This window comes from Clostridia bacterium, from assembly GCA_035561135.1.
Taxonomy (GTDB): Bacteria; Acidobacteriota; Terriglobia; order Terriglobales; family Acidobacteriaceae; genus DATMYA01.
Map to the genome: position 1 here is coordinate 115,343 of DATMYA010000014.1, position 57,671 is coordinate 173,013.

A 57,671-nucleotide genomic window follows, 5' to 3' on the forward strand; every position below is an offset into this window, starting at 1 on the left:
ATACCTGGAGGGCTTTTGCTCATCCGGGATGAAGGAGAGTGAGACGCAACGGCTTCGCGTGAGCGTACTGAGCGACCGAACTGAAGGGCGCAACTGCACCTGTGCGGATGCGATTGCACGAATTCCGAGCGTTGAGTCAGTGAATATTCCGTGCATAGGCATCTTTTCTGACTTCTGCCGAAACAAACAGACTGGCTAGTCGATGTAGACCCGTGGCGCTAGCCCTACCTTCCTCGCAGGTGTCGGAATGAAAGCCGTCCTCTTTGTTGACGATCACGAAGTACTGGCGCGACTGAGTTGCGAAATTCTGCAGATGCAGGGCTATCGCGCTGTTTGTGCCTACAACGCCGCAGACGCGCTCGACAAATTCAGCCGCGAGAAATTCGATATCCTGGTGACCGACTTCCGCATGGAAGGCATGAACGGCCTTGAACTGGCACGGCAGATACACGCAAACAATCCCGGCGTGCCGGTCATCATCGTCACCGGATACGGTCCGATTGACGGTGGCCAGGACGTGAACGCCTGCCTCCAAAAGGAAGAACTCTTCCCTGCCCTCCTGGATAAGATCAGGCTTTATCTCGGCGAGAGTGAAACGCCGGCAGAGGAGCCAGCCCGCTCCGCATAGTGGAAGCGAACAACGACACCTCATGCTGACGATGCGCCGTATTTTGCTGCGCCGGAGCATCTGCTCTTCGTAATCTCAAGGTGTTTCCAGAGATCAGACCTCGTCTATCAGGCGTCGTCTTAGCACGCCAGTGACGGAGCACCTGCTAAACTTCGTCGCGTGAAGCGTTTGATCGTAAATGCGGATGACTTCGGTCTGACGGCGGGCGTGAACAGGGCCATTGTTGAATGTCACGAGCGTGGAGTCGTGACCTCCACCACTTTGATGGCTACGGGCGCGCGCTTCGAGGAAGCTGTTGCGCTGGCTGGCAAAATCACCACTGACAATCGATTGAGCATTGGCTGCCATGTGGTGCTGGTGGATGGCACGCCCTGCCTGCAACCCTCTTCTTTGCCCACGCTGACCGCGAACGGAAGCTTACGCCGCAAGCTCGGTGACTTTGCGATGGCGGCAATTCGTAAGCAGATTTCGGAAGCCGAGATTGAAGCTGAGGCATTGGCGCAATTCCGCAAATTGCAGAATGCCGGCGTGCGGCTTAGCCATTTCGACGCGCACAAGCACGCGCATATGTTCCCCGGCGTCGTGCGACCGCTACTGAGGGCTGCGCAGGCGTGCGGCATACGAGCGGTGCGGAATCCGTTCGAGAGCGCTAGGCCCTTGCCGTTACGACTACTTGTGACCAGTCGCAATTTGTGGACGCGATATGCGGAAGTCGCAGTGCTTCGGCGCTGGCTGCGGCCATTTCAGCGCTTAGTGAATGACTACGGTCTGCGCACAACCGACGGCAGCCTTGGAGTGGTGGTAACGGGAGTGCTCAGCGAGCAACTGCTGGAAGTGATCATCGCCGCCATGCCTGAGGGTACGTGGGAGCTGGTCTGTCATCCTGGGTACAACGATGCAGAGCTGGCGCTTGCAAGCACACGGCTGCTTTGGTCCCGAGCCACGGAATTGCAGGTTCTGACTTCATCCGCCGCCCGTGAGATTCTCGAGCGCTACGGCATTGAGCTAATCAGTTATCACGATCTTGCAAACATTTAAGACTGCCAGGGTGCTCCTGCTTCTGAATCTTCGGGCAGTTCGGGATATCCAATACGAAGTTGCACTCCAAGGCTAACGAAAAGACCGTATATGCGGATAGGAATTACCTGTTACCCAACTTACGGCGGCAGCGGTGTGGTCGCCACGGAACTCGGCATTGAACTCGCCCAACGCGGACATCAGGTTCACTTCATCACCTACTCGGAGCCGATACGGCTTACGGAGCCGCATCCAAATATCCACTACCACGAAGTGGAGGTTTCGCGTTATCCGCTCTTCGAATACCCGCCGTACGACCTGGCGCTGGCAACGCGCATGGCCGAGGTGGCGGAGATCTATGAACTCGATCTGCTGCACGTACATTATGCGATTCCGCACTCTGTGAGTGCCATGCTCGCACGCCAGATGCTTGCCTTCGGCAACGGAGCTAAGCCGCGCAAGCTTCCATTCGTCACGACGCTACACGGCACCGACATCACGCTGGTCGGCCTCGACCACTCCTATCTTCCGATCACGCGATTTTCGATCGAGCAGTCCGATGGCGTTACAGCCATTTCGAGTTATCTGAAGCAGAAGACGCTGGAAGAGTTCGAGATCAAGCATCACATCGAAGTCATCCACAATTTCGTGAACTGCGATCTGTATCGTCGCGAGCCTGATGCTGTCGAACGCCGTCGCGAATTCGCGCAGGATGGCGAGCGCATCCTGGCACATCTTTCGAACTTCCGGCCGGTGAAGCGCGTGACCGACGTCATCGAGATATTCGATCGCGTTTTGAAGAAGATTCCCGCGCGCCTGGTCATGATCGGCGATGGGCCTGACCGCTCGAAGGCCGAGTGGCTGGCGATGAAGAAAGGCATACACGACCGCGTTCTCTTTATGGGCAAGCAGGACCGCGTGCACGAAAAAATTGGAGTTGCCGATGTAATGCTGCTGCCGAGCGAATTGGAATCGTTTGGACTGGCAGCGTTGGAAGGAATGGCGTGCGAGGTGGTTCCGATTGCGACGAATGTCGGCGGAGTGCCGGAACTGATTGAGCAAGGGCGCAACGGCTACATGGCAAACGTAGGCGACGTCGAAGAGATGGCCCGCTGCGCAATCGAAGTACTGGGAGACGATGCGAAGCTGCAGCAGGTACGCAAAAGGGCACGTTCAACGGCGCAGTCACGCTTCTGCGCAACGAAAATCATTCCAAAATACGAGCAGTTTTATCGCGAGGTGCTGGAGCGCGATTCGTAAATCCCGGCGCTGAGTTCATCCGATTGCGGCACTGGGAGCGCAAGGCGCACGAGAGTTCCCCGTCCGGGATGGCTCTCCACTTCCATGTGTGCGGCGTCACTATATAACACTTCAAGTCTTTCCTTGATATTGGCCATGCCGATGCCGGTCCCAAGAGGCAGTGCAGGCTCACCGTCGCACATGCCGACGCCGTCGTCTTCCACCTCGACGACGAGCATGCCGTTGAACATTCTGCTCCGCAAGTGGATGCTGCCGCCTTCTATCTTCGGACTCAGGCCGTGCTTGATGCAGTTCTCCACGAGCGGCTGCAGGATCATGCTTGGCACCAAGACCCCGAGGGTTTCCGGCTCCAGTTCCTTGTTCACCTTCAGTTTGTCGCACCCGAAGCGAACGACTTCGATATCGAGATAGTCGTCAATAGAGGCCAGTTCGTCCCGCAGTTCGACGAAAGAGTCCCCCTTTCGGAGCAGTCGCCGCAGGATATTGGCCAGTTTGAGGATCATCTCGCGCGCTGTATCAGGGTCGAAGCGAACAAGTGAGGAGACGGAGTTCAGGGTGTTAAACAGGAAGTGCGGATTGATCTGGCTCTGAAGGGCCTCCATGCGGGCGTGCAGAAGAAGACGCTCCTGCTCTTCCAGCTTCATCTCGATCCGGGTGTTGTTAAGCACCTTCAGTGCGATGGCCACCGCCATAACCGTAGTGCCGTAGATTGCAGCGCGGATTACCCAGTTAGGACTATCGAGTTCGAACGTGTAAGCCGGAAACGCATCCTTAACTTCGAATCGCATCAACTGAAGACCCAGGATGAGCAGGAAGAAGGATGTCTGCCAGTCAATAAACGATTTGGCGATCGTGCGCCGAATCCAACGATAGATGCTTAGGTCGAACAGCGGAGAGAATGACCAGATGGCTTCGCGATCTTGAGCAAAGTTACGCAGCATGCCGGCAGATAGCCCAGCGATTACGTTCAGCGGCAGGTTAGCCCATTCATGCAGAGCAAGCGATGGCATCGAGACCAGCAGCGCACCCGCGACGCCGGCAGTGCGGCCAGCGATAACGCCCATCAGGATACAACTCTCAAATGCGACGTCGGCGGCGATGAAGTTCTTGACCGTGCCGCGAACGACCACCCCGAGCGCAAAAGGAACGCCCATGAGCAGCACCATTTCAATCTTCTCGGAAAACGTGCGCTCTTCGCGAAAGAGCAGGACGCGAAAACGACGCGAGCGCGCGAGCACACTGCTAACAGCCGCGGAGACGCCCAGCTTGATCAGCAGCGTGATGAGAATGAGTTTTTGGTCCAAAACTACAGTCGCCAGTGGCCGGTTGCCAGTTGCCAGTATAGCCGTTTAGCGCCCCGCGACCTTCGCTGCTGCCGCTTGGATTGCCTGCTCCAGACGGTTGCCGTCGGGGACTCCACCCTGCGCCAGGTCCCTGCTGCCGCCTCCGCGTCCGCCTAACGCGGCCATGGCATCTTTCATCAGGGAACCCATGTCATTGCCGAGACCAGGTGATTGCGCAAACACCATCGCCGCCTGGCCTTCGCCGGCACCAAGCAGCGCGACCACATTGGCTGACGCAGTCATCTTCTGTGCCAGGAGTTTGACGAATGCCATGTCGCGATCGGGGAATACCTGCGTGACAACGCGTATGCTATCCGGCGCTGCGGCGCGCGGTGCCTCGGCTAGCAACTGCACCGCCTTGAGTTCCGCGATCTCTTCCAGCAGCTTATGGCGGACCTTGGCAGCAGACTTGTTGTCGTCAAGCAGCTTGCCGATCTGCGCGGGAACTTCCCATATGTGCGTGGAGAAGAGCGCGCCGGCTTCGGTGAGCGTCTCGTAGTCTTTGCGCGCATGGCGTACGGCGCGGGTGCCGCAGACAAACTCGATGCGTACGCCCTGCTTCACTCTTTCGACTTTGCGCAACAGGATGGCACCAATCTGCCCCGTGCTCTTGACGTGCGTTCCGCCGCAGGCGCACAGGTCGAAATTGCTTATGTCGATGAGCCGAAGTTGGTCGCGTTCGGCTGGCGGAATCTTGCGCAGCCCCAACTGGCGTGCTTCGTCAATCGTAACAAAGCGCATGGATACGGCGCGATCTTCGAGCACGATGTCGTTCGCGCGCTGCTCGGCTCTGCGCACCTGATCGGCGGAGAGTGACTTGCAGTCGAGATCGATCGTGCAGCTCTCGTTCCCCATGTGGAACGAAACGGTGGGCGCATTGAACATCTCAAGGAAAGCTGCCGAGAGAACGTGTTGGCCTGAGTGCTGCTGCATGTGGTCGCGCCGGCGATCCACGTCGATGAAGCCGCGCACGCGAACGGCCCCGGCCTTCACATCGGAAGGCAATGTACCTTCAATGACGTGGAGGATGGTTCCGTCGTCTTCCTCCGCAACGTCGGCGACGCGCAACTTTGGCAGGAAATATCCGCGTGCGACCTCAAGCGGCTCAAGTTCAAGCCAACCGGTATCGGATACCTGCCCGCCGCTGGTGGGGTAGAACACCGTGCGATCGAGCACGACAGCGGTGCGTCCATCTGCAAGTGCGCGCGTCTCTTCGAGAGCGGCGACGAAGTCATAGAGAAACGAATTGTGATAGTAGAGGCGATCAGTCATGAGTAGTAGCCGGTTGCCGGTTGCCAGTTGCCAGCGAACACCAGCACTTGCTGGCAACTGGGCACCGGCAACTGACAACAGTGTTCTCTAGTATGGCTGAATGATGCCGCCGATGCTGCGTGATTTCGGGAGTTCCTTGGCGGCATTATCGTTCATGCCAAAAAACTCGGCGACAACGTCAATGTACTTGTTGCCTGCGCCGGTATTGAAAAGCACGACCTTGTCAGCCGCCTTGAGGAAGCCGGTCGCGCGTAGCTTGCGATAGGCGGACAGGGCGGCGGCGCCTTCGGGTGCTGCAAAGATGCCTTCGTGTCGCGCCCACTCTTTGACGCTGTCCATGATCTCTGCGTCGGTGACGGCCACTGCGGTACCGCTGCTTTTCTTTACTACGTCCAGCACGATGAAGTCGCCGTAGGCCTTAGGCACGCGAAGGCCGCTCGCCAGAGTCTGGGCGCCCTGCCACATTTCGGAGGCGGGTTTGTGTTCGTCCCAGGCTTTGGGGATGGGCGCGCAACCGGCAGCCTGCACGGCAATCATCTTGGGGCGGAAGCCTTTTGGCGATTTCAGCCAGCCCATCTCTTCCATTTCGTCGAAGGCCTTCCACATTCCGATCAGGCCAACGCCACCGCCGGTCGGGTAGATGATGGCGTCGGGCAGCGTCCAACCCATCTGCTCCGCCACCTCGTAGCCCATCGTCTTTTTGCCTTCCACGCGGAAGGGCTCTTTGAGGGTTGAGATATCGAACCAGCCCTGCGTCTCTTTGCCCTGCGCGACCATACGGGCGCAATCGCTAATAAGGCCATCAACGAGGGTAACTTTCGCACCGTAGGCCTCGCACTCGACGCGGTTCGCCATGGGTACGTCCCGGGGCATGAAGATGTGTGCCTCGATGGCGGCGGCGGCGCAATAGGCAGCGAGCGCGCTAGCGGCGTTTCCCGCGGAAGGGATGGCGACCTTCTTCACACCGTAGTGGCGGAGCATAGTGACGGCCATTCCGAGTCCACGCGCTTTGAACGAACCGGTTGGGTTAAGGCCCTCATCCTTTATCCAGACACCTTCGTCGTTCCGGCTTTTCAGCAGCGGCGTGAAGCCCTCGCCAAGCGTGACCGGGGCAGCCTCGGGGAGAACTTCCTTGTAGCGCCACATATCAGGCGCACGATGCGCGATGACTTCAGGCGTGACCGAGCGAGCAACCAGAGCCAGATCGTACCGGACGTAGAGAGGTCCAGCGCATTTGGTACACAACGTCTGCGGCTCGTTGGCATTCAGGCGCTCGCCGCAACGGGAACATTCGAGATAGGAGATTTTGGCCATAGTCGAGTCCTATGAGATATGAGGTTTTACTTCAACTATTCAAGGGCATACCGAATGGCTATTTTAGCTTTCCGAGTAGCGCCTTCGTACGGCGGAACCACGGACGATCACGGCGCTTCTGGAAGCCGGGCATGGTCGCCCGTTTTGCCAGGATGCGCTCGGTCCACTCGCGTGCTTCGTCTTTCCTGCCCTGTTCGGCGAGGAATTCTGCGTAGTGATACTGCGACTCTGTCAAGGTAGAGAGGCGAATTACATCGCCGAACATGGCCTCGGCCTTGGCTGGCTGACCGGTGCGTGCGTAGGCATATGCCAGAAGGCCTGCGGCGCGGTGGAAATCGTACTTGGGGTCGGCGGCGACGGCGCGCTCAAGATCAGGCACGGCGGCGGTAAAGTCCCCGAGTTCGACTTCGGCGATGGCGCGCCGGTAAAAGGGATCGGCCGAATCCGTCCTCGACGAGATGGAGCGATCGAAGGCGGCGCGTGCCCTCTGCCACTTGCCGTCATCAAGGTATAGCTGGCCGAGTTCTTCGTAGTTCCCTGCCGAAGGGTTCTCCAGAACCGTCAATTCCAATTCCTTGATGCGGCGGCGGCGCGGGAAGATTTTGAAAGTGCCGGGATCGCGCAACTCCGGCAGTGCTTCGACAGCGAGATACACGAGCGCGCCGAGCGGGCCGAGGAAGAGGATGATGTAAAGCCAATACGTGTCTGGCCGTTTGCGCACAAAATGCATGAGCGCCAACGCCATCAACACGATGCCATAGATACCGTAAGAAAAGAATCCGCCTAACATGAGCGGAGTCATGATAGACCAACAAAGCCGAAATTCCCTACGCCTTCCTGTACGAAGGCTCGGGCGGCGACGGGAGCGCGGGTGCTAGAATCGGCCCGTGAAGCTGCGCATCCGCCTGATCGCGATTGACATCGATGGCACGCTGCTGGACCCGCACTTCCAGATCTCAGCGTCCAACCTGGAAACGCTGGCCCGCGCCCACGCACAGGGGGTAGAGCTTGCCCTGGTGACGGGGCGACGGCACTTGTTCGCGCTTCCTGTCGCGCAGATGCTCGGGTTCGATGTCACTCTCATCAGTTCCAATGGAGCGGTGACGCGGTCGAGTAACGGCGAACTCTTTCATCGCGACCTGCTGCCCCGCCAAACGGCGCTGCGATTAGTCCGGCACATGCGCGATTTCCGCGGCAACACGGTGCTTACCTTCGATCGCGAGGTGCGTGGCGCGCTGGTGGTCGAGAGCGCGGAAGAGCTAAATCAATCCATCCAGCGCTGGATGGAGAAGAATTCCGAGTACATCGAGTACGTGCGACCGCTCGAGCGCGCCATCACGACGGACCCCATTCAGTCGATGTTCTGCGGCACGATCGACCGGATGGAAGCCGCCCAGAAATTCCTTATGGAGTGGGAACGCGCGTCGGATGTGACGGTTCTTAAAACGCAATACGATGCACGCAATCTCTGCATTGTAGATGTATTGAATCAGGGCTGCTCGAAGGGCCATGCGCTGGAACGCTGGGCGACGCATCGCGGCTTCCGGCGGGAAGAAGTGATGGCCATCGGCGACAACTACAACGACGTGGAAATGCTCGAATTCGCTGGACATCCCGTTATCATGGGGAATGCGTGCGAGGACCTGAAACGCACTGGCTGGACGGTCACGCTCGGCAACGAACAGAGCGGCGTAGCGGCGGCGGTGGAGCGCATACTGGGATAGAACTCCTTTTTCGGCGCTAATGATTTCGGCTTTGATGAAGAAGATTTCCCAAATCGTGGCTTTGGTCGGCGTACTTGCGCTTCCCAGCGCAGCTGCGGAATTCGCACATCTGCGTAACGGGTTCAGCATCCGCCATGAGAGGCATGAGATTTCAGGGGCTACGACGCGTCTTTATCTAGGAGCGACTGAAGCAGGCTTTGTGGACGTCGCTACCGATCAGGTCATCGGATACGAGCACGACAACAGTGTGCCGGCTGAGGCAGAGCCGTCCCAACTCCGCACGAAAGAAATCCACGACCACGTCACCGCCGCAAGCGATGCTACAGGCATTGACGCTGATTTCATCCATAGCATCATCCGTCGCGAAAGCGGTTTCAACCCGAAGGCCGTGTCGCCAAAGGGCGCGCAAGGGCTTATGCAATTGATGCCCGCCACGGCTGGCATGCTGGGCGTGAAGGATAGCTTCGATCCGGCATCGAATATCGATGGCGGCACGCGGTATCTCCGCGAGTTGCTGAACCTCTACAAAGGCGATGCCGTGAAAGCACTCGCCGCCTACAATGCAGGACCACATCGGGTGGAGCAGTACCGCGGCGTGCCTCCGTATGCGGAGACGCGGGCTTACGTTGCCGGAATCATACGGGACTACAACAAGCGAAAGTCAGCTGCGAAGCCGACGACGGCGCCAGCAAAGCCTGCGGCCAAACCGTCCGCGCGCCCACGCGTCCGAACAGCCGACTCAGGCGCAGGAACCCATCCTGCCGGTTGATGGTCGGCGGAGTTGCCCACTCAACTCACGACCGTGATTGACCCTCTCGCCCGCCTCATATACCTTGTGAGTTCCACTCACGGGTGCACATTCCAAGATGAACAAGAAACACGCGCTCACTACGGCCATTGTTGTCGCGGTTCTCGGAATCCTCGTTTACTTCCAGTTCCGTACCTGGACAACGTTCGACTGGCGCGAATTCTGGCGTCAGACACGAGGCCTGAATATTGGAATGTTGCTGAGCGCTGTCGTGCTGATTTACGCCGTTTACCTGCTGCGAGCTCTGCGGTGGAAGATCTTCCTCAATCCGACGAAAAAAGTTTCCACGCAACGCCTTGTATCTTCGCAATATATAGGTTTCACGGGACTGGCATTACTGGGGCGCCCTGGCGAGTTCGTTCGTCCTTACCTCATTGCTCTCAAGGAAGATCTGACCTTCTCTTCGCAGCTTGCCGTGTGGGCGGTAGAGCGAGTTTTCGACATGGGCACAGTAGCGCTGCTTCTTGGCGTGAACCTGGCCATCTTCGGGTACAAGTACAAGCAGTTCCCGCAAATCGAACAGGGTGGAATAACACTTCTAGGTGGCGTCAGCGTGATCGCCGTACTTGTGTTCGCGATCTGGTGGAAGACTGAGAGGATCGCCGCAGTTGCAGAGGCAATCCTGCGCCCGATTTCAAAGAAGTTTGCCGAAACTGCACGTACGAAAGTGACCTCATTTGGCGACGGGCTGCACACAATTGCCGATGCGCGTTCGTTCTTTGCCGTACTGGCGCTCTCTGCCGCAATCTGGCTCATGATTGCCGGAGCGTACTGGCAGGTGACTCATGCCTACCCGGCTACGCCTGAGGCCATGGCGCTGCATGAAATGCAGTTTCCTGACATGCTCCTGGTGATGGCCGCCAGCATGGCCGGATCGATCGTGCAATTGCCGGGCGTGGGTGGAGGTTCCCAGCTCGCCGTTATCGGCATCCTCTCATCGCATGTCTTCGACGTTCCAAAGGAATTGGCGGTGAGCTGCGGCATCATGCTTTGGCTGATCACGTTCGTTTCGGTGACGCCCATGGGACTCCTTCTCGCGCATCGCGAACGCATTTCGCTGCGGGAGATTTCCGCCGAGAGCGAACACATCGAGCACATAAAGCAGTAGAAATACCAGGCATCCGGCGAGCGTGACTGCCGTGGTTCCGCGTCGCGCCTGTGGCTTTCACGCCTGATACAATCAGTTCAAATCAGTTATCAAGCGGCGTCGCAAGACGCCGAATTATCACGGTCATACCCATGAAATGTCCTTTTTGCGGCTTTGAAAATGACAAAGTCGTTGACTCGCGAGAGAGCAAGGAAGGCGAGTCCATTCGCCGTCGCCGCGAGTGCCTGAAGTGCGAGAAGCGCTTCACCACCTACGAGCGTATCGACGAGATTCCGTACATGGTGGTCAAGAAGGATGGTCGCCGTGAGAAGTTCGACCGCCAGAAGGTACTCAACGGCCTGCTTCGAGCGTGCGAAAAGAGGCCTGTCTCAATCGGCAAGCTGGAGCAGATCGTAAACGAAGCGGAAGCCTTCGTGATCGATTCGGCGGAACGCGAGCGCAAGACCAGCGAAGTGGGCGAACTCATTATGAATCGCCTGAAGAACATCGACAAAGTCGCGTACGTACGCTTTGCGTCGGTGTATCTCGACTTCAAGGACGTGCAGGAGTTCATGTCCGAATTGCAGGATTTGCTGAAGAGCAAGGAAGGCCGCGACGCGGCAGCCAGGCTGGCGGGGCCCGTGAAAGCCAAGGCCGGACACTAAGACTCCCGTCCACCAAACACACGAGTAAGAAAGATACGGATCCGTACAGATGACGCACAAAGTTACGCTGATTCCAGGCGACGGCATTGGCCCGGAAGTTACGAGGGCAGCAGTTCGCATTCTTGAAGCGACCGGGGTGAAGTTCGAGTGGGAATCGTACCAGGCCGGCGCTGAAGCTTTTGAGAAGTACGGCGAGTATCTCCCGCACCAACTGCTGGAGTCGGTGGAGCGCACTCGCGTCGCGTTGAAGGGACCGGTAAGCACGCCGATCGGCGGCGGCTTTTCGAGTATTAACGTTCAGCTTCGTAAGCACTTCGAACTGTTTGCCAATTTTCGCCCGATCCGCAACCTGCCCAACGTTCCAACTCGCTACCCGGGCGTGGACCTCATCATCGTTCGCGAAAACACGGAGGGACTGTATTCGGGAATCGAGCACGAAGTAGTGCCGGGAGTCGTTGAAAGCCTGAAGATCATCACCGAGAAGGCCTCTACGCGCATTGCCAAGTGGGCCTTTGCATACGCCCGTGCACGCGGACGGAAGAAGATTCATGCCATCCACAAAGCCAATATCATGAAGCTTTCGGACGGCTTGTTCATACGCTGTTCGCGCAACGTTTCGAAGGACTATCCCGAAATCACGTACGGCGAGCACATTGTGGACAACACCTGCATGCAACTGGTCACGAATCCATACCAGTACGACATGCTGCTGCTCGAGAATCTCTATGGCGACATCATCAGTGACCTCTGCGCCGCTTTCGTCGGCGGTCTGGGCCTGGTGCCGGGTGCGAACATCGGCCACGAGTGCGCCATCTTTGAGGCGGTTCACGGCTCCGCGCCGGACATCGCGGGGCGCGACATTGCAAATCCGACGGCGATTCTGCGCTCGGGTGTGCTGATGCTGCGCCACCTCGGCGAGCAGGATGCCGCCGACAAAATTCGTCATGGGCTGGAAGTCGTTTATGGCGAGAAGACGCACATCACACGTGACATGGGTGGTATCGCCGGCACGAGTGAGTTCGCGGACGCAATCATTGCCGCCATGGAAACCTTTGTCCCCACTACGGATCGACAGGAACAGGAAGTGTAGTCCGGCTTGGCACGGCGTTCAGGGCACGGCTTATCGCCGTGCCCTTTCTGCTTGCGTCGGGACTCGTCGGGCGGCAGCGCGACTTTGTATCCGCGACTTTGTCTCGAAGACACGGGTCTTGATGACCTTGGGTCGATGTAAGATACCGTGTTTGTGGGGACGGCTCTGATGTCATTAGGAGGTACTTGGTGATGAGGTTTACTCCGGTGGCTATGCTCTGCGCGAGCGTGCTTGTGTTTGCGGCAGGTTGCAGCAACAACGGCCAGCAGGCGAGCCAGCAGCAACAGACGAAGGCGGAAGCGCCCGCTATGAAAATCGATCCCGCAACCGCCGCGACCCTCAGAGGAGTCGTCAAGTTTGCAGGATCACCGAAGGCAACGGCGATCGACATGAGTATGGATCCTGCTTGCGGCGCCAAAGCACAGCAGTCGGAGTCTGTCGTCGTAGACAACGGCAAACTGGCTAATACCCTGGTTTACGTCAAAGCAGGACTTGGGAATTACACCTTTGAGACGCCAAAGGCGGAAGCCATCATTGACCAGAGCGGTTGTCGCTACCATCCGCACGTGCTGGCGGTGATGGTGAACCAGCCAGTCACAATCCTGAACAGCGATAATGCCATGCACAACGTCCATCCCACGCCGAAGCAGAACGGGAACAAGGAGTGGAACCGGTCACAGGGACCGAAGGCAGAGCCGCTCCGAACCAGCTTTTCGGCATCCGAAATCATGTTGCCGCTGAAGTGCAACCAGCATCCCTGGATGAGGATGTATATAAGCGTGCTGCCACACCCATTTTTTGCGGTGACCGACAAGGACGGGAAGTTCGAGATCGCGGGACTGCCGCCGGGTACATACACCCTAGCCGCTGTTCACGAGCGCCTTGGTGAGCAGGAACAGCAGATCACAGTTGCGCCGAAAAAGGACGCAATTGCAGAGTTCAGCTTTTCTGAATCGGGCAGCTAGGCTGGAGCATCTTTCAGTTGGACTATTACAACCAGGTACATGGTGTCGCTGTGGGGCGACGGCCATGTAGGTACCGAGGCGGGCAGCAATTCCCTTCCCGCAGACGTCGCATAAATGTAAGCAATCTATTGCAAGCTGCCCTTGCGCGAACTAAGGAGTTTCTTACGAAATCCTTGACGACCCCGTTCAACGCTGCGCACCACCGTTTTGCGTGGTTTACGGCATTCATGACCTTTTTGCTGATTGCGGCAGGCGCGCTGGTAACAAGCAACGATGCAGGACTCTCCGTGCCGGATTGGCCGACTTCGTTCGGCTCACTCTACCGCATTCCCCCGATGGTCGGGGGAGTCAAGTTTGAGCACGGACATAGAATGATCGCCCAGTTCATCGGGTTGCTAACGATCATTCTCGCGGTCTGGACACAGAAGGTTGACCGGCGCCGGTGGATGCGTGCCTTGGGTTGGGCAGCGCTCGGAACCGTCATCGCGCAGGGCGTCCTGGGTGGGATCACAGTCTTGTTCTACTTGCCGCCGGCTGTTTCGACAGCGCACGCAACCCTGGCGCAGACATTCTTTTGCATCTTAGTATGCATGGCTCTGTTCACCGGACGCCGCTGGGTGGAAGCCGAACCGCGGACAATCGTGAGTTCTGAACGCCCGACTTTGAATATTCTAGCGACTTTGTCTGTCGCCGCAGTGTACGTGCAGTTGATCCTGGGCGCGGCGTTTCGGCACAACGGCATGAAGTTGGTGCCGCACCTGGTGAGCGCCTGCATTGTGACGATCCTGTTGCTGTGGACCGTAGTCCGCGTCCTGTCGCGTCACTCGGAAATCGAGCAGCTTCGACGGCCGGCGCTGGCGGTGCTTTTCCTGCTGGTGTCGCAGATATCGCTTGGTTTCGGCGCCTATCTTACTCGCGTCGAGTGGAACAAAGATGCGCCGCAGCCACTGGAGAGCATGGTCGCTACGACGGTAGCCCATGTTGCCATTGGTGCGCTGCTATTGGCCACAAGCGTGGTGCTTGCCGTACAGGCACGGCGTCACATGGCCGCGAAGCATGAGGAGACCGTGAGAACGACACCGAAGGCCGTGATCGCATGAGCAGCGTGACACAAACAATAGCGACACCCTCGAGTGCCCAAACCGTACGCCGTGGCGGAACCGCAAGGCTGGCGCGCGATTACTCGGAGTTAATCAAGGCACGCGTAACGACGCTGATTATCGTGACTGCGTGGTGCGGTTGTTACTTCGCCGCATTGAAGTCAGACGTGGCGTCGCTGAGTTGGACCTTGTTGCACGCACTGCTCGGGATTGGACTGGTCTCTGCCGGGACGGCCGCGATGAACGAGGTGCTGGAGCGGGACCTCGACGCGCTGATGCGCCGCACCGCAAGGCGTCCGCTGGTGACGCACAGCATGAGCGTGGCACATGCCAGCATCGCTTCCCTGCTGATGATTCTCGGCGGTTCGATGTACCTGGCGATTGCAACGAATCTGCTTACGGCATCGCTTACATTTGCGACGTCTGTCGTCTACCTGGCTGCCTACACGCCCTTGAAGAAAGTTGCGCCTATTTGTACATTCGTCGGCGCCTTCCCCGGCGCGATGCCTCCCCTACTGGGATGGACGGCGATTCGCGGGCGACTGGATTGGGAAGCCGTTGTACTGTTCGCAATCGTGTTCTTCTGGCAGTTCCCGCACTTCCACTCCATCGCACTGCTCTATCGCGAAGACTACGAGCGAGCCGGGATACGAATGCTTCCCGTCGTGGAGAAGGACGGACGTTCTACGGCGCGCGACATCCTGCTGTATTCGGTGGCATTGATTCCTGCGACGCTCGCTCCCACGCTTCTAGGAATGGCAGGCAAGGTGTATTTCGCCGGAGCGCTTTTGCTGGGCATGGTTCTGTTCCGCTTCAGCCTGCGCATCTGGCAGGCGAAACTCGCACCCTCCGACCCATCGTCGAAAGTGCAGGCGCGGCAACTGCTCCAGGCGACGGTGTTTTATTTACCTCTTTTGTTCGCGTTGATGATGATCGACGGTGCGGCTTAAGGTGCATTGCGCTCGATAGCTACTGTGCAGGTTTCATGCTTGTTTCCAGAGTTCAAACATCGAATTGTGATTAAAGTAGAATTGCCTGTGATTTCCAGAATGCCAGCCTTCTCCGCGCCGCAATCATCGTCCGAGGCCGTATCTACAGGCCCGAGACCATCCGCGGTCATACAGGTTCAGGACCTTCGCCACAATTACGAGAATCGCACCGCGCTGGACGGCGTCTCGTTCGACGTCCGTCATGCGGAGATATTCGGCTTGCTGGGTCCGAATGGCAGCGGCAAAACAACGATGTTCCGCATTCTCTCGACTCTGATGCTGCCGACCGGCGGGCGCGCCATCATTCAGGGACACGATGTCGCGGCAGATCCGACGGGCGTGCGCCGTGAGATAGGAGTGGTGTTCCAGGCGCAGAGCATCGACGTGAAGCTTTCGGCAGAAGAGAACCTGACGCACATCGGCCATCTATATGGATTGCGCGGAAATGCCCTTCGCCATCGCGTGGGCGAGATGCTGGGCCGCGTCGGGCTTCTGGATCGCGCGAAGGAACGCGCTGAGACTTTTTCCGGAGGCATGCAGCGCCGCCTGGAACTGGCGAAAGGTCTGCTGCACCATCCATCTGTGCTGCTGCTCGATGAGCCTACTACTGGACTCGATCCGGGTGCGCGTCGCGACCTCTGGCAATATCTCAACATTCTGCGCGAACAGGAACACGTGACCGTGCTGGTCACGACTCACCTGATGGAAGAGGCCGAGCGGTGCGATCGACTGGCCATCCTGAGCCAGGGAAAGCTGGTTGGGATGGGCACTCCTGCCGAACTGAAGAGCGAGATTGGCGGCGACGTGATTGTGCTGGAAGCACGCGAACCAGAAGCACTGGCTCAACGCATCCAGGCGCGCTATGGAATCCCCGCGACGGTGGTGGGCGACAAGATTCGCATTGAGCGCGAAGGCGGGCATCGCTTCGTCACCGACGTGGTGGAGGCTTTCCCCGGCGAGATTGACGCAGTCTCAATCAGCAAGCCAACGCTGGAAGACGTATTCATCCATCGCACAGGACATCGCTTCTGGACAGAAGAAGATCAGCAGGATGACGCTGATACTACCGGACGCCGCAAAGCAAAGAAGCACTGAGGAAACCGATTTGGCAACGCAAACTGCAGCTCTCACAGCGCCCACAGTTGAAGGCGCGACGTTCAGCCTGACGCCGGTGCTATCACTCTGGTCCCGCGAAGTTGTGCGCTTCTATCGTCAGAAGAGCCGCGTTATTGGCATCATCGCGTCACCAGTGCTGTTCTGGATCGTCATGGGCTCCGGGTTCGGTACATCCTTTCGAAACCAGGGTGCCGCGACGAACCAGCACTACATGGCCTTCTTTTTCCCCGGCGCACTAATCATGATCGTGCTGTTTACCGCGATCTTCACGATGATGTCCGTAATCGAAGATCGCAACGAGGGCTTTCTGAAATCGGTGATGGTCGCGCCGGTGCACCGCTCCGTCATCGTGCTGGGCAAGATTCTGGGCGGGACAACATTGGCCACAATTCAGGGGCTGATCTTCCTCATATTCGCTCCATTCATGGGCGTGCATTTTGGAGTTGAGCAGTCGTTGCTGATTGCGCTGACGATCTTTCTGGTTGCGTTCTCGCTGACGGCTCTTGGCTTCGCCATCGCATGGCCAATGGATTCCACACAGGGTTTCCACGCCATCATCAACCTTTTCCTGATTCCGTTATGGCTGCTCTCGGGGTCGCTGTTCCCGCTGAGTGGCGCATCGTTTTGGGTCAGGATCGTCATGCGCATCAACCCGCTGACGTACGGGACGGAGGCACTGCGCGCCCTGCTGTTCCCAGCCTCGGCATCGCCGGATTTCCCGGTTGACTTCTGCCTCGCGATCCTCGGCGTGTTTACGGCAATTATGTTCACACTGGCGTTTGCTGTGGCGAATCGGCGCACGACGAAGCCTGCGGCCTAAGAATTAAGCGCGCCCTCACACGGGATAGCGCGCGAACTCAAATCATGTCCGACGCACTCGCAATTTTCCCAGCACTGAACGCCGTCCTGAACGGCACGAGCGCCGTCCTTTTGCTCGTCGGACACCAGTTCATCCGGCGCGGCAATATGGGCGCGCACCGCCGGACGATGGTCACCGCGCTGGTCACGTCTTCCCTTTTCCTCGTCTCCTACCTCTACTACCACGCGCAGGTCGGGTCGGTTCGCTTTCAGGGGCAGGGATGGTCGCGGCCGGTTTACTTCACGATCCTGCTGACCCACACAGTGCTGGCTGCGGCCATTGTGCCAATGGTGCTGGTGACGCTCGCCCGCGCCCTGAGGGCACGCTACGCTCTGCACCGCGCGATTGCCCGGTGGACCTATCCGGTCTGGATGTATGTCTCTGTAACGGGCGTAGTGATTTATTTCATGCTCTACCACTTGTTCGCCGCCTGAGGGGGGCGCGGAACTCACCTTCCTGCTTATCACTCGCGCATGTGATCCCAATCACGGGCAATTTGAGGTAATATGCGCGACAACACCGGGGTGAGGCAGGACTGCACTCAGGTCCTGGAATGGCATGAGCCCAGAGCCAAGCCGCGTTCCACACATCAGCCAGACCGACGACAAACCCGGCCCAGAGCCTGTGACCAACTTTCACACGGCTCCCGCCATACCGGCGAGGAAGGGCCTCTCTCGTGCCGCTCGCATGGCTTGGGCTGCACTGGTCCTCGTAATCGCGCTTGGTTCGGTATTCTTCTGGCGGGGAGGATGGGGCGCATTTCAGGATCCCGATCAGCAGATTTCGCGATACATCCGCGACGATGCGCATCCCCGTATGCAGGAGAGTGCCGTACGCAGGATTGGCGAAGCGACACGGGAGCATCGTCCCACGTCGCAGTGGTCTCCTGAGCTGTTCCGGCTTGCGAAGAATCCTGACCAGCACGTTCGCGTGGCAGTGGCATGGGCCATGGGACAAGACACGCAACGTGGCGATTTCCATCGCGTGCTCACCGGGATGCTGAACGATTCCGCTCCCGACGTTCGCGCCGCCGCGGCGCTTTCGCTGGTGCAGTTCGGCGACCGCAGCGGACACGACCAGATCGTGCTGCTGCTGGAACCAGTGCGCATGCTGGCTGCCCAGGGCGGCCGCGTGGTGAAGGCGGCGAAAACAGGAACGCTGGTACGTGCCGGTGAGCCCGTTGCTCGTCTGCGGAATGGCGATGCGGAAATCGACGTACCTGCTCCGGTTTCAGGACGCGTCTCGCGCTCTCAGGTTCGCTCCGGCGATGAACTCTCGCCCGGCACGCCCGTCGCCACCCTCGATCCGGCACCTGAACAAGCCTATGCCGCTCTCCATGCGCTCTACCAAATCGGGGAGCCCGGCGATCTTGCGAACATCGCGCGCTACCTTCAGGACGTGCCGGATATACCCGCAAGCGTGCGCGAGCAGGCGGCACTGGCCGAGCAGTCAATCCGGGCGCGCGCGGATGTGAAGTAGCTCGCGAAGCAGGTTGCGCCCACGCTCACGGCATGCTCGCAAGACCCATCGTGCCCGTGGAATCCGGTTCGCGAATTCTGGCTCAGCACATCTCGCCGAATGCGTCTTTTCTGCCCATGTGCCGTCTTCTGATATAGTTGTCAATCTTCCCGCGAAGAGCCCCATCTGAACGCGTGAGTTAAGGAGCGCCCTCATGGCAAAGAGCGTTAACAAGGTCATCCTCATCGGCAACCTCGGCAAAGATCCTGAAGTGAAGTTCACCGGACAGGGCACGGCCGTCGCAAACTTCTCCATCGCAACGTCTGAGAATTTTAAGGACAAGTCTGGCGAGTGGCAGGAGCGCACGGAATGGCACAACATCGTTGTCTGGGCTCGGCTGGCCGAAATCGCCCGCGACTATCTGAAAAAGGGCAACAAGGTTTACATCGAAGGGCGCCTGCAAACGCGCTCGTGGGATGACAAGCAGACGGGCGCAAAGCGCTACACCACGGAAGTTGTCGCCAACGAACTCGTGCTGCTCGGCGGCAAACCCGGCGCCGAAGGCGCAGACGGCGGCTACAGCGGCGGACGCTCACGCGGCGCTGCATCCAACGACTTCAACCAAGGCGCGCCCGACTACGACAACGCGGGTGCCTCAGCTGCACGCGGGACGGAAATCACGGACGACGATATACCGTTCTAGCCAGCGATCAGTGGATAGTGATTAGTTTAGAAGCCGTCAGCTATGCTGGCGGCTTTTGCTTTTGAGACTTCCACTGAAATTCGTGTACGCCTCATCCAGTTGCTTCGAGGCCTATAGGTCATTTCGCCGGGACGTAGAACGACAGCGTTCCGTCCTGGGCTACAGCCAATTCTAGGACCTTCGGATTGAACTGAAACAGATTGCTGCCTTGTAGAGTGGCTTTCTTCTTGTCCTTGATCCGATAAATCGAAATGTCACCTGGCTTCGAAGAACCGACAGCCACCAGTTGATCGTCGAAAGAAATGCTCGCTTCGGTCCCGGTGTTCTCTTCTTTGACCCTGAGTAGTCGTTTCATATTTGAGACGGCCCAAACATCAACGAAATCCGGTTGACCAGCCCAGCCGCGGCCCAAGGCGACCAGCTCCCCATCCCAACTCGCTGCGACACGATGGGTGGGCGCATCATCATCCTGCAATGCGCCGAGTGACAACGCAGCTTGATTCCCCTGGCCTTTCTCAATCTTCACGGCAGTCGCAGTATCGCCGGCCTGTTGAATCTTAGTCGCTTGCCCGGTTTCTACATCGACTAGATAAGGAACGCGTGACACAGAAACCGCAACTTGTCCGCCCTTCGCGAACGACGGATCGACTGGCCTCGCACCTTTGCTGAAGAGTGGTCGGATAGGCTTCAAATCGCTGAGATCCCAGAGCACTAATGCTTCGCCCTGCTTTTTGCCATCTCCTCCAACTAGCAGGTTCTCATCTTCGGACACTTCACATGCGCGAATACCCTCTGCCCGAGCAACGACGGTCCAGTTAGTTGCCGAAAACACTTGAACCTGGTTTTCTCCACCACATGCCAACAGCCGTCCTGATTTCGCGAGGAAGTGTATTTCGAGGAGAGGTTTCAAATCGGACGCTGCGGACTTAACAACCGATCCTGAATCAACGGAAATGATCCTAAGACTGCCGTCAGCGTCTCCAACTGCAATCAGCTTACCGTCGGGTGAATAGCTAAGTACTCGGGGAGAACTCCCGACAGCAACAGTATTTCGTGGCTTCCACTTTGGAAACTCGGCGGCACTAGATGTGATCGCCGCAGCAAGGATAACGATGAGAATAACCAAAGGATTTGAGTTCATGCTGGCCATTGTCACACAACCGATCAACGCGGAGGAAAGATATCAACAGAAATGAACGCTTCATAGGATCCATGTGGTTCGATTTCAGGAACTTACGTCCCTGCGGATCCGTACTTCTCAACGTCAAATCTGGCGCGGTTCGCATGGAAGAGAACACAAGGTGTCTCCGCTCCGCGCCTTCGGCGCTCCGGTCGACATGACGCTCCCGTTTATCAGCATCTGAGCCGTCAGCAAATGCTGGCGAATCAGGCTGCTGACAAAGTCATCCACCAATCTATGCGTCATCCTGAGGTTGCGCCTGCTTTTGGTGCGGCCGAAGGATCTGCTTTGTTTTTAGCAGCAGCACAAAGCAGGTTCTTCGCTTCGCTCAGGATGACACTTTTCTCTCCACTGTGTGTTCCGCGTCGCACGAGTTTGTCAGCAATTTGGGCCGTCAGCAATGCTGGCGGCTTTTGTTTTGGGTTTCCACTGGCATTAGTGTGCGCCTCGGCAATCGGGTCCGCGCACGACTCGGGGCCGTCGCTTTCTCCGGCGCGACTCGGCGACTGCCGTTGCCTTTCTGCGCTGCTCAACGTAATCTCTTAGGCCGCTGCATGTCATCCTCCTGAGGAGATTCCGCCATGAAACAACTTGCTTCAGTGCTTGGTCTTATTCTGGCCGGCACACTTGCGTTCGCACAAAATACAGAAGTCGTCGTGCCAAACGAGAACCTTGTCGTTCAGGGTGTGCCGGCCGTTCCGGCCAGTATCGCCGAGCGAGCAAATCAGTACACGGAATCGCGCGCGGCTGCGGCGCTCGACTGGCATCCCTTAAAACGCGAGATGCTGATCACTACCCGTTTCGCGGAAGTGAACCAGATACACGAAATCAAGATGCCGGGCGGCGCGCGCATGCAGCTTACGTTCTTCCCCGACCGCACGGGTGGGGCTGCTTACCATCCGCACAAGGGCGATTACTTCGTCTTCAGCAAGGACGTTGGCGGCGGCGAATGGTTCCAGCTTTATCGGTATGACGTGGCCAGCGGCAACGTCACACTGCTCACCGACGGCAAGTCGCGCAACATCATGGGGCCGTGGGCGAATGCTGGCGATCGAGTGGCGTACGGTTCCACGCGCCGCAGCCGTGGCGATCTCGACTTCTACATCATCGACCCGAGCAACAAGAGCAGCGACCGGTTGCTGGTACAGAACCAGGGCGGTGGCTGGGGTATTTCCGACTGGTCTCCGGACGACAAGACGCTGCTGGCAGAGGAATATGTCTCGGTGAACGAGAGCTATCTGTGGCTGGTGGACGTGGCAACGGGAAACAAGACGCTGCTGACACCGAAGGGTGGCGAAAAAATTTCGTACGACGCAATTGGATTCAGCCGGGACGGCAAGGGCATCTACGTCACAACGGATCAGGGGAGTGAGTTCCAGCGCATTGCGTATATCGACCTGGCGACGAAGAAGCCGACTTTCCTGACCGATTACAAATGGGAAGTGGAAGGCGGACGTCTCTCGTGGGACCGCAAGCTGATTGCTTTCACGACGAACGAAAACGGTCTCGGCGTGCTGCATGTGCTCGATACGGCGGCCGGCAAGGAACGCGCATTGCCGAAGCTGCCTGTGGGCATCATTGGCGGCATTAACTGGCACGAAAACAATCGCGACCTCGCATTCTCGATTACCTCGGCGCGTTCTCCATCGGACGTGTATTCGCTCGACATCACTGCGGGCAAGGTCGACCGCTGGACGTATAGCGAGACCGGCGGCCTCAATCCGCTTACGTTCTCCGAGCCGGAGTTGGTCAAGTGGAAGAGTTTCGACGGCCTAGAGATTAGCGGATTCCTCTACATGCCGGATGCTGCGAAGTTCGCGGGCAAGCGCCCGGTGATCATTAATATCCACGGTGGACCGGAAGGCCAGTCGCGGCCCGGTTTCCTGGGGCGCAGCAACTACTTCATCAATGAAACAGGAGTCGCCATCATCTTCCCGAACGTCCGCGGATCGCTCGGCTACGGCAAGACGTTCGCGCTGGCCGACAACGGCATGGCTCGCGAAGGCACTTACAAAGATATCGAGGCGCTGCTGGACTGGATCAAGACGCGACCCGATCTCGACGCAAATCGCGTGATGGTGACGGGCGGCAGCTACGGCGGACACATGACGCTGGCCATCGCAACACGTTATAACGACCGCATCGCGTGCTCACTCGACGTGGTTGGCATCTCGAACTTCGTAACGTTCCTGCAGAATACGGAAGCGTACCGTCGCGACCTGCGCCGCGCCGAGTATGGCGACGAACGCGACCCGAAGATGCGCGAATATTTCGAACGCACGGCACCGTTCAACATGGCGAAGAACATCACCAAGCCACTCTTCGTTGTGCAGGGCAAGAACGATCCGCGCGTACCGATCTCCGAGGCCGACCAGATGGTTTCAACGGTGCGGCAGAACGGCACGCCTGTTTGGTATCTCGTTGGAAAAGATGAGGGTCACGGCTTCGGGAAGAAGAAGAATGCCGACTTCCAGTTCTACTCGACGATCCTGTTTATGCAGCAGTTCCTGGCGGGAGAACCGGCCGCGAAACAAGCTTCTCTGAATAATTGAAAATGCAGCAGCACCGAAAAGGGCCGCGAATTAATGCGGCCCTTTTTGTGTTCCATGTGGAATGCGCAGATTTGTGCTACGATTTTTTGTTCTTTTTTCTGCGTACTGTTGTGCTGCTCTGCAATTCTGATATGGAGGCAAGATGGCTATAAAAGTTGGAATTAACGGGTTTGGCCGCATTGGCCGTAACGTTCTGCGCACCACACTTCAGGACCAGAACATCGAAATCGTTGCCGTTAACGATCTGACGGACCCCAAGACGCTTGCGCACCTGCTCAAGTACGATTCGATCCTCGGCAACCTGCCGAACAAGATTGTTGCGTCCGGTGATTCGATCGAAGTCGATGGCCGGAAGATTCGCGTCTTCTCCGAGAAAGATCCCGCCAAAATCGATTGGGAATCGCAGGGCGTTCAGGTCGTCGTCGAATCGACTGGCCGCTTCACCAACGCCGACGATGCCAAGAAGCACCTCCGCGGTCCCGTGAAGAAGGTCATCATCTCCGCTCCGGCGAAGAACGAAGACATCACGATCGTGATGGGCGTGAACGAAGACAAGTACGATGCCGCCAAGCACAACATCATTTCTAATGCATCCTGCACGACGAATTGCCTTGCGCCCATTGCCAAGGTAATCAATGACACGTTTAACATCCAGTCCGGCACGATGACCACGATCCACTCCTACACGAATGACCAGGTCATCCTCGACTTCCCGCACAAGGACCTGCGCCGCGCACGCGCCGCTGCCTTGTCGATGATTCCGACCTCTACAGGCGCTGCAAAGGCGGTTTATCTCGCCATCCCGGAACTGAAGGGCAAACTGGACGGATTCGCCATGCGCGTGCCTACGCCTAACGTCTCCGTGGTCGACCTCGTTGTGTTCGTGGAAAAGAAGACCAGCGTGGAAGAAGTCAACGCCGCGTTGAAGAAGGCGTCTGAAACCGGGCCGCTCGCGCCCTATCTTGGATTTGAAGAGAACGAGCTGGTCTCGATGGATTTCCGCGGCGATCCGCGCTCCTCCATCGTGGACGCGCCGATGACGCGCGTCGTTGCCGGCAACTGCGTGAAGGTCATCTCCTGGTACGACAACGAGTGGGGCTATAGCTGCCGCGTACGTGATTTGATCGGCTTTATCGGCAGCAAGGGTCTCTAATCGACTGTAATCGACTGAGGCGCCGGGGCACTCCCCGGCGCACAGCTTGCTCCCGCAGCAAGTGAGTCTCAGATGAGCAGCCCGGCGTTGTGCCATTCAAGCGCCAACGTGTCGAACCATCCCGGTGCCCTGCCGGGCCAGACAGACTAGGGGTGAACGTGATGTCGAAGCTATCCATTCGTGACCTGCCATTAAACAATCACCGCATTTTCATGCGTGTTGACTTCAACGTTCCGCTTGATAACGGACGCGTGACGGACGACACTCGCATACGCGAAACGCTGCCTACAATCGAATACGCCCTGCGCCACGGCGCAAAGGTCATCCTCGCTTCACACCTCGGACGCCCCAAGGGCAAGCCGAATCCACAGATGAGCCTGAAACCCGCCGCCGAACGCCTTCGCATCCTGCTCGATGAAAAGATCGGACGAGGACAGAACGTCGGATTTTCTCCCGACTGCATCGGCATGCAGGCGGAAGAGATGGCCGGTAAACTCGAGCGCGGACAGACGCTGCTGCTCGAGAACTTGCGCTTTCATCCCGAAGAAGAAGCGAACGACGAGGAGTTTGCAAAGCAGCTTGCAACGCTCGCCGATTATTACGTGAATGACGCGTTCGGCTCCGCGCACCGCGCGCACGCATCGACCGAAGGCATTACACACCACGTCGCGAAGTCTGCGGCCGGATTGCTAATGGAAAAGGAACTTGAGTATCTCGGCAAGGCGATGCAGCATCCCGAGAGGTCATTCATCGCAATCCTGGGCGGAGCCAAGGTCAGCGATAAGATTGGTGTCATCCGCAACCTGCTCGGCAAAGTCGATGCGCTCATTATCGGCGGCGGCATGGCTTATACGTTCCTCAAGGCACAGGGCCAGGAGATCGGTAAATCACTCCTAGAAACCGACAAACTGGACTTGGCGACGGAACTCTTGAGCGAGGCCAAGCAGCGTAACGTTCGTATTCTTCTGCCGGTAGATCACGTGGTCGCCGATAAAGTATCTGCCGACGCGCATCCCCGCGCAATCGGTAAGGGCGAAGCGATTCCATCTGACATGATGGCGCTCGACATCGGCCCGGAGAGTGCTGCACTCTTTGCCAACGAGATAGCCCAGGCACGCACAATCGTGTGGAACGGGCCGATGGGAGTCTTCGAACTGGATCTGTTTGCGGCTGGAACCACTAGGATCGCGCATGCGGTCGCGGACAACGGTACAGCCACTTCGATTGTCGGTGGTGGAGACAGTGTCGCGGCCGTCCACAAGGCAGGAGTCGCGGACCGCATCACGCACATCTCGACCGGTGGAGGAGCTTCGCTGGAGTTCCTGGAAGGCAAGCGACTGCCCGGCGTGGAAGCATTGACGGACAAGAAGTAGCGGAAATGGTGGCTGCCCAACACATCGTAAACGTATTCACATTGAGGCCGAGCCTGAAGGCCGGCCCGGGAAAGACAGGACATGAAACGCAAAAAGATCATCGCCGCCAATTGGAAAATGTACAAGACTCCGGACGAGTCCCGCGAATTCATGAAGGCATTCATTCCACTTGTCAAGGGACATGACCGCGATGAGATTGTCATCTGCCCTCCGTATGTCGACATCGCTGTGGTGGTCGAGGCGGCACGCGGAACAAATATTAAGGTTGGCGGACAGAACATGTTTTGGGAGAAGGAAGGTGCGTTCACGGGTGAAATCTCGGGTGCGATGCTCGTGGGCGCAGGCTGCGAGTTTGTCATCCTTGGTCACTCAGAACGGCGTCAGTACTTCGGCGAAACTGACGATACGGTGAACCGCCGGACAGAAGTTGCGCTCGAGGCTGGACTTGCCCCGATTCTTTGCGTAGGCGAAGTGATCGAGGAGCGAGAGGCAGGACTGACGGAAGAAGTTTTGCAGCGCCAGTGTTCACGCGGGTTCCGGGGAATTTCTGCACGAAAAGCCGCGAAGTTGAGCGTGGCGTACGAACCCGTGTGGGCCATCGGTACCGGCAAAACAGCAACCGCGGAGATGGCGGAAGATGCTCATGCCGTCATTCGGCACGAAGCAGAAAAGGCGTTCGGCCGGGAGTTTGCCGAAAACATGCGCATTCTCTATGGCGGCAGCGTGAAACCCGAGAATGTAAATTCGCTCATGCAGCAGTCGAACATCGACGGCGCTTTGGTGGGCGGCGCTAGTCTGAAGCCGGATTCTTTTTCGGCAATCATAAAGTGGTAGCTCGCTTCCGAACGAATCACATTCTGAGCGCTGCGTAGAGGCGCTCAGAATTATTACCCCAGTGCGCGCGAGAGTCGCGGCTTTCGTAGCTCATCATCGTTTGCTATAATTAGCTCGCCTCATCAGTGTTCTTTGGAAGTTTGAGCAACGGTTCCTTAGGCGTGTGTTTCCGTCCAGGGCTGTGCCAGTGCGGAAGTGGTGGAATTGGCAGACACACCATCTTGAGGGGGTGGCGCCGAAAGGCGTGCGGGTTCAAGTCCCGCCTTCCGCACCATAAACTCCTATCTGAAGGCGTTCCAAATAGACGATATTCAGCAGGTTGGCGCGTTGCGCGCCGAAATGAGATAACGAATCCATGTTCATCCTGATTACCATCATCCACGTGGTTGTTTGCCTGTTCCTTATCGCCGTGGTGCTGCTCCAGAGCGGCAAGAGCGCCGACATTGCCGCAGCTTTCGGTGGCATGGGTAGCCAGACGGCATTTGGTCCGCGTTCGGCAGCCAATGCGCTTACGAAGGCAACAACGTGGGCTGCGGTCATCTTCATGCTGACATCGTTTACGCTGGCCATCGTTGCAACGCGCAACACTGGAACAAGCAGCAGTGGCTCCGTGCTCGGAAACACGAAGTCGGCCCCGGTTACGAATGCTCCGGCGCCGTCTCAGCAGACACCTGCTCCCGAGCCGCAGCCGATGACGCCCTCACGTTAGCAAGTTTTCATTCCATGACAAGGCCTCCGGCAACGGAGGCCTTTCGTGTTCTCGGCTGTAAGTTTTCCAACACAGCTTGCAAGTTCACGGTAGAAGCTGGAGACTGTTTTTATGATTCATGAGATTTTTCCCGTCGGTCGTTTGCAATGCAACTGCTCTGTCGTTGGCGACGAGGCGACACGCGAGGCCATTGTGATCGATCCCGGCGACAACGTAGAGGGCGTCATCGCCGTACTGCGCAAACATTCGCTCAATGTGCGACAGATCGTCATTACACACGCGCACATAGACCATATCGGCGGCGCCGGCAAACTCAAGCGACTGACCGGCGCGCCCGTTCTTCTCAACCAGAACGACTACGCGTTGCTCAAGATGCTGGATGTGCAAGCCGGATGGATCGGAATGAGAGCACCTGAGAAGGTAGAGATTGACGGCTCACTGGCCAGTGGCGATAAGGTGCAGGCTGGTTCGCTGGAGGGTAAGGTCATACACACTCCGGGACACACCGAGGGCTCAGTGTGCGTTTACTTCGAGGCGGAGAAGAAGATGATTGCCGGAGATACACTCTTTGCCCACAGCATCGGACGCACCGATCTTCCAGGCGGTTCGTACGAGAAGCTGATCCGTTCTTTGCACGACAAGATTCTCGCGCTGCCCGATGACACCGTAGTAATCCCCGGGCATGGGCCGCTGACGACCATTGGCGAAGAGCGCGAGACGAATCCATTTCTGCAAAAGTAACTTCCCTGCACCGCTTCAGCGCTGTTACGCGCTGCGCCCAAGGAATTCGAGTATGCGTCGCAAGCCCTCTGCAAAATCCTCGACGCCCGCAATCAGGCTGATTACAAGATGCCCCTCGGCGGCGAAATCGTAGAAATGCCCCGGATGCGCTAACACAGACACATGATTGAGTAGTCCGATGGACAGTTCCTCATCCGAGCGTGTGATCGGGACCCGTAAGATCGCGTACCAACCGCCCTCCACTTGCAGACGCGAGCAGGACTTTTGCTTTGCGAGTTGGCTATCTAGCTCAACGAGGTTCGTTCGCACTCGCCCACGAAGCTGCTGCTGGATGCTGCGGCGCGAGTCGAGCAGCTCCGGCAAGGCCCACTGGACAGGAGCATTCATGGAAAGGAACGTGTCGGCAATAACCTCAAGCCGTTCGAGTGCCTCGCACGCAACTGCTGCCGGACCGCTGGTCGCGATCCAGGCGACCTTCATCTGCGGCAATCCGCTAATTTTGGATAATCCGCTCAACGTGAAAGTCAGCGCACCATTGTTCGCGGCAAAGCTGTACGGAGGGGTTCCATTGATCCCGTAATCGAGGAACACTTCATCGGCGATGATGGCCATCTCGCGACGTGAGCAGATTGCGTTCAGGTCCGCGAGTTCGGCGGACTTAACGTACGAGCCAGTTGGGTTGTTCGGGTGGACGACGAGTACGGCACGGGTGCGCTCGCTCATATGAGTTTCGAGCGAATTGAAATCCATCTGCCATCCGTGATCGTACACAAGTTCGTAAGGGACGAGTTTGACGTCATGCAAATCCGCCAGGAACTCGAATAGCGGATAGCTGGGAACAGGGACCATAACTTCATCGCCCGGTTCGCAGAGCAAGCGGAAGCAGAAGCTATATGCCTCGCTGGTGCTGACGGTCAGCACAAGTTGCCCGGGATCAAGTTCGGTTCCCTGCTCGCGATAGTAAGCCGCAACGGCCTGTCGGGCCGATAGCAATCCTTTCGGCGCCGGTTCGTACTCCAGGGCATTGGGATTGGCGAGCGCCGAGATAAGCCGCTCCCGATCATACTGAAGTCCTACTTCAGTTGGGTTCGACGCAGTGAGGTCGAGCAGTTTCCTGCCCGATCGGCGCGCAGCATCCACCGCCAGCGAGTAGCCGTTCGGTGTCAGGTTCCAACTTGTTCGCTTCGAAAACATCTCGCTCCTCACTCGGCAGCAGAATCTATTGACGCTGTGCCGCGCGAAATCGTAGAGTTCGCCTTCAGCTCCGAACAGCAAATCATTTCTGAGCTAATTTATATCTCAAAGGGACACAAATGCATTGTGCAAGGAGCAACGGTTGAGCAGACTCCGCACGTTTTTCAAGATCGATGAACGTGGCACAACGGTTGGCCGCGAGATCATTGCAGGGCTGACGACGTTCACAACCATGTCCTACATCGTGATTGTGAATCCGGCAATCCTGAAAACCGCAGGGATTCCGCCGGAACCCTCGATGGTAGCAACCGTGCTGGCTGCGATTTTCGGCTGCCTTCTTATGGGGCTATATGCCAACCGGCCTTTCGCCATCGCGCCCTACATGGGAGAGAATGCGTTCATTGCTTTCACTGTTTGCCAACTGCTTGGCTACAAGTGGCAAACGGCGCTGGCAGCCGTGTTCATCGCCGGGGTATTGTTCATCCTACTTACGGTTTTGAAAGTGCGGAGCTGGGTCGTGGAATCCGTGCCGCAGTCGCTGCGTTACAGTTTCGCGGTAGGCATAGGACTTTTTCTCACATTCGTCGGACTCAACCAGACCGGCATCGTTATGCTTGGCTCGGCGGGCTCCCCCGTGCGCACGGGAGCGTTGACGTCACACCCCGTGCTGGTCGCCATCTTCGGATTTGTATTAATCAGCATCCTGACTATCCGGAAATTTCCAGGCGCAATCCTGCTCGGAATTATAGTGACTGCATTGGTCGCATTTTTGGCGGGAACGGCCCCGCCTCCGCATGGAATCGTAAGCATGCCGCCGAGCGTGATGCCTATCGTGGGCCAGCTCGATCTGAAGGGAGCTTTGACCTGGGGCGCATTCCCGATCGTCCTGACGATCTTCATCATGGCATTCGTGGACACGATGGGAACATTGATAGGACTCTCCGCGCGCGCCGGCTTCCTGGATAAAGATGGGAACCTTCCGCAGATTGAACGCCCAATGCTGGTCGACGCGCTGGCTACGACGTTCTCGCCGATTCTCGGAACCACAACTGCTGGCGCGTTCGTTGAGTCCGCGACGGGGATTGAGGCCGGTGGACGCACGGGGCTGACTTCGCTTGTTGTCGCAGCCTGCTTTGCACTTTCCCTGTTCTTCTCGCCGTTCGTGGCTGCCATCCCAGCACAGGCGTACGGTCCCGCGCTGATCATTGTGGGCCTGTTCATGCTCGCGCCGATTGTGAAAATCAACTTTGACGACTACACGGAGTCCATACCATCATTCGCCGTCGTAGTGCTTATGTGCTTCACGTTCAACATCGCGGTGGGCATCACAGCGGGGTTCGTGCTGTATCCGCTATGCAAGGTGGTCTCTGGCCGACGCAGGGAACTGCGTCCGGGCATATGGGTACTGACTGCTCTTTCACTGCTCTTCTTTATCTTTTATCCGTATCAATGAACCGGACGCGCAAACATTGAGGATATCAGCGGAAACGACCCCGCCCTAGCAAAGCTAGGACGGGAAACCCTGGGAAGAGCCGTCGGCAGGGCACCGCTTCAGCAGCTGCGTACTTTATTACTCAGAGAGCGAAGAAATCATCCGCTCACCTCTTGCGTGAAGTCGAGCTTCAGAATTCCTGTCCGTGCGGCCAACTCCAACACCGCGCCAGTCCTCCTATTCTCTTATGGCAAGACCTCTCGGACTGTTGCGCTGGTTTAGTCGCAACGGCTTTACGGCCGTCCTAATCGTTGCTCTAATATTCATGTCGCTAATCACCATCGAGCAGGGACGCACTATTACGAACCAGCGTGCGCTTATCCGCCAGCTTTTCTCTGACAGCCTTGAGTTGAGTGCAAACAAGCTGCGCGATGCCGCCGCCGCCCGGCAGCAGCATCCGGCCCCATAGAGCGATCTACCACCACCCCCTTTCTACACAAAGCAAGAACCGGCAGCCTGAGCTGCCGGTTCCTCATGGACTTGGTCCACGTATGTCGAAGCGCTAGTCTCGACGCTTCAATGTCGGACGATCGTCGTCTTTCGTGTCGCCTGTGTCGGTTTTCTTATCATTCGTCGTGCGGCGCAACGTCGGACGGCTTTCTTTGTCATCTGTGATCTTGCGACGATTCTCAAGTGCCGCTAGCCGCGACTTGACGATGTCGAATTCCGAAGTGCTGACGATGTACTGATCGCGGGCAGGGAGAATTGAAGCGATCTCGCCTTGCGTCTTTTCGATCCGATCGGGCGTTTGCGGGTGCGTTGCAAAGGCCTTGGCCAGCGATCCTGGTTTCTTCTTCTCCTTCGCCTGTATCTTCTCGAAGAACGATACGTAGGCCTGTGGGTCATAGCCGGTCTTGTACATGTATTGCACGCCCAGGAAATCGGCCTCGACCTCAAAGCCGCGGGAGAACGTGAGGAAGGTCATTGGCAATCCCAGGCCTGCCGCGCTACGCAGCGCATAGCCAAGACCGCCGCCAACGAAGATCAGCGGAATGGAGCCTATGTTCGCCCACTGGCTCCGCGTCATTTGGCGCGTTGCATGGCGCGCAGCTACGTGAGCGATCTCATGCGCCATGACGCCGGCGAGCTCTGCCTCTTCGTCGGCCGCCATGATCAGGCCGGTGTTCACGTAGAAGAATCCGCCGGGCAAGGCAAACGCGTTTACCTCGTCAGAGTCGATCACCTTAATCGTGAACGGAACGCGTGCATCCGAATTGCGCACAAGGTTCTGCCCGACACGATTCACGTACTCGGTCACGACAGGGTCCTGAACCAGCTTGACGCTGGCCTCGATCTGGTTCGAGTACTCCTTCCCCATCGCAATCTCTTTCTCGACGGAGTACCAGTTGCCCAGACCCTTGCCCTTGCCACCTATGTCGCGATTGCCGATAGCCTCGACATCATTCTTGCTTCCGGGCTTCACCTTCTGCTGCTGCGTCTCGTCCTGCTGCTTGTCCTGATTCTTGTCTTGCGCGACTGCGAACGGCGCAACCGACGAGAACAGCAAAGCTACTGTCGCCAAACTCGCTTTGAACTTCATCAACAATTCTCCCGCAGGACGCGGTCTGCAGAACCGGTCCTATACCGTCCAGCGCACTGCCAAACTGACCGTTGCGCCAACAGGCCCGTTACTTGTACCCGAATACTCATTAGCTTACACGCGCATTATACGCGTGCTCCAGGAGCCTCTTGATCATTGGATTCCGTGGAATCCCATTCGGACGTACATGTTTCCGTAACTTCTCGAAATCCTTCTCGGCCCAGCTTAGATACGAGACTCCTCTGTACGACTTCAACACTGTGCCACGAGCGAAGTCGCGCAGCAAAAGAGGAACTTAGGGAGGTATCGGACTAGGTTGTCCTCAGATCTGCACCAGGCTGTTCGCCGGAGGGCTCGCCAGGGTCTTCCTCCGGTTGATCCGGCCCGACAATCTCAACTTCCGAAGCACGCCACTCCCCGCCGGAATCCTGCTCGGCAGTGACGCGCACCTCGATACCGGGCTTAAGGCTGAGTTCCGGATGGTTTTCGCGCTTGGATTTTGGGACCGTCTCCTCATAGACCACTTTCGCGCGCGAGATTTCCACCTTGCGCAGCATACCGTTCCGTCCCTTAACGAAAATCCAGCGACCGCTTTGTTTCGACGGCGGTTCGACCAGAGTGCCCCGGAACGTCCCCGGGGTCCCGGCCAGAAGCGCGGGAACCAGCGCGGCCAGAAGCAGAGGACAAAGAAAGCGCAGGTGAGCGCGGCATGGCATCTCTCATTACGATGCGCGGCCCCGGACTGGGGCGGCTTAGAACCGGCATCACAAAATAAAAGGCGCGGCCGTAGCCGCGCCCAAATTGCCCTGAATCCTGTTCCACTCTTGACCAACTCAGTCGTAGTACTCCAGGCCGAGATGGGTAATGAGTTCCTCGCCTTTCAAGTGACGCAACGTGTTCTTCAGTTTAATGAGCTGAATGAACAGATCGTGCTCCGGATAAAGCCCCGGCGCCGTCATCGGCGACTTGAAGTAGAAGCTGAGCCACTCCTGGATGCCGATTCCCTTCAGTTCGCTCGCGCGCTGCGCCAAGTCCATGAACAGGACGACGTCAAGCACGATGGGAGCTGCAAGGATGGAGTCGCGACAGAGGAAGTCAACCTTGATTTGCATCGGATAGCCAAGCCACCCGAAGATGTCAATGTTGTCCCAGCCCTCCTTGTTGTCGCCGCGCGGCGGATAGTAGTTGATGCGGACCTTGTGACAGATGTTCCCGTACAGCTCGGGATGGAGTTCCGGCTGAAGTATGTGCTCAAGCACAGACAGCTTCGACTCTTCCTTGGTTTTGAACGAGCCGGGATCTTCCAGCACTTCTCCATCGCGATTGCCGAGAATGTTGGTGGAGAACCAGCCGTTCAGTCCGAGCATGCGAGCTTTGAAGCCCGGCGCCAGGATCGTCTTCATCAACGTCTGGCCGGTTTTGTAATCCTTGCCGCAGATCGGCGCTGAGTTACGACGCGACAACTCATGCATGGCCGGGATGTCGGTTGAAAGGTTCGGCGCGCCGTTCGCGTACGGGACGCCTTCCATGAGGGCCGCGTAGGCGTAAATCATGGAGGGCGCGATGTTTTCGTCGTTGTTGCGCAATCCGTTCTCGAAAGTTTTGACGCTTGCGTGAACTTCGCTTTCCTTGATGAAGCTCTCGGTCGAACCGCACCAGATCATCACAAGTCGCTCGGCTCCGCTGGTCTTCTTGAAGTTGCGAATGTCCTCGCGCAACTGCTCGGCCAGTTCCATTTTGTTCGCGCCGGTCTTCACGTTCGGCCCATCGAGCTTCTTCACAAAGTTCTTGTCGAAGACAGCCTTCATCGGCTTGATCGTCTGCAGAAACGGCTTGATTTGTTCGACCAGATCCTTTTCGAGCACGCCGGCCTTGCGAGCCGCCGTGTACATATCGTCCTCGAAGATGTCCCACCCTGCGAACACGAGATCATCGAGATTTGCGAGCGGAACGAAATCCTTAATCTTCGGAGAACGTCCATCGGTCCGCTTGCCCAAACGGATGGTACCCATCTGCGTCAACGAACCGATTGGCGCAGCGAGGCCTTTACGAATAGCTTCCACGCCGGCAACGAACGTCGTAGCCACGGCGCCCATCCCGGGGATCATGATGCCAAGTTTTCCTTTAGGTGCGTTTAACTCGCCTTTATCCTTTTGCACGTTCTTCTGCCCCGTCGCCATCAGTAATCAGTCACTTCCTTATATGGGGATCAAAACGGGTTATCTTCTCCCACCTCGGCTGCTTTTGCAAACATTTGTGCTTAGCAGGGCGATTCCGCACTTGAGTTGCGCGTTAGTTCATTCAATGGCGAAACGGCACGCGACGATTTCCGACCCGATTCCGGAAGGCATCTACACTTTGCTCGGTAGAGAGGGAGCGCCGTTGCCCCGGTTCCCCGCACGCTCAGACCTGCGAACAAACGATTACCGTTCGCCACAGAGGGCGAACCCAGACCAGGCACGAGGTGACAACGACAGTCTCCGCCCAAAGTCCAACGGGCGTTGCCGAGCTGCACCATCTTTAATTACGTTGGAATCCTTCAACTCCGCGGCTACGTCGCTGCACTCAGGAACGCCAGACGGCTAGCAACTGTTCACCGGCGATGCCGTTGCTCGAAAATCGATGCGTCGATAAATCGATGTAGCGCAGGTAAAATGTAGCGAAAATCATCGAATGGAATGTGCCTGTTAAGAACATTGTAGTGTTTTCAAACACAAACAAAAATCTGTCTGAGTTGTTGCACAGTAGCCTTGACGTGCGTTGGACGTCACCGCATAATGCAGGGTACTTCAAAACCTCAATTAAGCCATCAAGGAGCCGTTCCGTGGCATCGTCGGTCAGTCCTCCAGTACCAGCCAGTTCTACACGGATTCGGAAAGGTGTTGCGCCTCTGCGTGCGGGCCAGGGGAAGTCATTTCTTTTGCGTCGCCTGCACTCGATCACCGGCATCGTTCCAGTCGGCGCTTTTCTTTTAGAGCACTTTATCTCCAACGCTTTCGCTACGAATGGCGCGACAGCCTACGCGCTGCAGGTAAAGTTTCTCTCCGGACTGCCGTTCCGGGTTTTCCTGGAAGTCTTCGGCATTTTCATTCCGCTGCTCTATCACGCGTTCTACGGCTTCTATATCTGGTACCGCGGCGAGGGCAATGCCACCGAATACCCGTGGGCCGGCAATTGGTTCTATACGTCCCAACGGTGGACGGGCGCGATCGCATTTGCATACATCCTCTATCACACCTGGGTGATGCGCTTTTCGGGCGTTCACCTGCCTGAGTATCCGGGCGCTGCGTTCGGCAAGGTGCAGATGGAATTTTTCACGCAGCCTTGGACGGTAGGTTTCTACATTGTCGGCATTATCGCGGCGTCGTGGCATTTTTCGTATGGCATATGGCTGTTTGCCGCGAAGTGGGGCATCACGGTCGGTGAGAACGCTCGCAAGAAGTTCGGCTACGTCTGCACAGCTTTTGCGGTGTTGTTGATCGTGCTCGGCCTTGCAACGATTCGCGCTTTCTATCAATTCCCGCAGCAGGCGATCGATCCCGCCGGAGCCAAGCGCATTGAAGCCGGCGAGCAGTACAACCAGGAACATAGCAATCGATAGGTAGGGCGGCGGTTCGCCCATTCATACTTCTATGGCAAACGCACCAAATATCGTTATCGTCGGAGGCGGGCTGGCTGGACTCTCGGCCGCCATCAAGGTCGCTGAAATGGGCGGCCACGTGGACCTGTTCTCCATTGTGCCCGTCAAGCGGTCGCACTCCGTCTGCGCTCAGGGCGGCATCAACGCCGCGAAGAACCTGAAGGGCGAGGGTGATTCCCCCTGGCAGCACTTTGACGACACCATTTATGGTGGCGATTTCCTCGCCAACCAGCCACCGGTCAAAGCAATGTGCGACATGGCTCCGGCCATTATCGACCTGCTGGATCGCATGGGAGTGCCCTTTAACCGCACCCCGGAGGGTCTGCTGGACTTCCGCCGCTTCGGTGGGACGCTGTTTAACCGAACGGCGTTCGCCGGTGCTACGACGGGGCAGCAACTCCTTTACGCGCTCGACGAGCAGGTTCGCCGCTACGAGTCCGAAGGCAAAGTAACGAAGTACGAGCATTGGGAGTTCCTCTCCGCCGTGCTCGACGCCGAGGGCGTTTGCCGTGGCATCTGCGCCATGGACCTGCGTTCGATGGACGTTGTCACGTTTCCAGCCGAGGCGGTCATCATCGCCACGGGTGGAATCGGCGCAATTTTCGGCAAGTCGACGAACTCAGTGGTCTGCACCGGTTCGGCGCAGTCGGCCCTGTATCAACAGGGCGCATACTACGCCAACGGCGAGTTCATCCAGGTTCACCCAACTTCGATTCCGGGCGAAGACAAACTGCGGCTCATGTCAGAGTCGGCCCGCGGCGAAGGCGGACGCGTCTGGGTTCCCAAGACGCCCGGCGATAAGCGCGCTGCAAGGAGCATTCCCGAGAACGAGCGCTGGTACTTCCTCGAAGAGTGGTATCCGAAGTACGGCAATCTTGTTCCGCGGGACGTAGCTACTCGTGCCATCCACAAGGTTGTTTACGAGCACAACCTTGGCGTCGAGGGCCAGCCGATGGTCTACCTCGACCTGACGCACATCGATCGCAAGGTGCTTGATCACAAGCTGGAAGGCATCCTGGAGATCTACGAGAAGTTTGTGGGCGACGACCCGCGCGAAGTTCCCATGAAGATTTTCCCGGGCATGCACTACACAATGGGCGGACTCTGGGTTGACGTTAACCAGCGCACGAATATCCAGGGTCTCTATGCGTGCGGCGAGTGCGATTACTCGATCCACGGCGCAAACCGTCTCGGGGCGAACTCGCTGATGTCATGCATTTCCGGAGGCTTCATCGCCGGTCCGGACGCGGTTCTCTATGGGCGTAACCTGGCGAAGTCTTCGCAGGCGGTGGGCAATGGGTGTTTCGACGCTGAGAGAAAGCGTCAGGTCGAAATGAACCAGCAGCTCATGAATTCCGATGGCACGGAGAATCCGTTCCGCCTATGGAAGGAAATGGGCGACATCATGTCCCAGAACGTGACCGTCTCCCGGTACAACAAGAACCTCCAGGCGACGGATGCGAAGCTGGTCGAACTGCTGGAGCGCTATCGTCACGTCAACTTGAGCGATCGTTCCACGTGGGCGAACCAGTCGTTCGCCTTTACGCGCCAGCTCTATAACATGCTGCAACTTGCGCGAGTGATTACGCAGGGCGCTGCCATGCGCGATGAGTCACGTGGCGCGCACTACAAGCCGGACTTCCCCGACCGCGACGACGCGAACTGGCTCAAGACGACGAAGGCGTACTTCGCCGCCGATGCCGACGAGCCACGTTTCGAGTTCGAGCCAGTGGATGTCTCGCTCATCAAGCCGCGGCCACGCCGTTACGACGCAGCAACATAGGTTGAGAAGCCGAAGATGAAGAGCACGGACGCGAGTTGCCAAAGTACAAGAAGCAGATCCTTACCCGGAATGCTCCTGGCCGCATTCTTCTTCATCTTCGGAATCGCCTTGATCGTTAAGGCAGCCATGCGCGGAGAGTCCTTCTTATATGTGCTCGGAGCGATATTGATCATTACGGGTTTTCTCCGTGCGAAGAACAAGGGTACTTGAGCGCTCTAAGAACGTGTCCGTTGGACACGAAGGTCACAGAAGCTGGAAGCCAAGAGCCGACAGCCACGAGTAAGGAAATGGCCAACAAATCCGTCATTCTCAAAATCAAGCGCCAGGCAGACCCCCAGTCGAAACCGTACTGGGAAGAATTTGAGCTCGCGTGGAAGCCGGGCATGAACGTGATCTCCTGCTTCATGGACATCGCGCAGAACCCAATCACTCGCGAAGGCAAGCAGACCACACCGATCACTTACGACTCCAGTTGTTTGGAAGAGGTGTGCGGCTCGTGCGCTATGCTCATCAACGGCAAGGCTCGTATGGCCTGCTCCGCGCTGATTGACAAACTCGAGCAACCGGTCAAGATCGAGCCGTTTACGAAGTTTCCTGTCATTCGCGATCTTGCGGTCGATCGCAGCGTACTTTTCGAGAACTTGAAGGCCGTAAAAGCCTGGGTCCCCGTAGACGGAACGTACGACCTCGGTTCCGGCCCGCGGCTTTCTCCCACCGAGCAGGAAGTGGCGTATCCGCTGTCACGGTGCATCTCCTGCTGCTGCTGCATGGAAGCTTGTCCTCAGTTCAACGAGAGCACCGGTTTTGTAGGCGCTGCCACGATCTCGCAAGTACGACTGTTCAATACTCATCCGACTGGAAAGGCTCTGAAGACCGAGCGCCTGGACGCGCTGATGGGCGACGGTGGCATTCAGGAATGCGGATACGCACAAAACTGCGTCGAAGTCTGTCCCAAGGACATTCCGCTGACCACGTCGATCAGTGAAGTTGGTCGCGAGGTGACGAAGAGGGCGATTCTGGACTTCTTCAAGTCTTAGCCAAGCCAAGCTCGACGTAGTGTCATAAGCGTTGTTCTGACGAGGGTTCCGGTTAACCGGAGGCCTCGTTTTTATTTGCAAGGACTTACCCGCAAAGACGCACTCGGTTGCTCTTCTCCCTTCTGCCCTATTCCGGTAAACTATTCTCCTTTCGGAAACAGTTTCTGGTATACCGGTTAGGACGACTCATGGCGTATTTCGCACGTTCGCTCTGTTGCTGCCTGTTGTTCGGTTCCCTAGCCCTGACTCACGCCGTCGCCGCCGCTGCGTCCCCTAGCAATCGCAAAGATTCAGCCGCCCTGGAGTCGCAGAAGAAGTCCGCAACGGCGTCCAGCACATCCGCATCCAGGGCTGCGACTTCGGCGATAACCCCTGCAAAGGCTGACTACAGAGCCGTGCACGACTCTGCCATCGTGGTGGACACGCACGCCGACACACCGATGCGTTTCGCTGATGACTCGTTTGATCCCGGCAGCGATGCCGGACGCGGTCACTGGGACCTGGCGAAAGCGCGCGCAGGTAACCTGGGCGTGGAGTTCTTTTCCATATGGGTTGAGCCCAGCAAGAACAAGGATCACGCGGCGCACCGTGCGTTGGACATGATCGACTCCGTTTACCGCGTTGTCGCCGCACACCCCGGGCAGCTGGCGCTAGCTTCGGGCACAAAGGAGATTCGCGCGCTGCGCACCGGCCCCCACAAAAAGATCGCAATCCTCATGGGTATCGAGGGTGGGCACGCGATCGAGAACGACCTATCAATCTTGCGCAACTACTATCGCCTCGGCGCACGCTATATGACGATGACCTGGGCGAACTCTACAGAATGGGCGCAGTCGTCGGGAGACCTGCCTAAGCCAGATCCGGAGACCGGGCGCGTCAAGGACCCGGGCCTCAATGACTTTGGACGGCAGATCGTGCGCGAAATGAACCGCATCGGCATGATGGTCGATGTTTCGCACGTGTCCGACCGCACTTTCTACCACACGCTGACCGTCAGCCGCGCTCCCGTCATCGCTTCGCATTCATCGTCGCGCGCCCTTACCAATTCCCCGCGCAACATGACCGATGAAATGTTGGTTGCACTCGCCCGGAGTGGCGGCGTCGCAATGGTGAACTTCAATTGCGGATTTCTGAGCGACGACTACAACAAACGCTCTGCCGATTACTGGCGCGACCATCCGCAGGAGATCACACGATATCGCGACTTGTATCGCAAGTATATGGAGGACAAGTCGCAGGTCGCGTTCTCACAATTACAGGAATTCGAGGCAGCGCTGAACCGCGACGTGCCACGCCCGCCATTTTCTGTGCTCGTTGATCATATCGATCATATTGCGAAGGTTGCCGGAGTCGATCACGTCGGCATAGGATCGGATTTCGACGGCGTGCCTTGCATGCCGCAAGGCATGAACTCCGTTGCCGACCTTCCGAAGATCACGGAGGCACTATTGCAGCGCGGCTACACCAGCGAGCAGGTGCACAAGATTCTTGGCGGGAACCTGCTGCGCGTCTTTGCTGACGTAGAGCGCGTCTCGCGCGAGCTGGCATCTGAGAAGCCTATGGACATGCGTCGCGAAGTGAAGATGCCCGAGCAGTCCGATGAGCCTAAGCCTAAGCAACCCGACGCCGCAAAGCCCGAGGCTCCGAAGAAAGAAGAACCGAAGTAGTGGATACCAGTATTGGCGATTCACGCCACTAACACTCACGACGAATCTTTACGGAGACACTATGAAGAAACGGCTCGCAGTATTCATTCTCTGCTTCGCCACGGCCCTCGTGGCGGCTGACAAGCAACCCAAAGCCATCATTCAGACCAGCATGGGCGACATCAGCTGCACCCTCTTTCCTGAAAAGGCTCCGCTGACGGTGGAGAATTTCATTGGATTGGCCGAGGGCACCAAGGACTGGAAGAATCCAGTCAGCCAGGCGAAGAAGCATGGCGTGCCGCTGTATGACGGCACAATTTTCCACCGCGTAATTCCGAACTTCATGATTCAAGGTGGCGATCCGGCAGGTAACGGCACGGGCGATCCCGGCTACAAGTTCAAGGACGAGATCAGCTCTTTGAAGTTCGACCAGGGTGGACGTCTCGCAATGGCGAACTCGGGCCCGAACACGAACGGTAGCCAGTTCTTCATCACCGAAGCTCCGACGCCTCACCTCAACGGCAAGCACACCATCTTCGGGCAGTGCGGCCCCATGAATTTGATTGAGCGCATCGCGCGCGTGCCGCGTGATTCCATGGATAAGCCACGCGTTCCTCTGCAGATCAAGCACATCAAGATCGTCGGCGCGGGCTCCTCCGTAGACAAGGCCAATGCCGCGAAGGCCGAAACAAAGAAGGACGCGCCTAAGAACTGAGTCGCACCATTTACACTGGACTGCGCCGGCTTCGTCCGGCGCAGTTTCCCGTTCATAGAGTTAAAGCTAGGAGCCACACATGGCACGCCAACCCGGTCTATACGCCGCCTTCACCACATCAGAAGGAACCATCGTCTGCCGCCTCTTCGATACGCAAGCGCCGAAGACAGTCACAAACTTTGTCGAACTCGCCGAGGGCAAGCGCGAGTGGACGCACCCGGTCACGAACAAGAAATCGAACGATCGCCTCTTCGATGGCGGCATATTTCATCGAGTGATTCCCAATTTCATGATTCAGGGCGGCGACCCCGCGGGCACGGGTTTTGGCGGTCCCGGCTACAAGTTTGAGGACGAAACCAAAGGCTCACCGCACAGCTTCGATAAGGCTGGCAAACTGGCCATGGCTAACTCGGGTCCGAACACGAATGGAAGTCAGTTCTTTATCACCGTAGCGCCCACGCCGTGGCTCACGGGCAATCACACGATCTTCGGAGAAGTCATCGAGGGTCAGGACATCGCCGATAAAATCGCGAACGTTCCGCGCGACCGGCAGGACCGCCCGCTGAAGGAAGTTACCGTCAACTCCGTCACCATCGAGCGAGTGTAACTTCGCAATCGTTGTGGGGAGGGTGTTAGCGCTCGCCCCACTCCTTTGCCGTATTCGTTCTACGGACTGCGCACCCCATTGTGGAGCTAGCCCAAGTGAAATTGTATGCTTGCCTCCTGATTTCCGAATGGCTGGCCAGCGACAACGCCAAGCTTTTGTTGTTTATCGTCCTATGCGTGGTGGTGTTCGCCGGTTCGCGATTGTTTCTGAAAGCGAGAAACAGAACGGGCAACGAACAGCAGGGATTCGGATCGGCGGGAGACTTCGCGAGCTTTTCCGAAAGCGCCGACAGCCATAAGCCTGGTCGCCCCAACACCTCAGTACATCCAACCATGCGCGTCGGCAATCTGGAGATTCGCAAGTTCTATCTCGCGAACTTCGACGCGATGACCGGCCCGCCGGATCCCTTCGAATTTGCCGACGAACTTACGGTCGAAATCGAACACGTTGGGACCGGAAACCGCAGCACATGGCAGTTCACCGTCGGCACCCCTGCAGGATTTGCGCGCCTGCTGGAGAATCAGAAGTGGGAGAGCTTCTACTCGCCGCAGGTATTCGTCGTACGCAAGTACGAGCTTGAGATGGTGCGCGAGATGGTGATGGAGCATATATCCAGCGAGCTTGAGGGCGGCGCTTCGCTCAGCGATGCGCCGAGGCCGCCACAGGTAAGCTCGTGAGCTATCGCCTTCACAAGCCGGAACCAACAACAATCCCGTCCATCTCTGGACGGGATTGTCATATCAGAAGTACTTCCGATTAGACGCCAATAACGGCGATCAATTCCTTTACGGCTCCAGCACTGCGTTCTAGCTGTGCCTGCTCATCTGCCGTCAGCTTGATCTGAATGATCTCTTCGATACCGCGCTCGCCCAGCTTGCACGGAACGCCAACGAAAAGGCCGTTGACGCCGTATTCGCCTTCGAGATACGCAGCACAGGGAAGAATCTTCTTCTTGTCCTTCAGAATCGCTTCAACCATTTCGGTAGCCGCGGCTGAAGGCGCGTAGAACGCCGAACCGGTCTTGAGGTACTTCACGATCTCGGCACCACCATCACGCGTGCGCTGGACAATGTGCTCGAGCGTGTCGCTGCTCATGAGTTCGGTGATGGGGATTCCTGCAACCGTAGAGTAGCGCGGCAGGGGAACCATCGTGTCGCCGTGGCCGCCGAGCACGAAAGCCGTCACGTTCTCAACGCTGACCTTAAGTTCCTGCGCGATGAACGTGCGGAATCGCGCGGAGTCCAGAACGCCAGCCATGCCGATCACGCGGTTACGCGAAAAGCCGCTAAGGCGGTATGCCGCCTGCGCCATTGCGTCCAGCGGGTTTGAAACGATGATCAGGATGCAGTTCGGCGAATACTGCACAACCTTCTCGACCACGTCGCGCATGATCTTGTGATTGATGTTAAGAAGATCGTCGCGGCTCATTCCCGGCTTGCGAGGAACGCCTGCGGTGATCACTACGATGTCAGAGTTCGCCGTATCGGCATAGTCTTGCGTGCCGATGACGAATGAGTCCCGCTTTTCGATGGGCATCGCTTCCAGCAGGTCCAAGCCCTTCCCTTGGGGCACGCCCTCCACGATGTCGATCAACACTACATCCGCCAGTTCTTTCGACGCGATCCAGTGTGCCGCCGTTGCGCCCACATTGCCAGACCCAACGATGCTAACTTTCTTGCGCATTTGCTTCCTTTCAAAGGTTACGCCCGGCGTGTTGCACACACGCTCGGCCGTCATGTAGAAAACTTGGGACTTGCCGCGAGTACGCGCGGGGCGGAATCCAAAGCCAAACTCGGATTGCAGTGCCGTACTGTCGCGCTCGTTATAAAACCAAGCTACGTGCCGCACCTGAACGAATGCCACGAATTGTGCTGGCGATTCGGAACTTCACCAGCCTCAGATCCAGTTCGGAAACGGCACCGGCTTAATCCGGTCCGTAGTCCCACCAACTCTATTCTACGTCGTAATCGAAATCTTCGCGTCCATGTTCTCGATCATCGCGGTAGCGAACTCGCTGGTCGACAACTTCTTCGCGCCGTCCATCAGGCGCTCGAAGTCATATGTGACTTTCTTCTGCTGGATGGTCGCTTCGAGCGAATCCTCGATGAGTTGCGCCGCCTCAGCCCAGCCGAGATAACGGAACATCATCACGCCAGAGAGCATGACGGAGCCAGGGTTGATGACATCCTTATCCGCGTACTTCGGCGCAGTGCCGTGAGTAGCTTCAAAGATCGCATGCTCGTTGCCAATATTCGCGCCGGGGGCGATGCCCAAGCCGCCTACTTGCGCCGCGCACGCGTCGCTGATGTAGTCGCCATTCAAGTTCGGCGTCGCGAGCACAGAGTACTCGTCAGCGCGCGTCACGACCTGCTGAAAGATAGAATCGGCAATCCGGTCGTTTACCATGAGCTTCGACTTCCACTTGCCGCCACCGTGGCTGGCGTAGATGGCGTCGAGCGTTTCTTTCACTTCCTTGTAGATACCGTCACGGAACGACTGCGGCGCGAACTCCATGCCCGGCTCAATCATTGCAGCATTTTTCTCAACCGTGAGCGAAGCGTTCTTGTCCTTGTTATCGATGATCCAGCTCTCGCGTTCGGTGATGATCTGCTCACGGAACTCCTCCGTTGCGACCTCGTAGCCCCACTTCCGGAACGCGCCTTCCGTAAACTTCTGGATGTTTCCCTTGTGTACCAGAGTCACGCTCTTGCGCCCATTCTCAAGGGCGTAGCGGATCGCCATCCGCACCAGGCGCTTGGTACCCGTCACCGACATTGGCTTGATACCAACGCCGCTGTCGAGACGAATCCGCTTCTTGCCGCCCTTCAGCAGATCGTTATTCAAGAAGTCGATTAATCTTTTCGCTTCCGGCGTGCCCTCTTCCCACTCGATGCCTGCATATACGTCTTCAGTATTCTCACGGAAAATGACAATGTCCATCCGATCGGGATGCTTAACGGGTGAAGGGATTCCCTTGTAGTACTTCACCGGTCGTACGCATGAATACAGATCAAGAATCTGCCGCAGTGCGACATTGAGCGAACGAATACCGCCGCCAATGGGCGTAGTGAGAGGCCCCTTGATGCCTACGCGCAGGTCGCGAAAAGCATCCACGGTGTCGTCCGGCAACCAGGACTTGAACTTCTCCATGGCTTTCTCGCCGGCAAACACCTCGTACCATGCCACTCGACGCTTGCCGTGGTAGGCCTTCTCCACTGCGGCGTCGAATACTCGCACCGAGGCCTTCCAGATGTCGCGGCCCGTGCCATCACCTTCGATAAAAGGGATGATCGGGTTGTCGGGAACGGTCAACTTTCCGTTCGTAAAGTCGATCTTGTTGCCGCTCGCCGGCAAGGGCAAGCCGTTATATGCCGCCAAACAACACCTCCGTAGGATATGCGCAAAAACCGAGAATTGTATCCGGGCGTGGTTACCCGGCAGGTATGACGATGCTCACATATGCACGTGACAGCATCTCAGCGCCCGCAGCGCCTGTGACGTGCGTCGCGTATCGGAGTGACACACAGCTGCGTATAAAGGTAACACCGCGCGCATGTGCGTTCAATTATTCCAGGATGTGGTTGTAGCGTTGCCGGACTTCCCGCATGATGCGGCGCAGCTCCGCACCGACACCTGCCTCGAAGCTGCGGCCCAGGATTGCCGAGGTCAGGCGCTCGACGTTCTCCAGAGCAGCTTCGCCCACCGGAAGCGACTTCCGCGCGCGGCCATCCACGAGGCGTACAGCGTGTTCCAGTGCGCGCAGGAAGTCAGCTGCACTTTGGAGCGCAGCGGCATCGTCGCCGGCGAGCGCTTGCGATGCCCGCAGGTGCCTGAGGCGTGTCCGCATGTTGCCTGCGATCCCAGGCGTTGGTTCCTGCCGTTCTTGCGCGCTCGCAAGCACCGAGAGGTAAGCGGCTATGAATTCAATGTCGTACATCCCCCCGCCGGACACTTTGAAGTTCAGAGGCGAACCATCAGAAGTTTCCAGCCGGTCGCGCATTTCTCGTAGTTCACGCCCGAACTCGGCGTGCCTGGCGAAACGCAATTGCAATTCTCGGGCAGCCGAGAGTGCCCTGTCTGCGACTGCCGCATCGCCAGAGACAAAGCGGAGCTTCGTATACGTGAGAGCCTCCCACGCCTGCGCTTCCTGGCGGAAGTACTGTTGCAGTTGCGATGACGATACCACCAGTTCGCCCTCTGCGCCGTGCGGCCGTAGCCGTGCGTCAACCGGAAAAACGCTGCCGTCTCGCGTGTAGGCGGCCAGCAATTGCATCAGCGCTTCCGCCGCGCGGACTCCTGCAACCGGGTCCGACGCCTCGTCACGAACGAAAATCAGGTCTGCGTCTGACAGCACGTCGAACTCACGCGTGCCCAACCGCCCGAGCGCGAGAATCGCAAACCCGTCCGGAGCGTCTGTGAATCGCAGGGCAGCACGGATGGCAGCTTCAGCAGCGCTGGTCGTCTCCTCCAATGAAAGCCAAACACTGCGCCTGCCCAGAACGTCGCGCGCACCCGCAAGGAATACCCGGTGACGGTACTCTCGCCGCAACAGCGCCATTGCTTCCGCCGGCGAGGACTGCTCGGGAATGTTGATCTGCGCGGCAACGGCGTGGGCTTGTCCATCGGCATGTTCGTCGGTGTCGAATAGGGTTTCCGATTGCTCAAGCTGGGTGATGGCCAGGTGCTCCAGGCTTCCGATCTCCTCCGGGTGACGCACGAGGATATCCGTCAGAAACTGGCTGGTACCGAAGATAGCGAGCGCGCGCTCAAGAGCGTTGCGAGATCCAATGACTGCCGCGTAACGCTCCGAACTGGTTGAGGCAGATCCAAGAAAGCGATACAGGTTTCGCCGGGCGAAGGTCGAAAGCGTCGTGCGGGATATCAGTTCGTAGACTTCCGGCGCGTCCATCGCTAGACGACTGAGCATCTCCGCGTGTCCCTGATCTGGCCCAGCCACTTGCACGGGAGCAGCCAGCCGCAGCTCCGTAGGCGCCTCGCTGACCTCATGCCTCCACTGTTGCTGATGGATAATGCGGTTGTAAATCGCGGCGACAGCATCCATTCGGGCGCGCACTGCGCGAACGACTTCTTCTCCGGAGATATGATTGCGCTCGCCAGTCGCCGAGCGCCACATGGCTTGCAAATCGGCTTCATCGGACGGCAGCCGATGCGTCTGCTGCCCTGCGCGCAACTGCAAACGATGCTCGAGCTTGCGCAGGAATTCGTAACTTGAAGTGAGCAGGTGGTATTCCTTGCCGCTAATGTGGTCCTTATCATGCAGCTTTTGCAAGGAGAACAGCGTGCCGCCAGAGCGCAGCCACGGTTCGCTTCCGCCGTATACGCGCTGAAGGCACTGCACCAGGAACTCGATATCGCGAATGCCGCCGCGATCGAGTTTTACGTCGATGGCATCGGGTGATTGTCGCGGGGTTATGCCCTTTCGACGGCGCGTCTTCATCTTCTGCAAGGCGTCGAGCGCGGTCTCGATGGCCGCGAAGTTCAAGCGCGTTCGCGGCTGCGAAGCTGAACCGGTTGTTGCCGCGCCCGTTTCATCCAGTGTCTCCGTTTCGCTGCGATAAACCAATGGCTGCACGGTTCGAATGAACTCCCGCGCAAGGGCCTGGTCACCCGCCGAGTGTCGCACCTTGAGAAGTGCTTGCAGCTCCCAGTCGTGTGCCACTCCACCGTAATATCGTAAGGCCTGCCCGAGGGAAACTGCTGGCTCGCCCTCCGCCCCTTGCGGGCGCAATCGCAAATCGATGCGGAATACGGAGCCCTCACGAGTGACGCGAGAGAGGACTTCTGTGACGTCCTGCGCCAGCCTTATAAAAAACTCCCTGCTGGAGATGCTTGCCGTCGCAGGCTCTACGCCATCGCCGTACAGGTACAGCAGATCGACATCCGAACTGTAGTTGAGTTCGTTGCCTCCCAGCTTGCCCATGGAGAGCACGGTGAATGGAGTTTCGGCCAGGCGTCCCTCTGAGTCCTTGTGCTCCGGCATTCCGTAGCGATTCTTAAGCGCGGCGGCACATTCCCGTAGCGCCTCATCGATGAGGACATCAGCAAGCGCCGAAATCTCTGCCGTCGTTTCCGCCAGAGTGGCCAGCCTCAGCAAGTCGCGCAGCATGATGCGTACGAATTCGCGCTTCTTGAAGCGGGCGAGCAGCAGCGAAATGTCCGTCTCGAAGGACCGCGAACGGACGCGTGCGAAATTCTCGCGAAACTCCTCGGATGAACGAATGCGGTCCAGGCCGCGATCGCGCGCGAGCGTATGAAACAAATCCGTGTTCTGGATCAGCGTCTCGCCGAGCCATTGCGAGTTAGCGAGGACCACAACGGCATAATGCACCAGAGATGGGTGCCTCTCCATCAGGCGAAACACTTCGTTGCTCGCAACCTGTGTGAGGCGTTCGAACAGGTTCAGCGCGGCGTCCGGATTCGATGATTGAGAGAGGAGCGGGACGAGAGCCTGCGCAACCGCGGCAGGCACACGCTGGCGAACGCGCGCAAGGTTTTCAGCCGCGCGCTGAGCATCGCGAAAGGCGATAGAAGTTATGTCTGATCCTAGTGAACCGTTAGCCACGGCAGCTGCGTTCCGAAGGGCAGAATAACACCTTGGTATGGGAATCGGAATTGCGCCGTCAGAGACGGTCTCGGGCCTTTCCACAACTAACTTTGAATCGTTGGAGAATCTTTATCATCTGATAGGTATGCGCGTTTCGCATATCGATTTTCGGGAGCTATGCCGTCAGCATGGACTAGCTGCGACGCACCAGCGCGAAGTGATCTATGCGGCGGTTACCGCTCGCCACGGACACTTCTCTCCCGAAGATATCTACGAGCTTGTGCGAAAGCAGATTCCTGCGATTTCGCTGGCCACGGTTTACAAGAATGTTAAGACATTTGTGAACACTGGCATGTTGCGCGAAGTGAGTCCGCATTATGGCTCGTTGAAGATTGACTCGAATCCTTCTCCACACCATCACGTTGTCTGCACGCAGTGCAAGTCGATCCTCGACATCGAAGCCGAGTCGATCGGTTCCATGGATATTCAACAAAAGCTCCCTGCCGGCTTCCGCGTACAGAGGTTCAGCATTGAAATCCACGGCCTTTGCGGTAAGTGTTCGGCGAAGGGCAAGCAGTCGGCACACAAACAATAATCAACTTCTAAGGAGAAAAACGAAAGATGCTAGGCGTAGGTCAAAAGTTCCCAACATTCTCGCTCACAGCAACCGTCAGCACCGACAAGAAGAACGCTTTCACAACCATCACCGATGAGGACTACTCCGGCAAGTGGAAGGTCTTTTTCTTCTGGCCAAAGGACTTCACATTTGTCTGTCCGACGGAGATTGCTGCATTCGGCAAACTGAACAATGAATTCGCAGACCGCGATGCCCAGCTGCTTGGCGGTAGCATCGACTCCGAGTTCGTGCATTTGGCCTGGCGCGAGAATCATGCTGATCTGAAGAACCTGCCCTTTCCGATGTTGGCCGACATCAAGCGCGAACTGTGCGCGGCCCTTGGCATCCTCGATCCAGATGGAGGCGTCGCTCAGCGCGCCACCTTCATTGTCGATCCAGAGAACATCATCCGCTTCGTTTCGGTGAACGATATGTCGGTAGGTCGCAATCCCAGCGAAGTGCTTCGCGTCCTGGATGCGCTCCAGACGGACGAACTCTGCCCTTGCAACTGGCAGAAGGGCGAGGAAACGCTCGTCGTTGCATAACACGTTCCCACCGGGCTCCGGCGGATGCCGGAGCCTTTCTATTGCACCTTGAGGCTGATATGAACTTGGAACAACTATTGGAAACAGTGCCTTCGTACGCGAAAGACTTGAAACTTAACTTTTCGAGCGTGGTGCGCCAGCAAACGGAACTGAGCACGCAGCAGTTGTGGGGCACGGTAGTTGCTTGCGCCATCGCATCGCGCAACTCTGAACTCACTCGCGCGGCACTCGACGAGGCGCGCACACAGCTTTCCCCCGAAGCGTTGGAGGCCGCCAAAGGCGCTGCTGCCATCATGGGGATGAACAACGTCTTCTATCGTTTCCAGCACTTCGTCTCGAATGAAAAGTACCGGACGTTGCGTGCCGGCCTCCGCATGAACGTCATGCGCTCGCACGGGATTGACCCTCTCGACTTTGAACTCTGGTGCACGGCCGTATCGGCGATTAACGGCTGCGCTGCCTGCGTGGATTCGCACGAGCGCACTCTGGTCGGCAAAGGTTTCAGCGAGGAAAAGGTGTTGGCCGCAATCCGCATTGCCTCAGTAGTCCACGCGCTCGCCGGCGTCTTCGATGCCGAGGCGGCAGTTGCAAGCGAGGCAGCACCAGCCATCGCATAGTTGAGGGCTATTGAGTTGAGCCATTGAGTTCAGCCCCGCAGGGGCCGCTCGCCGCTCCTGAGCCCAGTCGAAACAGGCGATCAAAAGGAAGGAGCGGCGATTTGCCGCTCGGCTCCTTCTGCCGCTCCTCTTGTCTGGATGACCTGCTCTAAATGTCGTAATACATCTGGAACTCGTACGGATGCGGACGCAGGCGGATGGCGTTCACTTCTTTCTCACGCTTGTAATCGATGTAAGTCGCGAGCAGGTCCTCTGTGAAGACGTCGCCTTTGAGCAGGAACTGGTGATCGGCTTCCAGCGCATCCAGAGCGTGCTCGAGCGAACCGGGCATCGACGGAACGTTCTTCAACTCCTCCGGCCCAAGATCGTAAATGTCTTTATCGAGCGGCTGACCCGGATCGATCTTGTTTTCCACGCCGTCCAACCCGGCCATCATCATGGCAGCAAAAGCCATGTAGGGATTGCAGCTCGGGTCCGGAGGACGGAACTCGACGCGCTTGGCTTTCGGCGAGGCCGAGTACATCGGGATACGACACGCGGCCGAGCGGTTCCGGCGCGAGTAAGCCAGGTTCACAGGCGCTTCAAAGCCCGGTACCAGGCGCTTGTAGCTGTTCGTCGTAGGAGCGATAATCGCCGACAGCGCGGGTCCGTGCTTGATCAGTCCACCGATATACCACAGCGCCATCTGCGAAAGGCCCGCATAGCCGTCACCGGCGAAGAGCGCCTTCCCTTCCTTCCATAGCGACTGGTGGCAGTGCATTCCGCTACCGTTGTCCTGGAAGAGCGGCTTCGGCATGAATGTGACAGTTTTGCCGTACTGGTTCGCGACGTTACGCACGATGTACTTGTAGAGCATCATCGCGTCCGCCGACTTCAGCATGGAGTTGAAGCGCATATCGATTTCGGTCTGTCCGCCGGTCGCCACTTCGTGGTGATGGCACTCCACGTCCAGTCCGCAGCTTTGCATCATGAGCACCATTTCGGTTCGCAGATCCTGGTAATGATCCGTAGGAGGCACCGGGAAGTAGCCTTCCTTGTAGCGCGGGCGATAGCCGAGATTGTTCTCGCGGCGACCGGAGTTCCAGCGACCTTCCTCGGCGTCGATGAAGTAGTAGCCTTCATTTTCGCGCTGGTCGAAGCTGATGTTATCGAAGATAAAGAACTCGGCTTCCGCGCCGAAGAAACAGGTATCCGCAAGACCGGTTGAGGCCAGATACATCTCTGCCTTTTTGGCAATGTAGCGGGGGTCGCGATCGTAGCGCTGCTTTGTGACCGGGTCGATGACGTCGGCGATCATAACGAGCGTCGGAACTTCCGTGAAGGGATCAAGCAATGCAGTGGATGGATCCGGAATGAGCAGCATGTCGCTCTCGTGAATGGCCGCCCAGCCACGGATCGACGATCCGTCCATACCGAAGCCTTCTTCAAACCTCGATTCATTCAACATGCTGATCGGATACGAAACGTGATGCCAGAGACCAGGCAGGTCCGTGAACCTCAGATCAAACATCTGGACATTGTTCTTCTTCGCGAGATCCAGTACGGACTTCGGATCACCTGTCGTTTCAGCCATCGATTGCTCCTTTTGATTTCTAAGCGCTGCAAGCGCTCGAGTTATGGACGTGTCGCAACACAGGCCAAACGCGTCCTCATGCTGTATTGCCGCTAATTGTGTGGAAATGAAGAAACTCGACGAGTGCTGCTAGAATTCACTCCGGCAGCTCACGACCTGACTTAAAAGTAATGGGCTGAGCCTCGGATTGGGAAATCGATAGTTTTTATCGCAGGCATAAGCGGCGGTTATACACTTCAGCCCAAAGCATGGATTTCGACCAGCTCGACACTTTCATTGAGGTAGCGCGGCACCTAAGCTTCTCTCGGGCGGCGGAGAAACGCTTCCGAACGCAGCCGGCGATCTCCGCCCAGATACGCGCGCTGGAAGAAGAGGTGGGAGCACGCCTGCTGGACCGTTCGGGCGGCAAAGTGGCGCTCACCGCAGCGGGCAAGGTATTCCTGCGGTTCACTGAGCAGACTATCGAGTCTCGCAGAGCCATACTGAACGCTGTTGCCGAAATGGATCGCGTGCCTCGCGGCGAAATCGTCGTCGCCGCCAACGAAGGCACCTGCCTGCATATCCTGCCCGAGGTTTTTGCCGAGTTCAAAAAGCTGTATCCCTCGGTCGGCGTTAGCGTGCAGCGCTCCGAGCACTCAAAGGTTCTCGAATCCATTGTCGACAACTCGGTAGATTTCGGAGTCGTGTCGATGCCGGTATCCGACAAGCGCCTCACAACGGTCGTAATCCATCGCGACGAACTGGTCATCATCACGGCGGCACAGCATCCGCTGGCGAAGCTGACAACCGCGCCGCTGGCCGAGATTGGCCGCTATCCGCTGCTTGTTCCCAAGCAGGGACGCACGCGGGACACCATCGAGCGCCTCTTCGACGAACGCCACATCAAGCCCAACATCTCCATGGAACTCGACTCGAGCGAACTGATGAAGCGCTTTGTCGCCGCCGGCGTTGGCATAGGATTCATCGCCAATTCCAACGTGCAAGGGGACATCAATGCGGGCGTCCTTGCGGCCATCCCGCTCGGAGACGTGCAGATTCGCCGAGACCTGGCGCTGGTCTTCCGGAAGGACAAGGCGCTCAGCCGCGCGGCGCTCGCTTTCATCGACATTGCCGTGCGCCTAAAGACTCCACAGCTCGCTAGCGGACGCTAATTCGGCAGGTCACCAGAAATATTCTGCTCGCTGTTGCATTTTTTATGCCTTCTCACTCCAAAGTGCATTGCACCCGCGGGTAATTTCAATTACCTTTCAAGCACATCTTCAAAATCCTATTCTATTTTCGTTAGTTCCGCGGAGGTCACTAAGAATTGGGAAAAGACATGGTCCCCAAGCGCATTTTCCTCACCAAGGGCGTGGGGAAACACAGGGAACGGCTCACGTCGTTCGAGTTGGCATTACGTGATGCCGGAATCGCAGCACAGAACCTGGTGCGGGTGTCGTCCATCTTTCCACCCAACTGCAAGGTCATACCACGCGCGCAGGGTTTAACGTATCTGAACCCCGGCGAAGTCGTTTTCGCCGTTGTTGCGGAGAACTCCACTCGCGAGCCACACCGTCTGGTAGCCTCGAGCATCGGACTGGCTATCCCCGCAGATCGCCAGACGTACGGCTACTTGAGCGAACACCACTCTTTCGGCGAGACCGACCAGGTGGCCGGCGACTACGCTGAAGAACTCGCGGCCGAAATGCTTGCGACCACGCTGAATCTTGAATTCGATGCCGACAAATCATGGGACGAGAAGAAAGAGGTTTATCGCCTCTCGAACAAGATCGTCCGCACCATGAACATCACCCAGTCAGCAGTTGGTGATAAGAAGGCACTGTGGACGACTACGATCGCGGCGGCCATCCTGATCATGGAATAGATAGCTCGGCGTAGCCCAGGCAACGCAGATTGCGGCACGGACAATGGTCTGTGCCGTTTCTTTTTGCAGATCCGAGGGTGCCCCGTGCAAGCCTCTTTTGATTGCTGATTGCGCGGGCACTCTTCCTTGTTGTGCTAGCGACCTGATCCCAAAGTAAAAGGCGCGGTCACCGGCCGCGCCCACATCAATCATTCACTATTGACTATTCACTTCTTGAGCCTTTCCAGCACCGCGCCTACCACCAGCGGCAGCCCCACAGTTGCGTCAACGAAGACTTCGCCGAACTTGCCGCCCTCGTCCGGCGGAACGAACTTGCCCCACGAGATGGCTTCGCTGTAAGGAGAGCCTGACAGTCCGCCCCAGTGTACCGGCTCCGGGCAGATTCGTAGCCCGTAGTGGTAGCGCTTCAGCGGCAGGTCTTCTCCGCCGCGACGGTGACGCAGTTCAATGTATGGCCCGAACTGCTGCGACCAGTTGCGCGGCACGCCGCCGCCGATCGTGAAGATGCCGAGGCGCGTCTGCGCCAGCAGTGTTTCGGCGAAATGGTTAAGGTCTAGGAACGGATTATACGGAATCTCCGGACGGCCTTCCTTCTTTCGCTTGCGGTTATGCAGGGAGAAATCCAGCCCCATCTCGGAATCGGTAAACGCAGGCACGAACACCGGAACGTTATTCTCGAACGCCGACTTCAGAATGCCTCGTCCTTCGACGTTCTCGTGCAGATAGCGGCCAATTTCGCGGTTCAGCTTCCACGAACAGGCGACTTCGCTTGCGTCCCACTTGTCGAGAACCTTGGCGACGATGCCCTCTACGAAGTTGAGGTTTGTCTCCGGCTCGAGCGTGTCATAAACGCGGTTGTAGCCGGCTTCGTAGAGTTCGATATCGTTCATTTTTTCGTCCCATACGAAGTGCGACTTGCCTGCGGCCTCCACCAGTCCGTGCGCCATCAGAGCACCGGTTGAGACCAGCGCCTTCACAATGTGGCGGTCGATCAGTTCGGCGATAATCAAACCCTGCTTAGCTACAGTCATCGCACCGGCTAGCGTCATCACGACGAAGCATTCCTTGTCGCGCGCCATCGCCTCCAGCACATCGGCAGCGTTGCCGACCTGCCGCCCGGTAAACGCCGTTCTGCCCATTGCGCGAACCAGATCATCGACCGTAATGACTTTCGAAAGATCCAAGGGCTCCAGGGGGACCAGTTTGTCGCTGATAGGATCGTGCAGTTCGCGCTCGATGCCCGCGCCTTCTGCTTCGGTAGTAGCCTGCGTCTGATGCTTATGCTCGTCGTGCTTCAAGTATTCACCTCTGAAAGGCACTCGCGTGCCCACGCATAAAAATAGGAATGTATTCGCTTCAAAATGGATTTTACTAGATTGTTGGCGCTGCCTTGGCTTTCGCGAAACGCTTACGTTGCGCAACCGGCATTTTCTCGGTCGCGTATTGGAAAATGAGGCGCGGAGCGCTGTCCTTCCACTCCATCAGAAAGCTCTCAACCGCTTTCGGATTCTTCTTCCACGCTTCTCGTAAAAACCAACCGAGACCCTGCTGCACCACGCGCTCCGCATCGAGCATGAGTGGACGGACGAAGTCCAGCAGCGGGACGACTTCCCTATCCGCTTTCACCAGCGCGATCAAGCTCACAGGACCAGCGCGCCGTTTGAATCGAGCCTTCGCTCTTAGCCATGGATCGAGATGCTTCGTCGTCACTATGCCGTCGACGAGGCAGTGACTCACAATCTCGCTGCAGAGCACGTCGCAGTGCGCCCAGTTGTGAACGTAGCTATCGAGCCAGCCACCGACACGCTTGAAGGTTGCGGACTTCAGTTCCCCGCGGAAGTGGCTCACGAACTGAATCGCGAGCGCGCCTTCTTCGTACTTCGGACTGGCAAACAGAATATCCGCGAGATCCAGCGCACCCTTCAGCCCAGCGTGCTCCGAGGCGCGCAGCCACTCATCCTTCTTCTTCAGAAAGAGAGCAACCGGGATTCCGTAAGCATCGTATCCATCACGGAAATAGCGCGAGTACTTCTCTACAATTTTGGCGTCCGCGTTTGCCTTGAAGAACGTGCGGATTTCGGCAACGAGTAGTTGCAGTTTAGGTTGAACTGCCATAGCGCCTCCGATGTTCAATCAGGATCACGACCACAACAAATCGCACCCCCCACACCGTGACAACGTACAGTCTTGCCCGTTGTGCGTCAATCAGCACGCAGAGCCAGGCCAGTGAACCGGTACACGCCAGAATTCACGCACGCCTCAATTGACCCTGGTGACACCGCTGACGACCTGATAGACGTCGTTTGCAAATCGTGGCTCTCCCATGAAAAGCACGCTGACCTTGCTCCCATCAAGAAAGCACCTGACTTCGGCCATTTGTGAGCCGTTGGACTGAAAACAATATGCAGTTCCAAGTTGCGTGCTCAGACTCCTTTCAGATTCCAGGCTCAGACCAGCCTGCTTTACTTCGTTGGCCAGCCATTCCTTCAGGCGAAAGTAATCTGCATCTCTATCGAAGCTCTTGCCGTCGTCGTGCTTGTAGATGCCAATCATGTTCATCTTTGCGAATGGCCCCGCGATGGCCGACCGCTCGGCAATGAGGGGTACCACCGGCGAGAACCTGGTGAATGTAAGTCGCCCCTCGGAACCCGAAAGGAAGTACTTAGAAGGAACCGTGAATAAATGCCCATCCATGACAACCTGGTCGGTATGTGCCAGGTGCCAAAAGAAACCAAGTTGTGGAATTGCGATCTCGATTAGAGCCACTCCCACCAGGAGGCCGATCACGAGTTCCAGCGACTTTCTCACAAGTCTCTTCCTGAGAGCCATGTTCTCACTTCTCGTGTCTGAACGATGTCGTGTCTGAACGATGTAAGGACGGGTGACACATAATCAGCTCCCTTTCTCTACCGGACGCCGTCGACGGATGGGCTGGGAGACTATGTTGACGCTCAGCGCTTGCTGCATCTGTTCCTGGCCATACCTTAGACGTTTGTACAAGCTATAACGTACTCCACCCCCACAACTAGAACCGGGTAACGACGATAGAAGGAAGGCCACAATGTCCATCTACCCCGCTCTTTGCGTCACTGTTCGAAGTCGCCCGTGTTGAGTAAATGGCAAAAACCCTGCTTGACTGTTGTCTTCCTGAGCGCAGCGACGAAAGTCGCGGAGTCGAAGGATCCCTTTAACCACTACAAGGCCGGGCGTGAAGCAGTCCGTGGGGTTCCTTCGACTCCGCTGCGCTCCGCTCAGGATGACAAATTCTGCTTGCGGCCCTCGCGCAGGAGGACAACAAACCGCGGGCGAACCTGGCCGTACATATTCAGTTTCTGTGGGTCGCCGAAATCTGCACATGGCATTTACCGCGAAGTCACCTGACACACTGCGGCCCATGTTGCCTGTAGTATCTTGCCTCGAAGTAGTTGAGGCCCGTGTCGCGTTCTTTGCCCACCGGAGCGATCTTCGCCCGCAGAAGCGACGCTGAGCACTTCATCACTTTTGTTATCCTAAGGACGCAATCTTCGCGGAGGCTCGAAATTGGCTGACAAGTTCGCCGTCGGTTTGGTGCAAATGTGCTGCTCGCCTGAGCCTGATGACAACATCGAGCGCGCGGTCGCGCACGTACGGGAAGCGGCTAGGCGCGGAGCCAAGGTCGTCTGCCTGCCCGAGTTGTTCAGGACACAGTACTTTTGCCAACGCGAAGACGCTGCGCTGTTCGATCTTGCCGAGCCTGTTCCCGGCCCGACGACGCAGCGCTTCTCGCAGCTCGCGCGCGAACTGCACGTAACGCTCGTGGTGTCGGTCTTCGAGCGTCGCGCTCCGGGGCTCTACCACAACACGGCTGCCGTGCTCGGGCCGGACGGCGTGCTGCAAGGCATCTATCGCAAGATGCATATCCCGGATGACCCGCTCTATTACGAGAAGTATTACTTCACCCCAGGCGATCTCGGATACAAGGTTTTCCCTACCGAGAACGGCAAGATCGGCACACTCGTCTGCTGGGACCAGTGGTATCCAGAGGGGGCGCGGCTTACGGCTTTACAGGGTGCGAACGTGCTGTTCTACCCCACGGCTATCGGTTGGCATCCGGCGGAGAAGGAAGAATACGGTGTCGCGCAGTACGATGCCTGGCGCACGATCCAACGCGCGCACGCCATTTCGAACGGAGTCTACGTCGCCGGCGTGAACCGCGTGGGACATGAGACGGGCAACATCCGCGGAAATGAAGCGCAACACGGTCTAGGTCTGGAATTCTGGGGCGGCTCGTTCCTCGCCGATCCGTTCGGCGTTATCA

At 57.5% G+C, this 57,671-nt stretch carries 54 protein-coding genes and 1 tRNA gene (1 of these 55 cut by a window edge); 38 read left to right on the top strand and 17 right to left on the bottom strand.

The annotated features are described in order from the left end of the window. The first annotated feature begins 247 nt into the window (after positions 1-247). From VN622_04265 to bshA, 3 genes are all read left to right on the top strand, one after another. The gene (locus VN622_04265) at positions 248-628 is read left to right on the top strand and encodes a response regulator (protein ID HWR35070.1); all 381 of its coding nucleotides are present in this window, start codon (positions 248-250) and stop codon (positions 626-628) included. A gap of 159 nt (positions 629-787) precedes the next feature. Further along, a complete protein-coding gene (locus VN622_04270; protein ID HWR35071.1) occupies positions 788-1,666 on the top strand; it encodes a ChbG/HpnK family deacetylase in 879 nt (292 codons plus the stop codon). Between the two features lie 90 nt (positions 1,667-1,756). Continuing rightward, positions 1,757-2,905 (top strand): N-acetyl-alpha-D-glucosaminyl L-malate synthase BshA, encoded by a 1,149-nt coding sequence (bshA, locus tag VN622_04275; protein HWR35072.1) that lies wholly within the window; start codon positions 1,757-1,759, stop codon positions 2,903-2,905. Here the strand turns inward: bshA and VN622_04280 are convergent. The 4 genes from VN622_04280 to VN622_04295 form a co-directional block, all read right to left on the bottom strand. Continuing rightward, positions 2,875-4,209: a histidine kinase gene (locus tag VN622_04280; protein ID HWR35073.1), complete on the bottom strand. Its 1,335-nt coding sequence runs from the start codon at positions 4,207-4,209 to the stop codon at positions 2,875-2,877. The genes bshA and VN622_04280 overlap by 31 nt on opposite strands. Before the next feature lie 45 nt (positions 4,210-4,254). After that, the gene (locus VN622_04285; GenBank protein HWR35074.1) at positions 4,255-5,520 is read right to left on the bottom strand and encodes a DHHA1 domain-containing protein; all 1,266 of its coding nucleotides are present in this window, start codon (positions 5,518-5,520) and stop codon (positions 4,255-4,257) included. Between the two features lie 87 nt (positions 5,521-5,607). Then, positions 5,608-6,834, bottom strand: coding sequence for a threonine synthase (locus VN622_04290; protein HWR35075.1), 1,227 nt, complete (start codon positions 6,832-6,834; stop codon positions 5,608-5,610). A gap of 58 nt (positions 6,835-6,892) precedes the next feature. Further along, positions 6,893-7,636: a tetratricopeptide repeat protein gene (locus tag VN622_04295; GenBank protein ID HWR35076.1), complete on the bottom strand. Its 744-nt coding sequence runs from the start codon at positions 7,634-7,636 to the stop codon at positions 6,893-6,895. Positions 7,637-7,721: 85 nt separating this feature from the next. Between VN622_04295 and VN622_04300 the strand changes: the two genes are divergently transcribed. The 13 genes from VN622_04300 (at position 7,722) to VN622_04360 (ending at position 19,398) form a co-directional block, all read left to right on the top strand. Beyond that, entirely contained in the window at positions 7,722-8,558 is an 837-nt protein-coding gene (locus tag VN622_04300; GenBank protein ID HWR35077.1) for a Cof-type HAD-IIB family hydrolase, read from the top strand. A gap of 34 nt (positions 8,559-8,592) precedes the next feature. Beyond that, positions 8,593-9,327, top strand: a complete 735-nt coding sequence (locus VN622_04305; protein ID HWR35078.1) for a lytic transglycosylase domain-containing protein — start codon at positions 8,593-8,595, stop codon at positions 9,325-9,327. A 97-nt stretch (positions 9,328-9,424) separates the two neighbouring features. Then, positions 9,425-10,474, top strand: a complete 1,050-nt coding sequence (locus VN622_04310) for a lysylphosphatidylglycerol synthase transmembrane domain-containing protein (protein ID HWR35079.1) — start codon at positions 9,425-9,427, stop codon at positions 10,472-10,474. 131 nt (positions 10,475-10,605) lie between these two features. Beyond that, the gene (gene nrdR, locus VN622_04315; GenBank protein HWR35080.1) at positions 10,606-11,118 is read left to right on the top strand and encodes a transcriptional regulator NrdR; all 513 of its coding nucleotides are present in this window, start codon (positions 10,606-10,608) and stop codon (positions 11,116-11,118) included. A gap of 49 nt (positions 11,119-11,167) precedes the next feature. Then, complete coding sequence (locus VN622_04320; GenBank protein HWR35081.1) at positions 11,168-12,208, top strand: isocitrate/isopropylmalate dehydrogenase family protein; 1,041 nt, start codon at positions 11,168-11,170, stop codon at positions 12,206-12,208. Between the two features lie 191 nt (positions 12,209-12,399). Next, positions 12,400-13,173 (top strand): carboxypeptidase regulatory-like domain-containing protein, encoded by a 774-nt coding sequence (locus VN622_04325; GenBank protein ID HWR35082.1) that lies wholly within the window; start codon positions 12,400-12,402, stop codon positions 13,171-13,173. 173 nt (positions 13,174-13,346) lie between these two features. Beyond that, positions 13,347-14,273 (top strand): COX15/CtaA family protein, encoded by a 927-nt coding sequence (locus VN622_04330; protein ID HWR35083.1) that lies wholly within the window; start codon positions 13,347-13,349, stop codon positions 14,271-14,273. Beyond that, a complete protein-coding gene (gene cyoE, locus VN622_04335; protein ID HWR35084.1) occupies positions 14,270-15,223 on the top strand; it encodes a heme o synthase in 954 nt (317 codons plus the stop codon). The genes VN622_04330 and cyoE overlap by 4 nt, the downstream gene beginning before the upstream one ends. A gap of 99 nt (positions 15,224-15,322) precedes the next feature. Continuing rightward, the gene (locus tag VN622_04340; protein ID HWR35085.1) at positions 15,323-16,357 is read left to right on the top strand and encodes an ATP-binding cassette domain-containing protein; all 1,035 of its coding nucleotides are present in this window, start codon (positions 15,323-15,325) and stop codon (positions 16,355-16,357) included. 10 nt (positions 16,358-16,367) lie between these two features. Then, on the top strand, positions 16,368-17,198 hold the full coding sequence (locus tag VN622_04345; protein HWR35086.1) for an ABC transporter permease: 831 nt from the start codon (positions 16,368-16,370) through the stop codon (positions 17,196-17,198). Positions 17,199-17,242: 44 nt separating this feature from the next. Further along, positions 17,243-17,671 (top strand): DUF420 domain-containing protein, encoded by a 429-nt coding sequence (locus VN622_04350; GenBank protein ID HWR35087.1) that lies wholly within the window; start codon positions 17,243-17,245, stop codon positions 17,669-17,671. Positions 17,672-17,795: 124 nt separating this feature from the next. After that, positions 17,796-18,716: a HEAT repeat domain-containing protein gene (locus tag VN622_04355; protein ID HWR35088.1), complete on the top strand. Its 921-nt coding sequence runs from the start codon at positions 17,796-17,798 to the stop codon at positions 18,714-18,716. 193 nt (positions 18,717-18,909) lie between these two features. Next, on the top strand, positions 18,910-19,398 hold the full coding sequence (locus VN622_04360) for a single-stranded DNA-binding protein (protein ID HWR35089.1): 489 nt from the start codon (positions 18,910-18,912) through the stop codon (positions 19,396-19,398). A 118-nt stretch (positions 19,399-19,516) separates the two neighbouring features. Here the strand turns inward: VN622_04360 and VN622_04365 are convergent, their stop codons facing one another. Next, entirely contained in the window at positions 19,517-20,548 is a 1,032-nt protein-coding gene (locus VN622_04365) for a WD40 repeat domain-containing protein (protein ID HWR35090.1), read from the bottom strand. A 611-nt stretch (positions 20,549-21,159) separates the two neighbouring features. Here VN622_04365 and VN622_04370 point away from each other — a divergent pair. From VN622_04370 to VN622_04400, 7 genes are all read left to right on the top strand, one after another. Continuing rightward, positions 21,160-23,130, top strand: coding sequence for a S9 family peptidase (locus VN622_04370; protein HWR35091.1), 1,971 nt, complete (start codon positions 21,160-21,162; stop codon positions 23,128-23,130). A gap of 142 nt (positions 23,131-23,272) precedes the next feature. Further along, the gene (gene gap / locus VN622_04375) at positions 23,273-24,283 is read left to right on the top strand and encodes a type I glyceraldehyde-3-phosphate dehydrogenase (protein ID HWR35092.1); all 1,011 of its coding nucleotides are present in this window, start codon (positions 23,273-23,275) and stop codon (positions 24,281-24,283) included. Between the two features lie 161 nt (positions 24,284-24,444). Beyond that, positions 24,445-25,656 carry a phosphoglycerate kinase gene (locus VN622_04380; protein ID HWR35093.1) on the top strand — a complete coding sequence of 404 codons (1,212 nt, stop codon included), beginning with the start codon at positions 24,445-24,447 and terminating at the stop codon, positions 25,654-25,656. 81 nt (positions 25,657-25,737) lie between these two features. Further along, positions 25,738-26,490 carry a triose-phosphate isomerase gene (gene tpiA, locus VN622_04385; GenBank protein ID HWR35094.1) on the top strand — a complete coding sequence of 251 codons (753 nt, stop codon included), beginning with the start codon at positions 25,738-25,740 and terminating at the stop codon, positions 26,488-26,490. A gap of 189 nt (positions 26,491-26,679) precedes the next feature. Then, positions 26,680-26,764, top strand: a tRNA-Leu gene (locus VN622_04390). Between the two features lie 81 nt (positions 26,765-26,845). Beyond that, positions 26,846-27,199 carry a preprotein translocase subunit SecG gene (gene secG / locus VN622_04395; GenBank protein HWR35095.1) on the top strand — a complete coding sequence of 118 codons (354 nt, stop codon included), beginning with the start codon at positions 26,846-26,848 and terminating at the stop codon, positions 27,197-27,199. A gap of 111 nt (positions 27,200-27,310) precedes the next feature. Further along, positions 27,311-27,940 (top strand): MBL fold metallo-hydrolase, encoded by a 630-nt coding sequence (locus tag VN622_04400; protein HWR35096.1) that lies wholly within the window; start codon positions 27,311-27,313, stop codon positions 27,938-27,940. Positions 27,941-27,964: 24 nt separating this feature from the next. Here VN622_04400 and VN622_04405 read toward each other — a convergent pair whose 3' ends face one another. After that, positions 27,965-29,134: a pyridoxal phosphate-dependent aminotransferase gene (locus VN622_04405; GenBank protein HWR35097.1), complete on the bottom strand. Its 1,170-nt coding sequence runs from the start codon at positions 29,132-29,134 to the stop codon at positions 27,965-27,967. A 142-nt stretch (positions 29,135-29,276) separates the two neighbouring features. On the opposite strand from VN622_04405, the gene VN622_04410 reads away from it, so the two are divergent. Both VN622_04410 and VN622_04415 read left to right on the top strand, forming a co-directional pair. Next, complete coding sequence (locus tag VN622_04410) at positions 29,277-30,587, top strand: NCS2 family permease (GenBank protein HWR35098.1); 1,311 nt, start codon at positions 29,277-29,279, stop codon at positions 30,585-30,587. A 226-nt stretch (positions 30,588-30,813) separates the two neighbouring features. After that, positions 30,814-31,035 carry a hypothetical protein gene (locus VN622_04415; protein ID HWR35099.1) on the top strand — a complete coding sequence of 74 codons (222 nt, stop codon included), beginning with the start codon at positions 30,814-30,816 and terminating at the stop codon, positions 31,033-31,035. 93 nt (positions 31,036-31,128) lie between these two features. On the opposite strand, the gene VN622_04420 is transcribed toward VN622_04415, so the two are convergent. The 3 genes from VN622_04420 to VN622_04430 form a co-directional block, all read right to left on the bottom strand. Further along, positions 31,129-32,166, bottom strand: coding sequence for a M48 family metallopeptidase (locus tag VN622_04420; protein ID HWR35100.1), 1,038 nt, complete (start codon positions 32,164-32,166; stop codon positions 31,129-31,131). A 311-nt stretch (positions 32,167-32,477) separates the two neighbouring features. Further along, positions 32,478-32,882, bottom strand: a complete 405-nt coding sequence (locus tag VN622_04425) for a hypothetical protein (protein ID HWR35101.1) — start codon at positions 32,880-32,882, stop codon at positions 32,478-32,480. 117 nt (positions 32,883-32,999) lie between these two features. Beyond that, the gene (locus VN622_04430) at positions 33,000-34,274 is read right to left on the bottom strand and encodes an inositol-3-phosphate synthase (protein ID HWR35102.1); all 1,275 of its coding nucleotides are present in this window, start codon (positions 34,272-34,274) and stop codon (positions 33,000-33,002) included. Between the two features lie 812 nt (positions 34,275-35,086). Here VN622_04430 and VN622_04435 point away from each other — a divergent pair. After that, positions 35,087-35,767 carry a succinate dehydrogenase gene (locus VN622_04435; GenBank protein HWR35103.1) on the top strand — a complete coding sequence of 227 codons (681 nt, stop codon included), beginning with the start codon at positions 35,087-35,089 and terminating at the stop codon, positions 35,765-35,767. Between the two features lie 31 nt (positions 35,768-35,798). Further along, entirely contained in the window at positions 35,799-37,589 is a 1,791-nt protein-coding gene (gene sdhA, locus VN622_04440; protein ID HWR35104.1) for a succinate dehydrogenase flavoprotein subunit, read from the top strand. Here sdhA and VN622_04445 read toward each other — a convergent pair. Beyond that, entirely contained in the window at positions 37,571-37,762 is a 192-nt protein-coding gene (locus VN622_04445; GenBank protein HWR35105.1) for a hypothetical protein, read from the bottom strand. The two genes, sdhA and VN622_04445, sit on opposite strands and share 19 nt — an antisense overlap. Positions 37,763-37,876: 114 nt before the next feature. Here VN622_04445 and sdhB point away from each other — a divergent pair, with 114 nt between their 5' ends. The 5 genes from sdhB (at position 37,877) to VN622_04470 (ending at position 42,271) form a co-directional block, all read left to right on the top strand. Continuing rightward, entirely contained in the window at positions 37,877-38,626 is a 750-nt protein-coding gene (gene sdhB / locus VN622_04450) for a succinate dehydrogenase iron-sulfur subunit (protein ID HWR35106.1), read from the top strand. A gap of 188 nt (positions 38,627-38,814) precedes the next feature. Next, a complete protein-coding gene (locus VN622_04455; GenBank protein HWR35107.1) occupies positions 38,815-40,293 on the top strand; it encodes a dipeptidase in 1,479 nt (492 codons plus the stop codon). 61 nt (positions 40,294-40,354) lie between these two features. Continuing rightward, on the top strand, positions 40,355-40,987 hold the full coding sequence (locus tag VN622_04460; GenBank protein ID HWR35108.1) for a peptidylprolyl isomerase: 633 nt from the start codon (positions 40,355-40,357) through the stop codon (positions 40,985-40,987). A 79-nt stretch (positions 40,988-41,066) separates the two neighbouring features. Beyond that, on the top strand, positions 41,067-41,594 hold the full coding sequence (locus VN622_04465) for a peptidylprolyl isomerase (protein ID HWR35109.1): 528 nt from the start codon (positions 41,067-41,069) through the stop codon (positions 41,592-41,594). A 95-nt stretch (positions 41,595-41,689) separates the two neighbouring features. Then, positions 41,690-42,271, top strand: coding sequence for a hypothetical protein (locus tag VN622_04470; protein HWR35110.1), 582 nt, complete (start codon positions 41,690-41,692; stop codon positions 42,269-42,271). A gap of 79 nt (positions 42,272-42,350) precedes the next feature. Here the strand turns inward: VN622_04470 and mdh are convergent, their stop codons facing one another. The 3 genes from mdh to VN622_04485 form a co-directional block, all read right to left on the bottom strand. Beyond that, positions 42,351-43,277, bottom strand: a complete 927-nt coding sequence (gene mdh / locus VN622_04475; GenBank protein HWR35111.1) for a malate dehydrogenase — start codon at positions 43,275-43,277, stop codon at positions 42,351-42,353. A gap of 273 nt (positions 43,278-43,550) precedes the next feature. Further along, positions 43,551-44,972 (bottom strand): NADP-dependent isocitrate dehydrogenase, encoded by a 1,422-nt coding sequence (locus tag VN622_04480; GenBank protein ID HWR35112.1) that lies wholly within the window; start codon positions 44,970-44,972, stop codon positions 43,551-43,553. A 187-nt stretch (positions 44,973-45,159) separates the two neighbouring features. Continuing rightward, positions 45,160-48,177: a hypothetical protein gene (locus VN622_04485; GenBank protein ID HWR35113.1), complete on the bottom strand. Its 3,018-nt coding sequence runs from the start codon at positions 48,175-48,177 to the stop codon at positions 45,160-45,162. Between the two features lie 37 nt (positions 48,178-48,214). On the opposite strand from VN622_04485, the gene VN622_04490 reads away from it, so the two are divergent. From VN622_04490 to VN622_04500, 3 genes are read left to right on the top strand one after another with little or no spacing between them, the layout of a single operon-like run. Then, positions 48,215-48,754, top strand: a complete 540-nt coding sequence (locus tag VN622_04490; protein ID HWR35114.1) for a Fur family transcriptional regulator — start codon at positions 48,215-48,217, stop codon at positions 48,752-48,754. Between the two features lie 26 nt (positions 48,755-48,780). After that, positions 48,781-49,320, top strand: a complete 540-nt coding sequence (locus tag VN622_04495; protein HWR35115.1) for a peroxiredoxin — start codon at positions 48,781-48,783, stop codon at positions 49,318-49,320. A gap of 59 nt (positions 49,321-49,379) precedes the next feature. Next, complete coding sequence (locus VN622_04500; GenBank protein HWR35116.1) at positions 49,380-49,937, top strand: carboxymuconolactone decarboxylase family protein; 558 nt, start codon at positions 49,380-49,382, stop codon at positions 49,935-49,937. 148 nt (positions 49,938-50,085) lie between these two features. Here the strand turns inward: VN622_04500 and glnA are convergent, their stop codons facing one another. Beyond that, on the bottom strand, positions 50,086-51,510 hold the full coding sequence (gene glnA / locus VN622_04505) for a type I glutamate--ammonia ligase (GenBank protein HWR35117.1): 1,425 nt from the start codon (positions 51,508-51,510) through the stop codon (positions 50,086-50,088). Between the two features lie 248 nt (positions 51,511-51,758). Here glnA and VN622_04510 point away from each other — a divergent pair, with 248 nt between their 5' ends. After that, on the top strand, positions 51,759-52,661 hold the full coding sequence (locus VN622_04510; GenBank protein HWR35118.1) for a LysR family transcriptional regulator: 903 nt from the start codon (positions 51,759-51,761) through the stop codon (positions 52,659-52,661). A 167-nt stretch (positions 52,662-52,828) separates the two neighbouring features. After that, positions 52,829-53,374: an arginine decarboxylase, pyruvoyl-dependent gene (locus VN622_04515; protein HWR35119.1), complete on the top strand. Its 546-nt coding sequence runs from the start codon at positions 52,829-52,831 to the stop codon at positions 53,372-53,374. A 206-nt stretch (positions 53,375-53,580) separates the two neighbouring features. On the opposite strand, the gene VN622_04520 is transcribed toward VN622_04515, so the two are convergent. The 3 genes from VN622_04520 to VN622_04530 form a co-directional block, all read right to left on the bottom strand. After that, positions 53,581-54,672 (bottom strand): deoxyhypusine synthase family protein, encoded by a 1,092-nt coding sequence (locus VN622_04520; GenBank protein HWR35120.1) that lies wholly within the window; start codon positions 54,670-54,672, stop codon positions 53,581-53,583. Positions 54,673-54,745: 73 nt separating this feature from the next. Continuing rightward, positions 54,746-55,489, bottom strand: coding sequence for a DNA alkylation repair protein (locus tag VN622_04525; GenBank protein ID HWR35121.1), 744 nt, complete (start codon positions 55,487-55,489; stop codon positions 54,746-54,748). Between the two features lie 144 nt (positions 55,490-55,633). After that, positions 55,634-56,182 (bottom strand): hypothetical protein, encoded by a 549-nt coding sequence (locus VN622_04530; GenBank protein ID HWR35122.1) that lies wholly within the window; start codon positions 56,180-56,182, stop codon positions 55,634-55,636. Between the two features lie 732 nt (positions 56,183-56,914). Between VN622_04530 and VN622_04535 the strand changes: the two genes are divergently transcribed. Then, positions 56,915-57,671: the 5' portion of a carbon-nitrogen hydrolase gene (locus VN622_04535; GenBank protein ID HWR35123.1), read on the top strand. 146 nt of this gene lie beyond the right edge of the window; the window shows 757 of its 903 coding nt (coding positions 1-757); it begins with the start codon at positions 56,915-56,917; its stop codon lies off the right edge, out of view.

Bases quoted from the DNA above. Each gene is read 5' to 3' on its own strand.
- VN622_04265 (HWR35070.1), top strand. From the start codon at position 248: ATGAAAGCCGTCCTCTTTGTTGACGATCACGAAGTACTGGCGCGACTG.
- bshA (HWR35072.1), top strand. From the start codon at position 1,757: ATGCGGATAGGAATTACCTGTTACCCAACTTACGGCGGCAGCGGTGTG.
- VN622_04285 (HWR35074.1), bottom strand. From the start codon at position 5,520: ATGACTGATCGCCTCTACTATCACAATTCGTTTCTCTATGACTTCGTC.
- VN622_04290 (HWR35075.1), bottom strand. From the start codon at position 6,834: ATGGCCAAAATCTCCTATCTCGAATGTTCCCGTTGCGGCGAGCGCCTG.
- VN622_04295 (HWR35076.1), bottom strand. From the start codon at position 7,636: ATGACTCCGCTCATGTTAGGCGGATTCTTTTCTTACGGTATCTATGGC.
- VN622_04305 (HWR35078.1), top strand. From the start codon at position 8,593: ATGAAGAAGATTTCCCAAATCGTGGCTTTGGTCGGCGTACTTGCGCTT.
- VN622_04310 (HWR35079.1), top strand. From the start codon at position 9,425: ATGAACAAGAAACACGCGCTCACTACGGCCATTGTTGTCGCGGTTCTC.
- nrdR (HWR35080.1), top strand. From the start codon at position 10,606: ATGAAATGTCCTTTTTGCGGCTTTGAAAATGACAAAGTCGTTGACTCG.
- VN622_04320 (HWR35081.1), top strand. From the start codon at position 11,168: ATGACGCACAAAGTTACGCTGATTCCAGGCGACGGCATTGGCCCGGAA.
- VN622_04325 (HWR35082.1), top strand. From the start codon at position 12,400: ATGAGGTTTACTCCGGTGGCTATGCTCTGCGCGAGCGTGCTTGTGTTT.
- cyoE (HWR35084.1), top strand. From the start codon at position 14,270: ATGAGCAGCGTGACACAAACAATAGCGACACCCTCGAGTGCCCAAACC.
- VN622_04340 (HWR35085.1), top strand. From the start codon at position 15,323: ATGCCAGCCTTCTCCGCGCCGCAATCATCGTCCGAGGCCGTATCTACA.
- VN622_04350 (HWR35087.1), top strand. From the start codon at position 17,243: ATGTCCGACGCACTCGCAATTTTCCCAGCACTGAACGCCGTCCTGAAC.
- VN622_04355 (HWR35088.1), top strand. From the start codon at position 17,796: ATGAGCCCAGAGCCAAGCCGCGTTCCACACATCAGCCAGACCGACGAC.
- VN622_04360 (HWR35089.1), top strand. From the start codon at position 18,910: ATGGCAAAGAGCGTTAACAAGGTCATCCTCATCGGCAACCTCGGCAAA.
- VN622_04365 (HWR35090.1), bottom strand. From the start codon at position 20,548: ATGGCCAGCATGAACTCAAATCCTTTGGTTATTCTCATCGTTATCCTT.
- VN622_04370 (HWR35091.1), top strand. From the start codon at position 21,160: ATGAAACAACTTGCTTCAGTGCTTGGTCTTATTCTGGCCGGCACACTT.
- gap (HWR35092.1), top strand. From the start codon at position 23,273: ATGGCTATAAAAGTTGGAATTAACGGGTTTGGCCGCATTGGCCGTAAC.
- VN622_04380 (HWR35093.1), top strand. From the start codon at position 24,445: ATGTCGAAGCTATCCATTCGTGACCTGCCATTAAACAATCACCGCATT.
- tpiA (HWR35094.1), top strand. From the start codon at position 25,738: ATGAAACGCAAAAAGATCATCGCCGCCAATTGGAAAATGTACAAGACT.
- secG (HWR35095.1), top strand. From the start codon at position 26,846: ATGTTCATCCTGATTACCATCATCCACGTGGTTGTTTGCCTGTTCCTT.
- VN622_04400 (HWR35096.1), top strand. From the start codon at position 27,311: ATGATTCATGAGATTTTTCCCGTCGGTCGTTTGCAATGCAACTGCTCT.
- VN622_04405 (HWR35097.1), bottom strand. From the start codon at position 29,134: ATGTTTTCGAAGCGAACAAGTTGGAACCTGACACCGAACGGCTACTCG.
- VN622_04415 (HWR35099.1), top strand. From the start codon at position 30,814: ATGGCAAGACCTCTCGGACTGTTGCGCTGGTTTAGTCGCAACGGCTTT.
- VN622_04420 (HWR35100.1), bottom strand. From the start codon at position 32,166: ATGAAGTTCAAAGCGAGTTTGGCGACAGTAGCTTTGCTGTTCTCGTCG.
- VN622_04425 (HWR35101.1), bottom strand. From the start codon at position 32,882: ATGCCATGCCGCGCTCACCTGCGCTTTCTTTGTCCTCTGCTTCTGGCC.
- VN622_04430 (HWR35102.1), bottom strand. From the start codon at position 34,274: ATGATCCCCGGGATGGGCGCCGTGGCTACGACGTTCGTTGCCGGCGTG.
- sdhA (HWR35104.1), top strand. From the start codon at position 35,799: ATGGCAAACGCACCAAATATCGTTATCGTCGGAGGCGGGCTGGCTGGA.
- VN622_04445 (HWR35105.1), bottom strand. From the start codon at position 37,762: ATGATCAATATCGCTCCGAGCACATATAAGAAGGACTCTCCGCGCATG.
- sdhB (HWR35106.1), top strand. From the start codon at position 37,877: ATGGCCAACAAATCCGTCATTCTCAAAATCAAGCGCCAGGCAGACCCC.
- VN622_04455 (HWR35107.1), top strand. From the start codon at position 38,815: ATGGCGTATTTCGCACGTTCGCTCTGTTGCTGCCTGTTGTTCGGTTCC.
- VN622_04460 (HWR35108.1), top strand. From the start codon at position 40,355: ATGAAGAAACGGCTCGCAGTATTCATTCTCTGCTTCGCCACGGCCCTC.
- VN622_04465 (HWR35109.1), top strand. From the start codon at position 41,067: ATGGCACGCCAACCCGGTCTATACGCCGCCTTCACCACATCAGAAGGA.
- mdh (HWR35111.1), bottom strand. From the start codon at position 43,277: ATGCGCAAGAAAGTTAGCATCGTTGGGTCTGGCAATGTGGGCGCAACG.
- VN622_04490 (HWR35114.1), top strand. From the start codon at position 48,215: ATGGGAATCGGAATTGCGCCGTCAGAGACGGTCTCGGGCCTTTCCACA.
- VN622_04495 (HWR35115.1), top strand. From the start codon at position 48,781: ATGCTAGGCGTAGGTCAAAAGTTCCCAACATTCTCGCTCACAGCAACC.
- VN622_04500 (HWR35116.1), top strand. From the start codon at position 49,380: ATGAACTTGGAACAACTATTGGAAACAGTGCCTTCGTACGCGAAAGAC.
- glnA (HWR35117.1), bottom strand. From the start codon at position 51,510: ATGGCTGAAACGACAGGTGATCCGAAGTCCGTACTGGATCTCGCGAAG.
- VN622_04510 (HWR35118.1), top strand. From the start codon at position 51,759: ATGGATTTCGACCAGCTCGACACTTTCATTGAGGTAGCGCGGCACCTA.
- VN622_04515 (HWR35119.1), top strand. From the start codon at position 52,829: ATGGTCCCCAAGCGCATTTTCCTCACCAAGGGCGTGGGGAAACACAGG.
- VN622_04525 (HWR35121.1), bottom strand. From the start codon at position 55,489: ATGGCAGTTCAACCTAAACTGCAACTACTCGTTGCCGAAATCCGCACG.